The organism is Synergistota bacterium (assembly GCA_021159885.1).
Classification (GTDB): Bacteria; Synergistota; GBS-1; order GBS-1; family GBS-1; genus AUK310.
Map to the genome: position 1 here is coordinate 1 of JAGHDO010000091.1, position 57671 is coordinate 57671.

Genomic DNA, 57671 nt, shown 5'->3' on the forward strand with positions numbered 1-57671 from the left:
GTTTTGATGAAAGTCCCACTTCCTCCACCTGCTTCTATTTGTTTGATTGTTTCTTTGCCTTCTCTCTCAAGGAGATCCAAGATTACGACCGAAGCCCCTAATCGAGAAAAAAGAAGGGCGGTAACGCGCCCTATGCCTCTACCGCCCCCCGTTATTAATGCAACCTTATCTGAAAAGCTTATCATCTTATCTCAGCTCCTCTTTCTACTAAACCTAAATAGGGGAAATTCCGTTTCCTCGTCGAGTTCTCTCCTTCTCTCTATATCTGGAAGTTCCCTTATAACTAACTCTATGGTGGCTAAGACAGGATTTCCTCCTTTTACTATGTGCCCTGCATGAATCTTCCTTCTCTCATCTGAAACTATCCCATGGAGATGGACAACCACTTCTCCTCTACCATCCTTCCCTATAATTCCGTTTCCGCAAAGGAATTCTAAGGGCCCCTCAACCGATACCGGTTCACAATATCTGGTTTTGAGCTTTTTAGTTTCGTCCTTCACAGCGTACACGAAAGTAAACTTTCTCAAGCTTCCAAGCATTACATCTATACTACCACTTTCCAAGCCATGTTTTTTGCATATCTTAAGGACTCCTTCTATGAGATCAGTTCCGGGAAGGATTCTCCCCACAATAAGTCTTCCGCCCTTGCATTCAACGGAAGAGGTTCTAACCTCCTCCTTCATGAGCTTTCTCCTCCCTTTTAATCTCACTCCTTACTTAAAGGTTACGTTCGGGAACCAAGTTACTATCTGTGGGAAAATTATACAGAGTGCTAATCCTATCGCTTGCAGGCTTACGAAAGATAGAACCCCCTTATAGATATCTTTTGTAGTTACTTCTGGAGGTGCTACCCCCTTCAGGAAAAATATGGCATAAGCAAACGGTGGGGTTAAGAATGACATCTGAAGATTAACCGCTATGAGCACTGCAAAGTAGAGAGGATCGAAACCTAATTTTGTAGCTATGGGCATAAATACTGGTATGACTATGTAAAGAATGCCAATCCAGTCTATAAACATTCCGAGAATGAATATGACGAACATCATTAGAGCCAATATTCCCCACTTTCCAAAGCCAGTTGCCATAAGAAGTGATTCAACCAGTGCTCCACCTCTCATAAACAAAAACACCGATGTAAACATCCCTGCTCCGACTATAACGAAGAAAACCATGGAGGTTATTTTAAGGGTTTCATATACCGCATCCCTTAAGGTTTTCCAATTTAGCTTTTTATAAGAAAGAGCTATAATCGCTGCGCCAAGGGCTCCCACCGCGGAAGCCTCCGTAGGAGAAGCAATTCCAAGCAGTATCGATCCGAGAACCGCTATGAGTAGCCCTAAAACCGGTATCATATAAATCATGGTTTGTATTATCAGCGTTTTTTTATCCTTTGCTCTTTCCTCTTCACTTATAGCTGGAGCTACTTCCGGCTTGAGCCAAGATACGATAAGTATATAGGCTATATACAATCCGGATAATAGCAGGCCGGGAAATATGGCACCTGCGAATAGCTTAGCCACGGAGAGACTACACATAGGTCCCATCATTACCAGCATGACGCTTGGTGGTATAAGGATACCGAGCGTTCCACCAGCGCAGACAACGCCCGAAGCGAGACTCTTGCTGTAGTTTCTCTTCAACATTGCGGGAAAAGCTATGAGTGCCATTGTCGTTACAGATGCGGCTATTATGCCCGTGCACGCAGCAAACAGAGTGCTTATTATCACGGCGGTGAGGGCAAGCCCTCCACGCAGGGGACCAAAAAGCTGGAACATCGTGTTGAAAAGCTTTTCCGCCGCCTCGCTCTTCTCAAGAATGATTCCCATAAATATAAATAGCGGTACTGCTATCAAGACCTCATTCTGCATTACCCCGTAAGTTCTGTGTATGAAGAGATTAAACATGGCGGGTCCTCTGTAAAGGTATCCAAATAGGATTGCAAGGAACATTAAAGCGAAAGCGAGCCTTACCCCGCTTATAACCAGCGCTATAAGGAGAACCATTGCTATTAAGGCTATTGCCTCAGTTCCCATTGCTTAAGACCTCCCTTGAGCGAGCTTTTTAATAGTTTTTACGAGTTCTACTATCCCCTGAAGGAAGAGGAGCAGAAATCCCGCAGGGATCATGGTTTTTACCGGACCTGAGGGAAATCCCCAGGTTGTGGTGGAGAGCTTTTCCCCTATACTCCAAGCATACATTGCGTATTCTAATCCCTTCCAGAAGAGGATCGCCATAATGGGTAAGAACATAACGGCGAAAAAAATGAGTTCCCATACCAGTCTTACTTTCTCGGGGAGGGCGTTAAATACGAGATCTATTCTAACATGCTTTTTTTCCTGAAGGGTATAACCTCCCCCAAGTAAGAACATGGCGCTGAAAAGCATCCAGGCGGTATCATAGACCCAATCTGTTGGGCTATTTAACACGTATCTTATGAAAACTTCATACACCACAACCGCGTTTAATGGAATTACGAGCCAGGCTCCTCCCTTTCCACAAATCCTTACTATTTTCTCTATGAGCGCGAGGAATTTCATTCGGTGATGCCTCCTTGATCTTTAATTTTTATGCGGGAGGAGAGAAGCTCTCCTCCCGCAGAGCAAAGAGTTTTTAGATGTCAAACTTGCTAAATTCATAGTAAGGCCTGAATTTCTTGAGGAAGTTCTTCTGGGATTCCCAAACCTTCTTGAAGTATGGATCTTTCTTTGCCTTTTCCTCAAGAATTTGGAAGGCTATTTCTCTCGCCTTCTTTTGATCGGCAGGAGAAAGTTTGGTCATCTTGACGCCCATCTCCTTGAACTTGGCAAAAGCTTCCATGGTCTTTATCCACTCTTTTGCATACCCTTCGATCGTGGCTGCTACGGCAGCATTCTTCATGATCTCCCTAAGGTCAGGCGAGAGCGAATTCCAAACTTTGGAATTGATAACGAGCTGGAACATATTGGATCCCATGTGGATTGGAGGATTAAAGAGGTATTTGGCAACTTCAGGTAAACCGAGGGCTAAATCCATGTAGGGATCGCAGAATTCGGCTGCATCTATGAGACCTCTCCTCAGAGAAGGTATGACTTCTCCTCCAGGCAGGAGGACTACAGAGGCACCCAGCTTTTTCCAAAGCTCCATGCTTAAGCCAGCACATCTTATCTTGAGCCCTTTGATATCCTTCAGACTCCTTATGGGTTTCTTGGACCATATCTCCTCGGGGGGAGTAAGCCCTAATGGAAAAGCAATCACGCTTCCCTTGTACATTTCCTGCTCCAGTTTTATGCCCTCACCGCTATACATCCATACGAGTAAATCGTGGAACTGGAAGACACCGCCAGGAAGGGTGTAGAAGAGGTCTCCAGCTGGGTACTCGCCTTTCTGCCATGCAGGCGTGTTATAACCGAGGTCGAGTACTCCTTCTCTGACGGCTTCAAGAACCTTTTGGGGAGGAACTATCTCTCCAGAGCTGTGGAGCTCGATTTTGAGGCGACCTCCGCTCATCTTTTCCACCTTTTGAGCCCAGAGCACGATACCGTTCTGGCTTAAGGGGAGCTTGAGCGGGAAACAGCTCTGTGCCACGAGAGTTCGGGTTTTGGCAAGTGCCAGTCCACCCGCGATCAATCCGAGGGCTATCATTCCCGCGATGATCGCTAAAAGAGCCCTTCTTTTCATTCTTCTGCCACCTCCTATTAAGATTTTTTGAAGGTTAAAACATTAAAATTAAAGTAGTGATATTACATGATGATTATATGTTAATAACATAGGCTTGTCAATATATTCCAAGTTTTGGCTATTTAGTAGCATCCTATAATATTTTTAAACCATCCTTGTATCCTTTTGCTTTACTTTCGTTTCCTAAAGCTGTATAATGAATTTGAGATGGGAGCCAAGGTTATTTTAGAGGTAAAAAACCTGACTAAGAGGTTCGGTGGGCTCGAAGCAGTAAAGAATGTCTCTTTCTTTATAAGAGAAAGAGAGATACTTGGGTTGGTAGGTCCTAACGGTGCGGGTAAAACTACGTGTTTTAATCTCATCAGTGGGGTAATAAAGCCTACCGAAGGGAAGATATATTTTCTTGGGAAAGACATAACGGAATTGCCCGCACATGATATAGCCAAGATGGGTATAGCCAGAACCTTCCAAATCGTTCGCCCGTTTAGAGAGCTTAAGGTTTGGCAGAATGTTCTTTCCGCTTACGGAAAGGATCTATATGATTCGCTTATTGATTCCTTTAAACCCTATAACTTGCCTCCTTTAAGGGAGAGATCTCGTCAACTTATAAAGGAGGTCGATCTTCTCAATTTCGAGGAGGCCCCAGCAGGGGTTCTCCCTCTCGGTTGCTTAAGAAGATTGGAGATTGCAAGAGCTCTTGCCCTTTCTCCTAAACTTTTACTTCTCGATGAGTCGTTTTCTGGTTTAAGCTACGAGGAGATAGAATCTCTTATGGATCTTGTAAAAGTGATAAGAGCAAATGGCGTTTCTGTACTACTTATAGAGCATAACATGAGGGTTGCTATGAGCTTGTGTGATAGGATAGTTGTCCTTGATTATGGGCAGAAAATAGCTGAGGGCTCTCCTGATGATGTAAGAAATGATCCGAGGGTCATAGAGGCTTATCTTGGAAAAGGCGGTGGAGAACTTGGAGCTTCTCAAAGTCTCTGATCTTCATTTGAGCTATGGGGAGATAAAGGCTTTAAGAGGCATTTCTATAAGGGTTGAGGATGGAGAGCTCGTTGCGATCATCGGCGCTAATGGGGCTGGAAAGACGAGCATGTTGAGAGCAATAATGGGATTGGAAAAGATAGATAAAGGGGAGATATTCTTTAGCGGAGAGGATATTACCGATATGGAACCTTTTGAGAGAGCGAGAAAGGGTGTGAGGATGGTTCCTGAGGGAGCTCGGGTTTTCTCAGATCTCACAGTTGAAGAGAATTTGAGGGTAGGTGCTTTTCCGCTCAAGGATCGATTTGAGATAGATAGGAGAATGCGAGAGGTTTTTGAGCTTTTCCCAGTTCTTGCGGAGAGAAGAGAGCAACTTGCGGGAACCATGAGTGGTGGGGAAAGGCAGATGCTATCTTTGGGAAGGGCTCTTATGGCAAGACCTAGATTATTAATGATAGATGAAGCTTCTCTGGGATTGATGCCTATACTCGTTGAAAAAATATATGAGGTTATAAGGGAGCTAAGAAGGAATGGAATGACCATACTTCTCGTTGAGCAAAATGCTCGTCAGGCTCTTAAGGTAGCGGATAGGGGTTATGTTCTTGAGACGGGAAGAATAGTTTTTGAGGGATGCTCGGAAGAGTTAAGGGCTAACCCTGTGGTTAAGAAAGCATATTTAGGGGGATAGATGCCCCCTCGATTTGGGGGCTTAACATAACGGGGGTGATCTTTAATGAGAAAGCTGGCGATAGCGGTGTTGCTGGTTTTCACGATGGCGGGAGTGGCTTTTGCCGGAGGCACGATAAAGATAGGGTTTTTCGCTCCTTTAACCGGTTTTGCTGCTGCTGATGGAGCAAGCGCTCTTCATGCCGCTAAGCTTGCCGTTGATTATGTTAATGGGAAAGGCGGGGTTCTGGGGAAAAAGCTTGAGCTTGTGGTATACGACGATGGGTGCAAATCCAAAGAGGCGGTTGCAATAGCCCATAAACTTACTGAAAAAGATAATGTGGTTGCTGTGGTAAGCGGTTCTTACAGCGGACCAACGAGGGCAGCTGCCCCGGTGTATCAGGAGGCGAGGGTTCCCATGATTTCCGCTTATGCGGTTCATCCTGACATAACTAAGGCAGGAAACTATATATTTAGAAATGGTTTTCTTGGAACCGTTGAGGGAGCTGCTGTGGCTGAAGTTGTAGGCAAGCAGCTTAAGGCTAAAAGCGTTTGTATACTCACGCTTGATAATGACTACGGAAGGGCAATAGCCAACGGGTTTAAGAAAATGGCTAAGAAGCTTGGAATAAAGATACTTGCTGAGGAGCATTTCCCCATGGGGGAAAAGGATTTTACTCCTTATCTTACCAGGTTTAAGGGGTTAAAGCCAGAGGCTCTCTTTATAGGAGGATATTATTTCCATGCTCCTGCAGTCGTTCAGGCGCGTAATCTTGGATTCACCTGCCCGATAGTCGGTGAAGAAGGTTTTGACTCCCCTAAGTTCATAGAGATAGGTGGTAAAGCTGCTGAGGGAGTCATAATTACCACTAATTTCGATAGAGATGATCCCAGACCTCTCGTTAAGTGGTTTATAAAACAATATAAGGAGAGATACAAGATGGATCCGGATATGGTGGGAGCATCCTCCTTTGATAGCGTTCTCATCATAGCTGAGGCGATAAAGAAAGCGGATTCAAGCGATCCCAAGAAGATAAGGGATGCTATAGCCTCTTTGAAGAACTTTGATGGTTTAACTGGCAAAATAAGAGGTTTTACCAAGATAGGCGAGGTTATAAAGCCAGTTCAGGTTCAGATAGTCAGAGGAGGAGAGTTCCACCACTTTGGAATTGTTGATGATCCAGAAGTCATAATTCCTAAGGATTGAGATTTTGAGGGGGTGTTTGTATGGGAAGAATCGTGAGAGCTCCCCGGGGAAGGGAGCTTACGTGTAAGGGGTGGGTTCAAGAAGCAGCTATGAGAATGCTTATGAATAACTTGGATCCTGAGGTTGCTGAAAAGCCTGATGAGCTTATAGTCTATGGAGGAACCGGTAAAGCTGCGAGAAACTGGGAGTGCTTCGATGCAATCGTTGAAAGCCTAAGGAGTCTTGAGAACGATGAGACCTTGCTTGTTCAGTCCGGTAAGCCGGTTGGAATTTTTAAGACTCACCCTTGGGCGCCAAGGGTTCTTATCGCTAATGCTAATCTTGTACCAAATTGGGCTAACTGGGACTATTTCAGAGACCTTGAAGCGAGAGGGTTAATAATGTATGGTCAGATGACCGCTGGGAGCTGGATATATATAGGAACTCAAGGAATACTTCAGGGAACTTATGAAACGCTAGCAGCTGTTGCTAACAGGCACTTTAATGGAACGCTTAAGGGCAGGCTTGTTTTAACGGCGGGACTTGGTGGTATGGGAGGAGCTCAGCCTCTCGCCATAACGATGAATGAAGGTGTTGGCATAATAGTTGAAGTCGATAGAGAAAGGATAAAAAGAAGACTCGATACTGGTTATCTTGATGTGATGGTTGAAAGTTTAGATGAAGCATTGAACCTTGCTTTAAAGGCCAGGGATGAGGGGAAACCTCTTTCCGTGGGACTTTTAGGAAACGCTGCAGATATATTCCCTGAGTTTGTAAGGAGGGGCATTATACCGGATGTTGTTACGGATCAGACTTCTGCGCATGATGAGCTTAATGGATATGTTCCTGCTGGTATTCCTTATGAAGAAGCCCTGGAATTGAGGAAAACTAACCCCGAAAAGTATAAGGAGATGGCTCTTGATTCCATAGCTAAGCATGTGAGGGCAATGCTTGACCTTCAAAAAATGGGTTCAATAGTCTTCGACTACGGAAACAATATAAGAACGCAAGCCTACAAACGAGGGGTTAAAAACGCATATGATTTCCCTGGATTTGTCGTTGAGTATATAAGGCCTCTGTTTTGTGAGGGACAGGGACCTTTCAGATGGGTTGCCCTATCCGGAGATCCAGAAGACATTTACAGGACGGATGAGGCGGTTATAGAGACCTTTCCGAAGAAGAAGCACCTTGTTCGCTGGATTCGTATGGCTCAAAAGAAAGTCAAATTTCAGGGACTACCTGCAAGAATATGTTGGTTGGGGTATGGAGAGAGAGACAAGATGGGGTTAATATTCAATGAACTCGTTAAGAAGGGTGAGATAAAGGCCCCGATAGTTATAGGAAGGGATCATCTGGATACGGGCTCGGTTGCCTCTCCTTACAGAGAGACTGAGGGCATGAAAGATGGAAGCGACGCGATAGCAGATTGGCCCGTTCTTAACGCCCTTCTTAACACCGCAAGCGGAGCAAGCTGGGTTTCCTTCCATCATGGTGGTGGCGTTGGTATAGGTTATTCGCTTCATGCGGGGCAAGTTACCGTAGTTGATGGAACTGATGAGACTGCGGAGAAGATAAAGAGAGTGTTGAGGAATGATCCTGGAATAGGCGTTGCACGTCATGCTGATGCGGGATATGAAAGAGCAATAGAATGGGCTAAAAAACATGGTGTGAAGATACCGATGCTGAAATAAGCGCTGTTTCCCGTTGTAGGGTCTATTTTGAAATTCAAGGGGGTGGGACTCTATTAGGAAAGGGTCCCACCCCTTTTTAAGGAGGGATGTGTGTTGATACCCAAGAGATTGGTTGAGTGCGTTCCAAACTATAGCGAGGGAAGAAGAGAGGATGTTATTCAAAAGATATCTAATTGTTTCAGAGGTAAGAAGGGGGTCTGGCTTCTTGACGTTTCTGCAGATAAAGATCACAACAGGATGGTGATAACCGCAGTTGGAGATCCGGATGAGATGGCAAAAGCGGTTTTCGACTCAGTTAAGGTGGCTACTGAGCTTATAAACATGGAGGAGCATGAGGGTGAGCATCCTCGCATAGGTGCTACGGATGTGATTCCCTTTATTCCTCTTAAAGGCATTAGCATGGAGGAATGTGTGGCTCTTGCCAGAAACCTGGGGAAGAGAATAGCGGATGAGCTTGGTATACCGGTTTATCTCTATGAAGAGGCAGCTTTAAGACCTGAGAGAAAAAAACTTGAAGTCATAAGAAAAGGGCAGTATGAGGGATTAAAGAAGGAAATTGAAAAGCCCGAAAGGCATCCGGATTACGGTCCTCCGAGGCTTCATCCAACGGCGGGTGCTACAGTGGTGGGGGCGAGAAACTCCCTTATCGCCTTTAATGTTAACCTTGGGACAAGTGATATAAGCGTGGCTAAAAAGATAGCTCGTTTCGTTCGAGCTTCAAGCGGTGGATTAGGTTTCGTTAAAGCCATAGGGGTTGAGCTTAAGGAGAAAGGATTGGTTCAGGTTTCAATGAATCTCACGGATTACACCAAGAACGCGATTTACAGAGTATATGAGCTTATAAAGATCGAAGCGGAGAGGTGGGGCGTTCCTATCGTTGAAAGCGAGATAGTGGGTTTGCTTCCCGCGGAAGCTCTTTTTGATTCATTAGCGTACTATCTTAAGTTACATACATTTGATCCTTTGAAACAAGTTATAGAGATGAGATTGTTGGAGATGGAGGAGTGAGATCATGGTTGATCTGCTGATTTACAATATTTCTCAGCTTTTAACCGTTAAGGATTTTAAAAAAGGGCCTCGCCTTCAAAGCGAGATGCTTGAGTTAGGCATAATAGAAGATGGAGCCCTTGCAATCGATGGTGAAATTATAGTGGATGTGGGAGAAAGCAAGGAGCTTCTTAAAAGATACGGAAATGCTGTTCAAAAGATAGATGCTTCAGGTTGTATTGCTTTGCCGGGGTTTGTTGATGCGCATACTCATCTTCCATTTGTGGGGACAAGAGAGGAAGAGTTTCTGCTTCGCTTGAGGGGAGCAGAGTATATAGAGATACTCAAGGCAGGAGGAGGTATATTAAACACCGTTAAAAAGGTTAGAGAAGCAACCAAGGAGAAACTCCTTGAGGCAACGAGATTAAACGCGAGGAAACTGCTTGAGTCTGGCATAACGACCGCTGAGGCTAAGAGTGGTTATGGTTTAACGCTTGAGGACGAGATAAAGCAGCTCGAAGTCTTAAAAGAAGTTAATGATGAGGTTCCTTTAGAGATAGTTCCAACTTTTCTCGGTGCACATGCGATTCCTGAGGAGTATAGATCTGATCGGAGGTCCTATATAGAGTATGTTAAGGATGTTATGTTGCCTGAAGTCGTTGAGAGAAAACTTGCTTTATATTGTGATGTTTTCTGTGATGAAGGTGTTTTCTCAGTGGAGGAAAGTAAGGAGATACTCTCACGTGCAAAGGATTTAGGGTTGGGGTTAAGACTCCATGTTGATGAGATAGCTCCCTTAGGTGGAGCGGAGCTCGCTGCAGAGCTGCATGCAAAAAGTGCCGATCATCTTCTAAAGGTGAGCGATAGAGGAATTAGAATGATGGCTGATGAGGGGGTTTTTGCGGTTCTTCTTCCAGGAACCTCATTCTCTTTGAGAAAGCCTTTTGCTCCAGCTAGAAAAATGATAGATGCTGGGGTTCCAGTTGCTTTAGGGACGGATTTCAATCCTGGAAGTTGTTATTGTAGTTCGATGGAGATGACGATTCAGCTTGCCGTTCTTGGAATGGGAATGCTTCCTGAGGAAGCAATAGTAGCTTCCACCTTAAACTCTGCTTACTCCATTGATCGAGGAAATAAGGTAGGCAGTCTTGATCTTGGGAAACAAGCAGATATCGTTATAATGGATGTTCCCAAATATGCTTTTCTATTTTATGAGTTTGGCAGAAGCCATGTAAAAAGCGTTATAAAGAAAGGGAGGGTGGTATATGCTTCTTAAGGATCTTAAGGTTTCCGGGTTTTTGAGTGAGCTTTCTTCATCTTCGCCGGCTCCCGGGGGAGGAAGTGCAGCAGCATTAATGGGCGCTATAGGTGCATCTCTCGTTTCTATGGTTTGTAATCTTACGTTAGGAAAAAGGGGCTATGAAGGTGTCCAGGATGAAGTAAAGACGATATTGGATGAGGCTAATAGGCTAAGAGAAGAGCTTCTGAAAAAGGTGGATGAAGATACAGATGCCTTTAACACCTTTATGTTAGCTTTAAAGCTTCCTAAGGGGAGCAAAGAGCGAAAGAACGCTATGCAAGAAGCTCTTAGAAACGCCACGCTTTTGCCTCTCTCAGTCATGGAGCTTTCCATGAGAGTTCTTGAACTTGCTTGCAACCTAATCGATAAGGGAAATAAAAATGCTATAAGTGATGTGGGAGTTTCAGCCATATCAGCCTACGGTTCAATGGAGTCTGCCTATCTTAATGTTCTTATAAACTGTGCTTCCATAAGCGACTCCGATTTTGTTAGCTCAACTAAGGAAAAGGCAGTAACTTTGCTTAAAAAGGGAAAAGAGCTTTATCATGATGTGAGGGAAAAGGTGGAGAGAGGGCTCAATTAAACGAGCTCTCTCTCCACTATGACTTTTTCCTTTATCTTAATTCCTCTTTTTCGCAACTCCCACATAATTTTTGAGTAAAGCCCTTCATCCATACCAAGCTTTTCGGGAGGGATAACTCCCTCATTAGTTATTTCCCCTTCCGCTATAAGTCTTGCTACTATGGCGCAGGGAAAAGCGGTTGTCCTTGCCATAGAATGAATTTTACTTTTTTCGTCAAATCTATCGAAAAGCTCCCACTCGAGGGTTATTCTTTCTTCCTCTTTTCCCGTTCCCTCAACCTTTACCCACATTATGGTTATATCTCTATCTCCTTCTTCAGGTTTCATCTCCCATAAGGGAAAGAGCAATTTAGCCGTTAGATCTCTGTATTCGTCGCTTAACAGTTTCATTTCTCTTAGGGCTTTTATTATCATGGCGTGTCCGGGATATCTCAATGTTTTTTCTTCCATATTTTCTGCTCTGATCGTTTTAAGCAAGGACCTTAAACCATCCGTGTAGAATGCTTCAAGAAGTCCAACGTTCGGGAATTCAAAAATATTCTAATCCGCTTAAGGCTTCTTCTTCTATGAGCTTTCCATCTCGGATATACCGTGCGGGCCTTGTATATTCCTCTAAGACGTCATAAGGAGAGAAAACAGCTTTGTAGTTAAATGGGGGAACGGGGTTTTCTGGCAAGCCACCTACATATATCTTAACCTCACTTATTTTTTCCAAAAGATGTGCTCCTCTTCCAACCAAGAGATTTGATATCCCTGGTGCGACTCCCATATCGAATACTGCAGTGGTTTTCTTTTCCTTAGCGATCTCATCGAGCTTTAAGAAGTCCTCAGGCATAAAAGAAATATCACAGTATTTTTTCCCCAAGGATAGTACATTTTTAGCTACTTCATATCCTATGCTTCCTGGAAGAGCTCCACAGATGATATCAGCGTCCTTTACGAGTTCGCTTAAGAGCGAGATATCGAGAGCAGATCCCCTTATTCTTTCTATCCCTTGGTTAAGCTTAGAGAGATTTTCTTCATTTGTGTCCAGAACCTTTACCTTATATTCCTTAGATAGGTCTTCTGCGATGGTTTTTCCCACGAGACCGCATCCAAGGACCAACGCCTTTTTCAAGATGGTTCCCTCCTTTGCCCTATTGGATACTAAGATACTACCTCAACTTCTTTCTTACTGCAATATGTTATAATTGGTTGAGGAATTAAACTGAGGAGGTGTTAGGTATGCGCGATAGGATAAGAGGGCTGGCGGAAAAGTATAAGAGTGAGCTTATAGAACTGAGGCATCACTTTCATGCCCATCCTGAACCCTCTTTTGAGGAATATGAAACCACTAAGTATATAGCAGCGAAGCTTAAGGAATACGGAGTTGACGAGATTAAAGTGGGATGTGGAGGAAAGGATGTAGGTGTTATAGCTACCATAAAAGGGAAGGCAGGAAAGCCTATGATAGCTCTCAGAGCTGATATAGATGCTTTGAGAATGAAGGAGGAAAATGAGGATCTACCATATCGTTCTCGCAATGAGGGGGTTATGCATGCCTGTGGACATGATGCTCATACTGCCATTCTTCTTATAACGGCAAAGCTTTTGAATGAGCTTAAAGGAGAGTTACCGGGTAGTGTTAGGTTGATTTTTCAGCCCGCGGAGGAAATTGGTAGCGGTGCGGAGGCGATAATAAAAGCTGGTGGTCTTGAGGGAGTTGAAGCAGTAGCAGGCTTGCATGTTTGGTCTTATTTTCCATCTGGAACGCTTGGTTTTAGAAAAGGGCCATTCTTCGCGGCAGTTGATGAAATAGAGATAAAGGTCAAAGGTAAGGGAGGACATGGTGCAGCTCCTCAGTTTGCTGTTGATCCGGTGGTTATGGCTTCGAATATCGTGCTTGCCCTTCAGACGATAGTCTCAAGGGAAGTGGATCCTCTGGATTCGGCAGTGATAACCGTAGGGAAGATAGAGGGAGGAACTGCTTTTAACATAATACCAGAAGAAGCCCTTTTGGTCGGCACGGTTAGGACTTTTATTCCGGAAACGAGAGAAAAGGTTATCTCAAGGATAGAAGAGCTTTCGAAAGGTATAGCGAAAGCAATGAGAGGAGACGCTGAATTTGTGGACAATTATAGCACTCCAGCTTTGATAAATGACCCGAAGTTCACAGAGTTTGCCATAAATCTGGCAAAGGATCTTTTTGGAGAGAGTTGTATTATCTCTGAGGCGGAGAGAAATATGGGAGGGGAAGATTTTGCCCTTTATCTCGAGAAGGTTCCAGGAACCTTCTTCCTTCTGGGAACCGGTAATAAGGATAAGGGTACAGATCGTCCGCATCATAATCCCTTCTTTAACGTCGATGATGAGGTTCTTCCAATCGGGGTTGAGCTTCTTGCAAATATCGCTTATGAGTTTTTAAGGGGAGGATATGAATGAAGTTTCTGTTTGCCCCCTGGAGGATAGAATATATCCTTGCTCCAAAAGCTGAAGGTTGCTTTCTATGTGAGCTTCCAAAGCAGGATAGGGATGAGGAAAACTTGATACTTTATAGGGGGAAAACCTGTTTTGTCATAATGAACAATTATCCTTACAACCCGGGGCACCTGATGGTGGCACCATACAGGCACTTAGGAGATTTTGAAAAGCTTTCAAAGGAGGAGAGCTTGGAGCTCATGCTTATAGCTCAAAAGATGCTTTCTCTTCTTAAAGAGACCATGAGCCCAGATGGCTTTAATCTTGGCTTTAATCTTGGAAAGATAGCGGGAGCGGGAGTTGAAGATCATCTGCACCTTCACATAGTTCCACGCTGGAATGGGGATACGAACTTCATGCCGGTTCTTTCAGACACGAAAGTAATACCTCAGGCGTTGAAGGACACATATCAAGCGCTAAGAGAAAAACTTTTATCTTGTCCCTAATAGGAAGCTATGTTAGAATAGAGGGCGTGAATTTTTGAAAAAAGGAGGTTTTTAAATATGCAGCAGCAGCCGAGTTTGTTAAGCGGTTTGGTTCCATTAATACTTATTTTCGTGATATTCTACTTTCTCTTTCTATGGCCTCAGAAAAGGCAGAGGGAAAGACATAGAAGGATGATAGAGAGCTTAAGAAGAGGTGATAGGATAGTTACAGTTGGAGGCATATTTGGCGTAATAAGGGATATAAAGGACGATAGCTTTATAATCGAGGTTGATAGGCTTGATAACGATAAGCCAGTTAAGGTACGCATAACTAAAAATGCCGTTGCTGCTAAGAGAGAGGGGGCGGAAGTAACAAACGAGACTAAGGAGTAAAGAGGATTTACGCAGGATAATAGGAAGAATAGATGGAAGAGGCTATAAGGCTTATACAGAGATAAAAGGGGTATATGATTTTGGGAAGTTTACTCTTTTTATAGATCATGTGCAGGGGGATCCCTTTGCTTCACCTTCGCGGTTAAGAGTCAGAGTTTCGCAGAAGATATCGTCTTTTCCAAAGGAGCTTTTTCCCACGCGGGTTCGAAAGCTTGCTCTTGAGGACTTTTTAACGCGCATGTTTGCGAAGGCATCGAGGCGAGTAAGTGAGCGTCGGGGTTCAGGTAAAAGCGGGATGATAGCAATAGATACACCTGGGCAAGAAGTGCTTGAGAGGACATCAATGGTAGTTACGGAAAAATTTGTAGAAGCAAGATTTGTAGTCGGGCTTCCAGCGGCAGGGAGAAGAATTCTTGGAAGGGAAGCCATTGAGATGTTTTTCGATGAAATTCCATATATTGTTGAGGCTTCCCTTCTTTATTCATCATGTGATCCTCGGGAAATCAAGCTTCACGTTGATGTTGTTGAAGATCAGGAGTTTCTGAGGGAAGAGCTTTTAAATAGGAATCTCATAGCTTTTGTCGCAAATGGATCTATCCTCCCCCGTGAAAGTGGAATCAGCGATAAGCCAATGTCTAAGGAAAAAGCCGTTCCTTTTACTTCTCCTCCTTCGCTTGAGATCGAGCTTGAGCTTCCCAACAGAGGCAGGATTAGGGGGATGGGGCTAAGGTCAGGCATCACTCTTATAGTGGGTGGAGGATATCATGGTAAAACCACGTTCTTAAAGGCGCTTGAACGATGTGTTTATCCTCATATTCCTGGAGATGGAAGAGAGTATGTGGTGTCGCTGAGGGAAACCGTTAAGATCAGGGCTGAGGATGGAAGGAGAGTCGAGGAGGTGGATATTTCCCCCTTTATTTCTTACTTACCCATGGGTAAGGATACGAGGAGCTTTTCGACTGATGACGCGAGTGGGAGTACATCGCAGGCTGCTAATATAATGGAAGCCCTTGAAGTTGGAGCGAAGGTACTGCTGATCGATGAGGATACTTCAGCCACTAACTTTATGATAAGGGATGCGAGAATGCAGGAGCTTGTAGCCAAGGAGAAGGAGCCTATAACTCCGTTTATAGATAAGGTAAGAAGCCTTTATAAGGATTATGGAGTTTCAAGCGTTATAGTTTTGGGAGGAAGCGGGGATTATTTCGATGTTGCAGATTGCGTGATAATGATGGATGAGTATAGGCCGATTGACGTTACACACAAAGCTAAGGAGATAGCACGGAGATTTAGGACTAATAGAAAAAGCGAAGGGGGGGAAAGCTTCGGTAATATCATTGAGAGGATACCAATTCCCTCCAGTATAAATCCTAAGAAAGGGAGTAAGGTAAAAGTTAGGGCGAAGGGGTTAAGGTATATCCAGTTTGGAAGAGAATCTATAGATCTCTCTTTCCTTGACCAGCTTGTCGATGAGAGTCAGACAAGGGCTATAGGAGATTTTCTTTATTACGGACTTGCTAAGGGATATATAAACGGGGAGAAAACCATAAAGGAGATTATAAACTTGATAGTGAAAGACATAAAGAAGAATGGACTTGATGTTCTTTCCCCCTTTAGAGGAGAGCATCCCGGTGAATATGCTATGCCGAGGGAATTCGAGATAGCAGGGGCACTAAATAGGTTAAGGACCTTAAGAGTTAGGCAAAGAAGGTGATATCTTGTCGGAGGTTATAGATCTCGAGCAGGTTCAAAAAAATCCAAAGGTGAGAGCTTACATTCAAGCGGCGGATGATTTCCTCGCGGCACTTGGGTATACAGAGCATAGCTTTAGGCACGCAGGTTTTGTTGCCAAAGTTACGAGGAATATACTCCTTAAGCTTGGCTATCCTAAGAGAATGGCGGAACTCGCCGCTATAGCTGGTTATCTTCACGATATAGGTAATATATGCGGGAGGGATAGGCATGGTCCAGCGGGGGCTTTGATAGCGTTTAAGCTTCTTGAGGATATGGGAATGGCCCCGAGCGAAATAGGAAAGATAATGATAGCTATAAGCAATCATGAGGAAGAAAAGGGGATACCGATGGATCCTATAACTGCAGCGCTCATACTTGCTGATAAATCTGATGTTCATTGTAGCAGGGTTAGGAATCCGGATATAATAAGCTTTGATATTCACGATAGGGTGAACTATGCTGTTCGGAGATCCTTTCTGAATATTGACAAGGAGAACAAGATTATCACGCTTGAGATCGAAATAGATACGAGAATATCGCAGGTTATGGAGTATTTTGAGATCTTTCTCTCTCGAATGCTGATTTCGCGTAAGTCGGCTCATATCTTAGGCTGTGATTTTGGGCTTAAGATAAATGGTGTTAAGTTTCTCTAAAAGGGGGTGTCAGCTTTGAAGCGAAGGGACCTTATTCGGTTGGCTATCATAGCCGGCATTATCGTCGCCGCTATAGCTTATCTTTTCCCAATAGAGGGGAAGATAAGACTGGGGCTCGATCTTAAGGGTGGGTCCCATATAATTCTTCAATGCGTTCCGACCCCGAACGCGCCTGTGACGGAGGACTCCGTTAACAGGGTCCTGGAGATACTTAGAAACAGAATAGACCAGTTTGGTGTTACTGAGCCCGTGATTCAAAGGGCAGGAACCAATAGAATTCTGGTTCAGCTTCCGGGGGTTAAGGATCCCCAAGCAGCTATGGAACTTCTGGGGAAAACTGCGCTTCTTGAGTTTAGGGAGGTTGTTAATGTAGGTCCAGAAAAGCCTTTGAAACCCCAGAGAAAGAACTACTCCTCAGAGAATGAGTATGAAGAAGCGCTTAAGAATTATAAAGAGGCGATGAAGGAGTATGAAGATACTATCAAAAAGTTTAAGGAGAGAACTAAAAAGGAAAGGGAGCTATCTGTTAACTTCAATAGAGAAACCGGCAGAGTATATCTACTTGGTAAAACATGGTTAACTGGTAAATATCTTAAGAATGCTCGTACGACTTTTGATAGGTTTGGCACACCTGCCGTTAGTCTTGAGTTTAATAGCGAGGGAGCTAAGCTTTTTGAGGAGGCTACGAGAAAGAATGTTGGGCGTCAGCTCGCAATCGTTCTCGATGGTAATGTAATTTCTGCACCTGTGGTTCAAGAGGTAATTTCAGGTGGTAAAGCTCAGATAACGGGTGATTTTACGCTCAGGGAGGCGCAAAAGCTCGCTATACTTTTGAGAGCAGGTGCGCTACCTGTTAAAGTTGAAGTTATAGAGAACAGAACTATAGGACCAACATTAGGACAGGACTCTATCAGGAAAGGAATAAAAGCAGGTTTATTCGGTGGGGCGTTGGTGTTCATCTTCATGCTCATCTATTATGGTTTGATGGGACTCGTTGCAGATCTCGCTCTTGCAGTGAACATTCTTCTTATCTTTGCTGCTTTAGCTGGGCTTGAAGCGACGCTCACTCTCCCGGGCATAGCGGGGATAGTTCTTAACATAGGGATGGCTGTTGATGGCAACATACTTATCTTTGAAAGGATAAAGGAAGAGTTAAGAGAAGGAAAGACAATGCGAGCTTCCATAGATGCTGGTTTTAGGAAAGCCTTTAGAACTATATTCGATGCGAATGTTACAACCCTGATAGCGGCTGCAGTGCTTTTCTACTTTGGCAGTGGGCCGATAAAGGGATTTGCGGTTACCCTAAGCCTTGGTGTAATAATAAGTATGTTCACTGCTATAGTCGTTACGAGGAGCATCTTAGATGTTCTCGTTTCGATGAAGGTTAAGGCGCTTAGAGTGCTTATGGTTCCAAAGGTAAAGGAGGGATAGAGCTATGATGTTTTTAAGGAATGTGCCTAAAATAAACTTTATGGATAGAAGGAAAATAGCCTTTATGATTTCCGGTGCATTGGTTTTGCTGAGTTTAGTATTGCTTTCGGTAAGGGGATTGAACTTAGGTATAGATTTTAAGGGAGGAACGGTTTTTCAGTTCACTCTTGCCCAAAATGCCCATGTTTCAGATGTGAGAGCGGTTTTGTCTCAGTTCGGTCTTGGAAACAGCGTGATTCAGAAGGCAAGCGATGGTAGTTTCGTTGTTAAGGCGAAGTCTCTTGGAAGAGAAACCCAGCTTAAGATCTTCAATGCTTTGAAAAAGAGATTTGGGGAAATAAATATTCTGAGAATAGAGAGCGTTGGTCCGGTAATAGGTAAGGAGCTTCGTAGGCAGGCTTTTATTGCTCTCGTGCTTGCTCTTGGAGGAATTCTTCTATATATCACGATGAGATTCAAGTTTGACTTTGCGGTTGTTTCTGTGCTGGCTCTTATTCACGATAGCACCATTGTTCTTGGCGCTTATTCGCTTCTTTGGAAGGAAATAAATCTCCCATTTATAGCTGCGATTTTGACGATAGTAGGTTATTCTCTTAACGATACGATAGTGGTTTTAGACAGAGTCAGAGAGAACTTGAGAGCTGCTTCAAGAAGGTTCGATTATAAAACATTGATTAACATGAGTATAAATCAGACTCTCTCGAGGACTATAAATACATCTTTGACTACTCTTTTGCCAGTGCTAACGCTTTACCTTTTTGGAGGAGAGGTTCTTTCAAACTTTGCTTTAGCTCTCTTATTAGGTATAATAGTAGGGACATATTCTTCCATATATGTTGCGGGGGCTCTTCTCGTGGAGTGGAATCTTAGAAGGAAGACAAAGGGGAGATCGCCCGCTTTGAGAACCACGCGGGCTTGAAAATAAGGAGGTGAAGCAAGGTGTTTGAGGTGGTAAGGAAGCTTCTTTTAAGCGGTTTGGGTATACTGGCTTTCACGAGGGAGCAGTTGGAGTCCCTGATAAGGGATTTGGTATCGAAAGGGGAGCTAAGAGAGGAGGAAGGTAAAAAGCTGATCGAAGAGTTTGTGAGAAGAATGGAGCTGAGGAAAGAGGAAATGTATGAGAAAATAAGGCAGGAAATAATAAAGTTCCTGGATATCATAGATATAGCTCGAAGAAGCGAGCTTGAGGAGACGAGAAAAAAAGTCAAGGCTCTTGAGACTCGTCTTGAGCTTCTTGAGGAAATGGTAAGGGATCTCAAAAGGGGTGAGTCGTAATGGGAATCGGGATGTTAACCAAGGTCAAAGGATACGTTTCTGGTAAAATACTTGAGGGAATAGCTAACCTTGTGGCATCGGATACATCTGATGCCAAGATTAAGAAAGTTTTTCAGCTCCTGTCCTCCCTTTCTCTCACAAAGTTTCATCGTGAGTCCTTCAAGGAGATAGCCAGAATGGCGGATGAAGGGCATCCTTTCTTCGTTTTATGGAAGCGCGTTTTTAAGGAGCTGTCTCCAAAAGCGAGGGAGAAGCTAATATGGAACTTGCTTGTTAACGCGATGATCTTCGGTAGAGTTATAAGAGATAAGAAGGAAGAAGAGCTTGGTATACATCTTCCCTTCTTTATGGTCATAAGCCCCACAATGAAGTGTAATCTGAGATGCAAAGGATGCTATGCTGCAGATTACGATACTTCAAATGATCTCACATTTGAGGAGATAGATAGGATTATAACTGAGGCAAAAGAGCTTGGTATGTATTTCTTTACATTCTCAGGCGGGGAAATTTTCTTGAGAAAAGACATGTTCGATCTTTGGGAAAAGCACAACGATGCTTACTTCAATCTATATACCAATGGAACGCTCATTACTAAGGAAGTGGCGGAGAGATTAGCTGAGCTTGGAAACGTTGCTCCTATGATAAGCGTTGAGGGATCTAAGGAGGTAACGGATAGAAGAAGGGGGCCTGGTATATATGATAAGGTTATGCAAGCGATGAATAATCTAAGGGAGGCGGGAGTTCTCTTTGGCTTTTCTGCAACACTAACCCGTGATAGTGCCGATTCTCTCACACGCGATGAATTTATAGATACGATGATAGAGAAGGGCTGTAAGGTAGGATGGTTCTTCCAATACATACCTACAGGGGAAAACCCTGATCTTTCCTACATGGCTACTCCGGAGCAGAGGGCTCGTCTACATGAAAAGGTGGAATACTGGCGTTCTACCCGCCCCATATTCTTGGGCGACTTCTGGAACGATGGGAGGTATGTAGATGGTTGTATGGCTGCTGGTGAGAGATACCTTCATATAATTTCAAACGGTGATGTTGAACCTTGTGTTTTCGCACACTTCGCTGTAGATAATATAAGAGAAAAAAGTTTAGTTGAAGTTTTAAAATCCCCCTTCTTCCAAGCTATAAGGGAAGCCCAGCCATATTGTGATGATAATCTCCTTGCTCCGTGTATGATAATCGATAAACCTCATGTTTTAAGAGAACTCGTTAGGAAGTATGGTGCTCATCCTACTCATCCTGGTGCGGATAAGCTCCTTGATGAGCTCGCTCCCGGCGTTGATGAATACGCTAAGAGAATAAACGAGATATATAAGAGGCGGTGGGAGGAGTATGAAAGGTGGCTTTATGTGAGGAGCATTCTCTTCAAAGAGGACAAGGAATATTATAGAAAGAGAATGGAGAAACGTTGGAGGGAGATGGGGCTCGATCCTGAGGAAATATATAAGAAAGCGAAGGAGTGGAAGGGCAAGGTTGAAGATTGGAGGGGAAAGACTGCGACGGGAGCAGGGAGTGATTGAAAGTGGCTAAGGTGCTGGTTGCTTATTATTCTCGTAGCGGTAATACCAAGGCGATGGCTGAAGCGGTCGCTGAGGGAGTTAGGGAAGAAGGGTTAAAGTGTACCTTAAAGAAGGTTGAAGATACTACTCCTGATGATATGAAAGAACATGAGGGAATTATATTTGGCACACCTACATACTTTGGAGATGCTTCTGCTCAGGTTAGGAAGTTAATTGATGAAAGTGTAAGGTATTATGGAAAGTTTGAGGGCAAGGTGGGGGCAGCTTTTGCATCGTGTGGCACACATGGAGGTGGAGCGGAAACGGCGATCATGAGCATACTTCAGGCTTTTCTGATTCATGGGATGGTCATTCAAGGGATATCCGTTGGGGGAGCGCATTATGGTCCAATCTCGGTTGGTAAGCCTAAGGAAGCCGATCTAAAGGAGTGCAGGAATCTTGGGAGGAGGGTTGCAAAGCTGGTTAAAAAGTTGTTTTAAATAAACAGGGTGGGGGGGATGAATGGAATGACGAAGGTTAAGTGGAACGTCAAACCGGAGGAGGTTCTTAGCGTTCTTGGTAATTATATGCTTGTCGATGGTTTCCCTATAGTGCTTGATCTCGAGAAAAGCCATGGAAGTTGGTTGGTTGATGCTCGAGATGGGAGAAAGTTCCTCGATTTCTACTCTTTCTTTGCTTCTTCTCCATTAGGATGCAATCATCCTAAGCTCGCTAATGATGAATTCAAAGAGAAGATTTTTAGGGCTGCTATTAATAAGGTAGCAAACTCTGATATTTATACGCTTGAAATGGCTGAATTTGTTAAGACCTTTATGAGAGTTGCTGCTCCTCCTACACATAAACATCTCTTTCTTATAGACGGAGGGGCTCTGGCGGTTGAGAATGCCCTTAAAGTTGCGTTCGATTGGAAGGTCAGGAAGAACTTTAAGAAAGGATATAAGGAAGAGAAAGGGCACAAGGTAATTCATTTTAGGGAGGCCTTTCACGGCAGAAGCGGATATACCCTGAGCATGACTAATACCGCTGATCCGAGGAAATATATGTATTTCCCGAAATTTGATTGGCCGAGGGTTCTTAATCCTAAGATAGTATGGCCTCTTGAGGACCATCTTGAAGAAGTTGAAAAGGCTGAGGAAGAAAGTATCAGGCAAATAAAGCAGGCGATACACGATAATCCGGACGATATTGCTGCTATTATAATAGAAACTATTCAGGGAGAGGGAGGAGATAACCATTTCCGTGGTGAGTTCTTTAGAAAGCTAAGAGAAATAGCTGATGAGGAGGATATCATGCTTATATTTGACGAAGTTCAATGTGGCATGGGTATAACTGGAAAGATGTGGGCGTTTCAGCATTTTGATGTTTCTCCGGACATCATCGTCTTTGGTAAGAAAGCTCAAGTGTGTGGGATACTCGTCAATGACAGAGTGGATGAGGTTGAGAATAACTGTTTTGTTGAATCGAGCAGGATAAATTCTACTTGGGGTGGTAATATATGCGATATGGTGAGATCGACAAGAATACTTGAAATCTATGAGGAAGATAAGGTTCTTGATCATGTTAATAAAGTTGCTCCCGTTCTTCAAGATGGATTGCTTGAGCTTAAAGAAGAATTCTCTGATCTGATTTCGAATGTAAGATATAGGGGACTAATGGCTGCCTTTGATTTTCCAAATTCTGAAGTAAGAGATGAATTTAGAAAAAGGGCTTTTGAGAGGAGCCTTCTTATCTTAGCGTGTGGCGTAAAGGGCATTAGGTTTAGGCCTATTTTGACGGTTACGGAAGAGGAGATGAAGGAAGGATTAGGGATAGTAAAAGAGGTTTTAAAAGAACTGAGGACTTAAAGAATGAGGGGGAGCCCTTTCGAAAGGGCTCCCCCTCATTCTTTTCTCACCATTCGAAGCTCTGGATTACTATGAACCCTGCTTCTTGAGCTTTTTCCTTAAGCTTCGTTTTTGCAAAGTGAGTGACTATAATACCAATTACTTCTTTGCCATAAACACGTTTTATTTTTTCAGCTTTTCTTTCTAAGGATTTTATTTCTCTAGCGTGTGTAAACTTGGCAACTGATTCTCCGACGAGCAATATCTCTTGCCCATTTCTCTTTGCTTTTGCGAAAAGATTAATTTCTTCGCCATCTAGGTCAAATCGTATTATTCTGTCGAGGACTTCTATTCCATACCTCTCCTTCAGAAATGCGGGCAATCTTCTGTAAGCCTCATTCTCAAGAGCGTAGGAAAAAGATCTTGCAAGACCGCTAACTTCTTCTCTCAGGTTTCTTAAGCCCCGCGTTAGCTTTTCTATTTCTTTTTCGGTTCTTTCCTGTGCTTCTGCGAGTTCATTTAGTCTTTTTTCGGTTTGTTTTTGTGCTTCTGCGAGTTCGCTTAATCTTTTTTCGGTTTGTTTTTGTGCTTCTGCGAGTTCGCTTAATCTTTTTTCGGTTTGCTTTTGCGCATTTATTAATTCCTCAATGGCTTTCTCAACCCTTGATAATCTTTCCTCTACTTTAGCTAATCTTTTCTCAGATTCTCTATGAGCTTTAATCAGCTCTTCCAATACTTTTTCGATTTTCGATAATCTTTCCTCTGTTTTAATTTGCGCTTTTATTAGCTCTTCTACGGCTTTTTCAAGTCTGGATAATCTTTCTTCAGATTTAGATTGAGCCTCTGTTAGTTTCCTCACAATCTCCTTAATTTCGCCAAAGTCCTCGAGATTTTCCACGAGGGTAAGTATTACTTCTCTTATATCTTCAGGGAGTCTATTAATTTTCCTTATTAAATCAGCCCGTAAGGGTAACATTTAAGACACCTCACTTTCTAAGGAGGGGCTAAATGGAAGTATATCATGTATATTCTTTGCTCCTACCTTGAGCATCAATAATCTTTCGAGGCCTAAGGCTATTCCAGCACAAGGGGGAAGGCCCTTCCTTTTGAGAAGACTTATATATTCCCAATCGATTTCGCTTTCGCATCCTCGTTGGAGCCATCTTTTAAGCTGTTCTTCTGGATCATCGAGCTCCATATATCCATTTGCAAGTTCTATACCTTCTACATATGCTTCATATCTTGTGCTCCAGAAACCATTACATTTCGATGCTGCGGATAAGGGATAAGGATAATCGGTTAACCAGAAGGCTTCGTTTTTGGGAAGGTAAGGCTCTATCTCCGTAATAAATGCGCACTCGAAAAGTTCTTCCCATGAATACTCATTTTTGACCCTTATGCCTGCTTTCTTAAGGCTTTTTAGAAATCGATTCTTGTCCTTGTTTTTCTCAAGATCTATTTCCAATCTTTGCAGGAAAAGATCCTTTAAGCTAAGTTTTTTCCATGAAGGCTTGAATTTCCCTAAAGTTTCATATACGAGATCCTCAACATCTTTCATTATAAGGTCGATTCCCTCTCCTACTCTATACCATTCGAGTATCAGAAATTCCTTATTATGCAACCTATCTATTGGATCATCTCTAAAGGCATGAGCTATCTGGAATATCTTTTTTGCTCCAAACATTATTAGCTTTTTCATGAAAAACTCCGGTGAAGTTTGAAGGAAATATCCATCTTGTGTTTTTATAGGGCATATGTTGAGATCTAAGCTCCACCAGCGCGCGATGCACGGCGTGTTAACTTCTATAAAACCCCGTTTAAGGAAGAAGGTTCTAATACTGGAAAGGAACTCACTCCATATCTTGGCTTTATCCCAAGGTGTCATTTATTTATCCTCTCTATATACTCTCCGCTTTCCGTATCTATTCTAACCAAATCTCCCTCCTGTATGAAAAGAGGGACCATTATCTTTAGCCCAGTTTCAAGTTCTGCTTCTTTCATGGCACCGGATACGGTATCTCCCTTAACCCCAGGTTCGGTTCTCGCTATTACAAGATCAACATGCTTGGGAGGATTAACTCCTATTGGTTTTCCTTGATAGAAGATAATATAAACGCTCATGCCTTCCTTTATGAAATTCTTCGCCCTACCCACGATGTTTTCGGGGATCTCTATTTGGTCATATGTTTCGGGATCCATGAATACGAAAGAATCCTTTTGTGCGTATAGGAATTCCATTTCCTTTTCAAGGCAATCAGCCAGGGTTAAGGAATCGCTGGACTTAAAGCTCATTCTTTCCACATTTCCGGTAAAGAGATTAAGCATTTTCACTCTTACGAATGCTTGTCCTTTTCCTGGCTTAACATGCTCATATTCGATAACTTCATATGGAGTGCCATCTATTTCTATCTTAGCTCCTCTGTAAATTTGGTTTATGCCTATCCTTTGCGCCACGGTGATCCCTCCCTGATCTTGAATGTCTATCCGTTATTATAACACATATGTTATAATTTATTGTGTATTTTTAATTTAAAAAGCGGAGGTGCCTTTAAGGTTGAGATTCTGGGATAGGAAGGATGAGATCAAGTATCTTAAGGCTTATCTCAGGGGATTTCCAAATTCCATTCTCTTTATCTATGGGCCAAAGTCATCGGGAAAAAGCACGCTTATGAAAAGGGTTATAAAGAAGCTTAGTCCTAATCAGGAAAAACTCCTTCAGAAGTACAATATTCTTTACTATGATTTTAGAAGCAAGCTTATAAGGGGAGCTCGGACTATTATAGATCTCTTCTTCAAAGTGGTGGAGGAAAAGGAAGCTTCTGCTATAAAGGCGGGTATCGAGATCGATGAAAATACTAAGGTAGCTATCAAGGAGGGGAAAATAGAGCCGTTTGAGCTTATAGAGAATCGGTTAAGAGAAAGTGGTAGGAAAAACGTTATAGTACTCGATGAGCTTCAGAAGCTTAAGGGGATATACCTTGAGGATTCTTCGGAGAATGGGCGCCTCTTAGATGAGCTTTTTAACTTCTTTGTTAGGATAACTAAGGTGGAGCATCTTGCTCACGTGATAGTCATGACATCTGATACCTTTTTCGTTGAGAAGCTTTATTCCAACTCTTCTTTGGCTAATTGTGCTGAGTACTACCTCGTTGATTTCTTCTCAGATGATATAGCCAAAGGCGTTTTGGTATCTGAAAGGCTAAATGAGGTTGAGGCTTCCTATGTAGTCTCTTGGTGTGGAGGGGTTCCTTGGTTCTTAGAAAGAGTCTTATCGAAGAAAAAGGTTTTGGGCATAAGAGAGGCGGTCAAAAGCCTTTATAGGATGGTAAAGGGAGAGGTTTTAGAAAAGCTTGGTAGGCTCTGGAGGGGTAGAGAGACATTAGCCAAAAGAGATGGAGAGGTTCTCGTAAAGGTAGTTATGGGTAGCGGAGTTGATATGCTACTTAAGGACAGGGAAAGTGTTGAGAGACTCGCCTCTGCTGAAATACTGTTTTACGATCCTCTTAGCGGGACCGCTCGTCCCCAGACCCGTCTCCATGAAAGGGCGATAAAAGAAATTTTAGGGTTGTAGCAAGGCTTTAGCTTACACTGCTTAAGAATCTGAGCTTGATATCCGATTACCAAATTGGAAGGGTGAGGGGAAAAGATGTTGATTTATGATGCACTTTATGTGAAAGAAAAGGACTTGATTTTAGTCTCTTCATATCTTGAAGGAAAGGTTTATGAGCTTAATAATAGTGGGGCTGTGGCTTTCAAGTATAACAGCTTTAAAAATCCTCTTTCCCTATGTGCTTATAAGGGGGTTCCTCATCTTCTTGATGTAGGAACCCTTAATCTTTATAAATATTCTTTTGATGAAAATAAGTGGCTTAAAGAGAGCTTTCCGTTTGAGGTTTCGCACCCTTACTGGATAGCCTCCTACGGAGGGAAGCTTATAGCTGTAGATAAGGAAAAGAAAAGAATCTTGAATTTCGAGAAAGAGAGGCATCCTGTTGGCCGTCTTGAATCTCTCCCTCATCTTTATGATGTTCCATGTTCTGTGAAAACTTCTAAAGATAGGGTTTTTCTTCTTGCTGATGGAGAGAGGCTTCTTGTAGAGCTTATGCCTGATGGAGAGCCCATTTTACTATGGCTCCTTCCTTCTTCCCCTGTATCCTGGGCGATTCATGATGGGAAACCTTATCTTCTTTTTGAAGGCGCTCTTATTACTCCATCGGGGAAAAAGCTTAAAAGGCTTTCTTTGTCCCCTCGATATAGAGCAGTTTTATCGGGAGAATCCCTTCTTCTCTGGGATGGAAAATCATTAACCGAGCCTCAAGGAGAGTGGGAAGAGCTGCCGGAAAATCCTATTCCTTCATATAAGCTTATTATCCTTAGGAAAAATCTCGATGATAGAGTGGATGATTTTAAGAATCTCGTTAATGAGCTTGAAAATGAGGAGCATGAAACTGGTGCTTCCTTGCAAAGGGTTGTTGAGGATTTTTATAAGAAACCGACTTTCCAGAACGCTTTAAAGCTTCACTCTCAAAGGCTTCCCTTAGATCTAAAGCTTAGGAGGATTTATCCTAATGTGGTTTCCTTCATGGATTCTCTCAAGATCAGCTGGAACGATGCCCTGCTCCCTTATCTTTTAAAACTGTTTAAAATCTTCTTGGCTGTAGATAGGGGATGGTATTTTCCATGGGAAATCTACTGGAGAATTCCTTTAAGCGAACGGGCAGAGTTTAAAGAAAGGCTTTATGAAGCTTTGCCAGTTCCCTCTCTTGATATAAAAGATATTTTTAAGGTAATCGACATTTCTTTAGCTGAGCTGAGGAAATATATGGATATGGCTCTGAATAAGGAGCAACGACAGGATGCCATAAGGAATTTTGATTTCTGGCACTGGATCAATAGGCTTTATCAGCTTTCCTTAGTAATAAATGGAAAAGGTGAGGATATCGCTGAATGGTGGAAGAAGTTTGTCAGCTGGAGAGAGAAGATTGATTATACGAGATATCTTGATCTTCCATTAAGGGGGCTTTTAGGCAACGCTTTCTGGAATCTATGGGCGTGGGAACAGTTTTACTATTGTCTTGTAGAAAGAAAGAAGAAAGGCATGTGGAATTATCTTTCCGATCGCGGAGAGAAAATCAAAAGCATAGGAGATTTCTTCTTTATCTCATATGCGAGGTATCATGATGGTTATATCTACCTTTCTGACTGGGGAGAGGGGGTTTCCTATAAGCTTTCAGCTGATGACTATAGTCCCATCTGGCAGAGGGAAGTGTACTCCCCGTTTTATATAGCTTTTAGCGGGGATAAACTTTATCTGGCGCAAGCTGGGGATAATAAAATCACGGTTCTTAATTCTGAAACTGGTGATTTGATGGATGAGATAGTTCTTAAAGATGGGGGGAAATTTGGACAGGTTTGGGAAAACGGAAAGGGAGAAATAGTGGGCTTTTATAGATCCAAGGATGGCATGGTATTTAAAAACTTCTCAGCGGGGCAAAAGATTTTTTCTACAGATGTAGGCATAAGATACCTTAGGGAAAGCGATGCTTATCTGCTTTATCTACCTGCTTCTGTAAGATCTTATGTTTCTTATCCCCTTAGGGTTTTCTTCCATCCTCAGCTTATAACTCCGCGCGATTATATTTATGCTGATGGGAAGTATATAGTAAGTTTAATTTGGAAAGGAGAAGTGAAAAACTTTTCCTTGGCAGAGAAGGAAAGTATCAAAGAGATTCATCTTTTAAGAGGAGGATATATATATCCTCCTTATCCTCTCAGTGTAAGACATCATCGCTTTTTGTGTCTTCACCCGTGGCATGCGTGGGAAGGATCGCTTATAATTCCAGCTCAATAGGAGAGGAGGTATTTTAAAATATGTCTTTTTACTCTCTTGAAGGCGAAAAGATAGTCTTTCTGCATCTTCCTAAGGTTGGAGGCACTACTTTAAAGGCATTTTTTTCAAAGTTTTATTCATTGGAAGATATAATCCATTTTAATTGTTTTATACCTAAGATTTATGACTTCACGAAGACTTTGCTAAAAGATTTTAAGTACAAGAAGCTCATTATGGGACATTTTCCTCTTTTAGTTGATCCAAGTAGCTTGAAAGACGCAAAGTTTATTACTTTTTTGAGAGAGCCTGTAAAGAGAAGCCTATCTTGGTATTGTTTTTCTCTTGTTTCTCAAGGAGTAGATGTGGCTCCTCCCAAAGATGTTAGGGAAAATCCAGAACTATGGCCGGACAATATTCAAACAAGGCTGCTTTGTGGTAAGTTGGAGGGGACACTATCTGAAGCTGATTTAGAAAGGGCAAAACGTAATTTAAGTCAATTCTTTTTCGTTGGTTTAACGGAGAGATTTGACGAGTCCCTCCTCATTTTACAAAAGCTTTTGAATCTCAGGGAAGTTTATTATGGCGTCAAGCGTAATGTTACGAAGGTTACAATCCCGGTGGGTGATTTGCCTAAAGAAGTTTTAAAGCAAATAGAGGAAATCAATGGCTATGATACAGAAATTTACAACTTGGCACGCAAGCTGTTTAACGAAAGATTTAAAGAATATAAGGATGAAATATTGGCAGAACTGAGTGAATTCAGAGAAAATAATCAGGGTATGCTTGGGTGGCTGGCATCAAGTTATTTGGATCTTTTAAATCGTGTGAGATGCGCAAGAGTTTCTTTCTTGTTTAGTCTTGCAAAGCGTTTTGCTGAAGATGGGAAAGGAGAAGAAGCACTTGCTTTCTTGAGAAAAGGGATTTATCTTAGTTGGGGTATACATGTGAATGGCCCTCTTTTCCTTTATAATGAAGCTTCTGTTTGGGAATCACTGGGGGAGTTGGAGAAGGCGAAGGGTATTTTTAGAATCGTTGCCGACCATCCTTGGAGAATAGATGCTTTGAAGGGGGGAGCTTGTTATCATCTTGGATGTATAGCTCTGCGGGAGGGAGACAAAGCTTTAGCGAAGGAATACCTGCAGAGATGTTTGTCTTTCGAACCTAATCATGAGGGAGCTAAAAGGCTTCTTATCGAGCTTGGGGGTTGAGGGAATGAGCGAGCTTGGCTTGTTGGTAGATTCTCTTGAACTTCTTGAGAAGTTTATAACTGATGTTATGGAGGCAGAGAAGATCGTTATATTCGGTGCTTCAGGTGGCGGAAAAAGGGCATGGAGATTCTCAAGGAATTAAACAAAGAGCCAATATATTTCGTCGACAACGATTCTTCCAAGTGGGGAAAGACAGTAGAAGGCATAAAGGTTTTACCGCCTTCTGAGCTAAAGCGAATCGATTTCGACATCATCGTTGTAGCTTCGTCTGTGGGTGAGGCTGATATAGTTTCTCAGCTTGAGAAAATGGGGTACGAGGAAAAAACCTACACGCTTGCTTTTGCAAGATTGCTTCTTTGGGCTAAGAGATTTTTTGGAAAACTGAGAAAGTATTTCCTCGAACGATAAGGAGGTATTAGAATGGAGTTGAAGAAGGGCATTTCTGCGATAGTTCATACCTTTAACGAGGAGCATAATATTCGAAATTGCTTGGAGAGCGTTAAGTGGGCTGATGAAATAGTAATAATAGACATGTATAGTGAAGATAAAACCGTTGAGATAGCAAGGGAATATACTGACAAAATATATTTCTTTGAGAGAAAGGGGTATGCGGATCCCGCGCGTCAATTTGGGATTGACCAGGCTTCTTGTAAGTGGATACTGATAGTTGATGCGGATGAAATGATACCTAAAAGGCTTAGCCAGAGACTCAAAGAAATAGCTGAAAAAGATGAGGCTGACGTAGTTTATATTCCTCGAAGAAATTTTCTCTTTGGTAAACCCCTGAAGGGGGGGGTGGTGGGGGACTCTTCAAGTAATGATACCGAGGTTTTTTAAAAAGGGTTTTTTGAAGTTTGGTGAAAAGGTTCATGATCCCATAGATGAGATATCTTCGGAGGCTAAGATACTGTATTTATGGGATGAGAGTCTGGCTGTTATTCATTTTACTTACATTGATATAAATCATTTCTTGAGAAAAGGGATTAACGGTTATACAACGATAGAGGCTTTAAATATGTTTGAGGGAAAGAAGGAGAAATTGGAACCAGGTTCCTTGTTGCTAAAAGCAATTGAAGAAATATTAATTAGACTATTCCTTCAAAAAGGATATAAAGATGGTTTTATTGGATGGGGATTCATGTGAGGGAGAAAGACGTTTATAAAATTAGAGATGTATTGCTTGAGGCATCATTTAATCTTTAAAATCAGGCAAAGCTCAAGGTATTAAGCAGAGGTGCCCTATAGGAATGAAGGTACTTTTCTGTATTAGAAAAGACTGGCGTACTGCTCCTGGTGGGGATGTAATTCAGATGTTGGGCACTAAAGAAGCTATGGAAAAACAGTTTGATATAAAAATCTATGTGGAAGGTAATCCCTTTATGGTGGCTAATTATAATAATGTAAGTATAGTACATGTTTTCAATATTCAGAATATAGACGTAACTCTTAGCTTTATAGAATCGGCAAAAGCTATTGGGAAAAAAGTAATACTTTCTCCTATTTTTTGGAATTTGTCTCACGCATGTTTTGTAAATACCTTAGCTTTGATAGGAATCTTTGATCTTTCTCCTAAGTTCTACTTTTGTGAAAGGTTACATAGGAATTTTGCACAAGTGTTTAGTGAAATCGGAACGAGGTTTTATTATTTTTCAGCTGCTTATAAATATAAAGTAAGAAAAGCTCTTAACTTAGTGGATATGCTTTTGCCAAATTCTATTGAGGAAAAGAGAATTATAGAGCACACATTTGATATGAAGGTTAAAAAATGCAGGATTGTTTTAAACGCGGTAGATAAAAGAGTTTTCAACCATAAATCTCATAGGCAAAGCTGTGAGAATTCTAAGAAAGAAGTTATATGCGTTGCAAGGATAGAACCGGTGAAGAATCAAATATCAATAATTAGAGCCCTTGAAGATCTTAAAGATATAAAGGTGATCTTGGTAGGAAGACCGAAAGAGGAAGACAGATATTATTATGAATCACTTCTTTGGATTGCACGGGAACGAGGGAATGTTGAAATTATAGAGAACCACCTCGATCATCAAGCTCTTTCAGAGCTATATAGAAAAGCAAATGTTCATGTTTTACCTTCTTTTCGAGAAAGTCCTGGATTAAGCACGTTAGAGGCTCTTTGTTGCGGACTCAATGTGGTTATTTCTGATAGAGAATTTTTACCGGTGGATACATATTTTAAGGACCTTTTAGATAAGCACGTTTTTATGTGTAATCCATATGATCCATCGTCTATTAGAAAGGCTGTCTTAATGGCATTGGAGTCCCCTCCCCCCAAGGATTTGATTTCAGATTATATAGCTGATTGGGAAATGACAGCTCGGGAAACTTATAAAGCATATTTGGAGGTTTTAGAGGAGGCATTTGAGGGATGCTAAGTTCTTTAGATATATTGGAGTATAAGTTAAGAACCTTTTTAAGTGCAAGCAAGGTTGCTATATTTGGTGCTTCTGGTGGAGGGAGACGTGCTTTACTTTTGATGAGAAAAGTAGGAAAGACTCCCATTGCTTTTCTTGATAATGATAATACCAAGTGGGGAAACCTGATTGAAGGAGTGAAAGTTTTCCCACCAACGGATTTAGGTGTAATCTCTCCCGAGGTTGTGGTAATAGCTTCAGTTAGGAGAGACGAGATTCTGAAACAGATTTATGCGATGGAATATAGCGGTGTCGTAATAGATCTTGGGGAGATGGAGCTGTTAGTTATCTGTGGAACTTTATTTAAGATCTTCTGCGATTTTTTCTGCAAACAGCATTTAGGTAAGGAGTAGAAGGTGTGTATGGTCTCTTCCCCAAAGGTCTGCGTTTTAGTCCTAAATTGGAATGGATGGCAAGATACTATAGAGTGCCTTAGAAGTTTGCTTGAAAGCGATTATCCTAATATGGAGATAGTTGTGCTGGATAACGGTTCTACTGATGACTCCATAGAAAGGATAAAGAACTGGTTTGAGGAGACCTTTTCTATAGCCTGCGTGATTTGTGATCGGAAAGCATTGAAAGGTATAGACTTTAGGAATCACGATTTGATGATAGTGGACATTGGCGAAAATTTGGGGTATGCAGGGGGGAACAACGTAGGGATAGAGTATGCTCTATCAAGGGATGATGTGAAATATATATGGATACTCAATAATGATACAGTGGTTGCAGGAGATGCGTTGTCTCTTATGATTAAGTTGGCTGAGTCTGGCGATAAAATCGGATTAGTGGGAGCAAAAGTGCTTTTTTATGATAGCCCTGATGTTATTCAGTGTTTGGGAGGAACTGACTATATAAGGTGGAACGGTTTTGGTAAGCCTATAGCCAGAGGAGAAAAAGAGGAGAAATTTACGGACAGCTTTGAAATAAAAGGCTATGTATATGGGGCGTGTCTTTTGCTTAAAAAAGAGGTACTTGAGAACATAGGGATGTTTGACGAGGCTTATTTCCTTCAAACCGAGGAAACGGATTTATGTTTTAGAGCTAAACAGTGTGGGTGGAAGCAAGTTTGCTGTAGCCGTGCTAAGATATGGCATAAGGAGGGAAAAGCTACTGGGAAAGAAGATGAAGGGTCACTAAGGTACTATGTTATTGGTAGATATTATAACAGAAGGAATTACATCTATTTTTTAAAAAAGCATCTTCGGAACTATTTAAAACATGGCATTATCAATCTGCTTCTGTCTTCGCTAAAAGTATTCAAACATGCCATGATCTGCCCTTCTCATTTTCAAGATACTTTAATTGAGTTTTTTTTCTCAATTTGGGGTTTATTTGATGGTCTGCGAGGTAATATGGGGAAAACTCTGGATCCTGCTGAATTTGATAATAAAAATGGAGGTGAAGGAAAAACAAAGAAAATGGAGGATTTGTGGGAAGCTATAGAAGAATTTAGAGAACAGTTCAACCGCCTTGTAAGCGCGCAAAAGGTAGCTATATTCGGAGCGTCCAGTGGGGGAAAAAAAGCCTTGGCTTTTTTAAAGAAACTGAGGAAAAAGGTTGTTTGTTTCTTTGATAACGATCCTTCGAAGTGGGGAAAGAGGGTAGGGGGGATTGAGGTCTTGTCTCCTTCAAGTATTGAAGGAATTGCCCCTGATTTGATAGTTGTAGCTTCATCAACGGGAGAAGGGGAAATCGTTACGCAGTTAACTGAAGGCGGTTATGAGGATAAAGTAATGATTATCGGATTTCTCGAGCTAATTTTATGGAGCAAAGAGCTCTTTGAGCTCTTCAGAGAAATCTATGACTATGTGCGTGAGCTGAATGCGCAGGCTTAAGATCTTATGGTTTTGGATTATTCCCTGGGGTTTTATAAAACAGCGTTGCCATTATCTTGCTGAGGGGCTTTCCCGTTATCATGATTTAACTATTGTGTACCAGAAGGTTTCTTATGAAGCTTTAGAAAAGGTTCCTTCTTCCTTGAAGTTTAAAAAGGTGAGAGCTTTACCTTTTGAGCAAGGGAGCACTTTAATTTCTGCGCATGTAGCATCGTTAATGTGGTATTTTCAGGTAGCGCGTGATCTGAAAGTGAACGACATGATATGGTTTTCTCATCCTTACCTGTTTGAGGTTGTGAAATATGTTCCTTTGAAAAGAAAGTTAGTAGTTTATGACTGTGCGGATGACGTGTTGGAATTTTCTTCTGTTGCTGCGGATCCGAATGCCCGCAAGGTGATTTTATCTATTGAGAAAAAGCTTATTCAAAGAAGCAGTGTAACATTTGTTTCATCCTTTCACCTCAAAAGCTTACTCTTGGAAAGACATTCAGTAGATGAAGATAAGATTTTTGTTGTTAACAATGCGGTAGATTCTGCTTTTCTCGTGAATAGTGATTCAGCCGAAAAGCTTCCTGAGTCAATGGAGAAATTTTTTAACTTTAAAGTGATAAAGTTGGTCTATATAGGAGCTATTGCTGAATGGTTAGATATAGAACTTATATTAAAAAGTCTTAATGCTTTTAAGGAAATCCATTACTTTTTTGTAGGGCATCTTTATAAACCTCTCCCATTTCATGAAAGAATACATTATTTAGGGAAAGTGAAGCATTCTTTGCTCCCAGAAATAATGAGAAGGAGCGATGCTCTCATAATGCCGTTTAAATTGAATAGACTGATTCTTGCTGTGGATCCTATCAAGATGTATGAGTATATCTCTGCTAACAAGCCTATCATTGCTATTGCCTATCCAGAGGTAGAAAGGTTTAAAGAATTTGTTTACTTTTATAGAAATATAGAGGAGTATTTTACTTTACTTAAAAATTGTATTATGAAGAATTTACCCCCGAAGGGTGGAGGTAAGCAGAGAGCTAACTTTATAGAAAGGAATACATGGGAGAAGAGGGTTGAGCAAGTACTAAGGATTCTCTCGGCAGTATTAGAAAGGAATAGATATCATGCGTAAAGTACTGATAATTTTTGATAGAAGTATCGGTAAGTTTTTCTGGGGAGGGGAAATAAGGGCTCTTAAAATAGCTGAGTTTTTGAGGAAGAAGGGGATTTTGGTTGTCCTTTTAGCTAATAAGTGTGCTTTTAGAGGTGATAAGAATTTTCTTTTTGTTGATTCACGGTCAGAGCGTGAGAAAGTAGTTAAAGACTTTAAGCCAGATATTTTTATTATAGAAAGCTGGGAAGTAGGTTTATCTAAGAAAATATTACAGGATTTAACTGGAAAGGAAGTCTATATAGTTCAGGATATATCATGTCCTCGTCATTTAGAGGTAATTTATGAAAAGAATCCCTTAGGGGAGAGAATCGAAAACTATTTTCAGATAGTTAATATGTTTATCCCACGAATTTTAAGGCAGGCTGATTTTCTTATATGTGGTTCCCCTCGCCAGAAAGATATGTGGATAGGCTTTATGAGCGCTTTGGGATTATTGGGGAATAATATTATTTTGGAAGAGGATTTAGACTTTATAGAGGTAATTCCATATGGGGTTGATGAGGAAAAGTGCCCCGCCTCTCCACCTTTAGAAGATGAGACTTTAAAAATCGGTTGGTTCGGATCAATGTGGGATTGGTATGATCCCTTTCCGATGCTTAAAGCGATAAGGAGATTAATTGATGAGGGATACGGATTAAGATATTTTTCCACTCCTCTCACTGCTCCTTCCGGGGAAGAGCCCAGGATTGCCCTAAGGTTTAAGGAAATGGTGAAGGATCTTGATCTTGAAAGCGTGGTTTCTTTTTCGAAAGAGAGATATCCGTATGATAAAAGATGGGAATTTTTTAACGAGGTAAACGTTGGAGTTATAAGCGCTTCTGAGACTTTGGAGGATATTTATTCCATAAGGGTTAGGTTTTTTGATTATGTATGGGCTGGGGTTCCCATAATCGTTTCGGGGAAAGGCTATGTTTCGGATATAGTTAAGGATTACGGAATAGGTCTTGTAATAAGGAATGTAGAGGATGAGTGGTATAAAGCCCTGAGGAAGCTGGTGGATGTCTCTTTCCGATTAGAGTGCGCGAAAAGGATCGAGGAGGTGAGGAGGGACTTTTCGTGGGACAAGGTGATTGAGCCTCTGGTGAGATACTGTAATAATCCTAAAAGAATGATAGATCATGGGTGGATAAAAGCTTATTGGGATGCCCTGAAGAATGGCTTGAATAGGGCCATAGAATTAAAAGGCAGTTTAAAAGCTATGGTATGGGGAGCTGGAAAGGCAGGAAAGATATTTTATGAAACGCTTGGCAATAAGATTGATATAGTCGGTTATGTAGATTCCGATAAGAAGAAGTGGGGAAAGAGGTTAGGAAATGTGCCGATATATTCTCCAGAATTGGCTAAGGAGATGATTTTTGAGGATGAGAGCATATTTGTTGTAATAGCTACTGAGCCGGGAAAGAAAGAAGTCGAATCTCTCTTAAGGAAATGGGGCTTGTCAGAAAGAAGGTTTTCTTACTATTTGAGCCCGATGTTTTTTTATCTTGATATGCTTCTTTAGGAGGTAAGGAGGTGGTGTTCTGTGAAAGAGGTAAAACAGGTAGGCAGGTGGAATGAGGCGAGCATAAAGGATGTAAAGCTTTTACCTCTTAAGGTGAACGTGGATGAGCGTGGTTATTTAATAGAGATATTGAGGATGGACTGGGGCGTTATGGAGAAATTTGCGCAGGTTTACATAGTGGGGAACTTTGCTCGTGGCGTTATAAGAGCGTTTCACAAGCATGAGAAACTCTGGGATTACTTTTTTATATCCCATGGTTCCGCGAAGTTCATGCTCATTGATGACAGGGAGGATAGTCCGACCTATCTTCACTTAAACAGGTTTGTTCTTTCCGAGAGGAATCCGCATCTACTTGTGGTTCCTCCTGGCGTTTATCATGGTTGGATGAGCTTGGAGGACGACACTCAGATGATAAGCATAGCGAGTGAGCTTTACAATTATGAGAAGCCTGACGAGGTCAGAATAGATCCTTATACCTTTGGGGATCTGTGGACGGTGAAAGGGAGATAGATCATGGGCAGTAAGGTACTCGTTGTTGGAGGAGCTGGTTATGTAGGGAGCGTGCTTGTGAGAGAGCTTTTAGAGAGAGGATATGCCGTCAGGGTGTTAGATAGGCTTTACTTTGGGGATCATGGAATAAAAGAGGTGATGGATCGAATTGAGCTGGTAATAGGCGATATGAGGACGGTTGACGAGAGGATCTTTGAGGATGTCATGGCTGTGATAAACCTCGGGGGGTTATCTAACGATCCGACGGCGGAGTATAATCCGAAGGCTAACTATGAGATGAACACGGAGGCTACCTATAAGCTTGCGGTATTAGCTAAGAAAAACGGCGTGAGAAGATATATCCTTGCTTCAAGCTGTTCCATATACGACAGAGGAGTATTTGATGAGAAGGCTGATGTCGTGCTTGATGAGGAATCACCCGTTTATCCCAAGGCTGCTTATTCCACTTCAAAGCTCAAGGCGGAGGAGAAGATAAGAGAGCTTATAGATGATAGCTTTTCACCTGTTTTCTTGAGGAAAGGCACCATATACGGCTTTTCTCCTCGTATGAGATACGATCTTGTTGTTAACGCCTTTGTAAAGGATGCTTTAAGCAAGGGGTATCTCACCGTATTTTACGGAGGCGAGATGTGGAGGCCTCTCGTTGATGTGAGGGATGCATGTAGAGCTTACATAGCCTGCCTTCAGGTTCCTGAGGAGAGCATAAAAGGTCAGATAATAAACATAGCGTATCGTAATTTCAGGATATCTGAGCTTGGTTTAAGGGTGAGAGAGACCTTAAGGGAATTGGGCTACGATGTTGACATAAAGCCTGATTATACTTACAGGGGAGTAAGAAGCTACAGGGTTTCAGCTGAAAAAGCCTATAAACTTTTAAATTGGAAGCCGGAGGTAACTGTTGAAGATTCCGTCAAAGATATGGTTGAGAAGATACAGAGATATGGATACACTGATTTCAGCAATCCTCGCTATTACAACATAGGTTGGATGAAGCTACTTGAAGAAGCCCAGCGGATAATATCCATAACCGGCTCTGTTTTCGAAGCTGGGAGTGAGAGTCAAGATGGCTAAGATAGCTATTATAGGCTCAACAGGTCAGCTTGGAAGCGAGCTTTTAAGCGAGCTTGGTGAGCGAGCGATACCTTTAAGCCACGAGGATATAGAGATAACCGATCATGAGGGTACTCAGGAAGTTCTTTTATCGCTTTCTCCCTCCGTGATTATAAACACCGCGGCCTATCACAAGGTTGATCTCTGCGAGGAAAACCCATTAAAAACCTTTGAGGTTAACACGATAGCTTTAAAGAACCTGGTAGAGATCTCTAATGAGCTTAACTCTCTTTTGGTTTATATTTCTACCGACTATGTATTCGATGGAGCTAAGAGCTCGCCTTATTCTGAAGAAGATATTCCCAATCCTTTGAACGTTTATGGGTTATCCAAGTATGCTGGTGAAATTCTTTTAAGAAACCACGCCCATAGCTATCTTATAGTGAGGGTGGCAAGCTTATTCGGAAAAGGAGGTTCCAAGTTAAAGGGCGGTAACTTCGTTCGCACTATACTTAGGAAGGCCTCTTCTGGTGAGGATCTGAGAGTAGTAAACGATATAGTTATGAGTCCAACTTATGCTAAGGATGCTTCTAAGGCTATAGTGAAACTTATTGGAAAGGGAAGAGTGGGAATTTATCATGTTGTTAATAGCGGGTATTGCACTTGGTATGAGTTTGCTAAGGAGATAGTGAGACTTGGTGGATACAATGTGGTAATTGAGGCGATAAGCTCCAGTGAGCTTCCGATGAAAGCTAAGCGCCCTTCTTTTTCGGCTTTGTCAAATGAGAAATTAAAGAGAGATATCGGTTTTGAGATGCCGCATTGGAAGGATGCGTTAAGCAGGTATTTAGAAGAAGTTGTGTTATAATCCATTGATGAGATGAAGGCGCTTATACTCTGTGGAGGGAAAGGAGTACGGCTTTTTCCGCTCTCGAAGGAGAATTTCCCAAAACAGTTTTTAAAAATAGGCAGTGATCTTTCCCTTTTTCAGCGGACGCTGAGAAGGACTTTAAGACATTTGAAGTTAGATGACGTATTTATCATCACGGGCAAAAGGTATGAAGATAGGATTAAGAGCGATATAAAAGGAATTTTGGGAGAAGAGGGGCTTAAAACTTTAAGCGGGAATTTAGTGCTTGAACCAGCGGGGAGGAATACTTTCCCCGCTATTTTATTGGAAACTTGCCCGCTACCTCTATAGACTATGCGATAATGGAGAGAACAGATAAAGCAGTTGTAATTCCTCTCGAAGTTAAGTGGTCTGATATAGGGAACTGGGAGGGCATTTATGAGATGTTAGAGAAGGACGGGGATGAAAACATAATAGTGGGGGATGCTTTATGTAAGGATGTTTTTAGGTCTCTTATCTGGGGAGGAAAAAGAAGTATAATCGTTATTGGAGTGGAGGATTTGATAGTCGTTGATGGAGAAGATGCGCTTCTTATTGCTAAGAAAGGAAAAAGTGGAGAAATAAAGACACTTATTTCTTAGTTAGGGGGATGAGGCATTGGTTCTTATATTTTTGCATATTCCCAAAACAGGTGGCTCATCGCTTTTATGGATCCTTCAGAGGCACTATAGATTAGAAGAGGTATTTCACGATACCGTTTTTCAGAAGGCTGGTGATTGCTTTTTAAACGATAAGAAATTTCTACATGGGCACTTTAAATATGGCATTCACGAGCTCCTAAAGCTTAGGAATTATAAGTATATTTCTTTGCTCAGAAATCCGGTATATAGGGTTTTTTCTCATTATTTTTATGCCAGGGAGCAGATGTTTATGAATGACAGAGAATTCCGAGATCAGGACTTGGTAAGTTGGCTTGAGAAGAACAAATCTTGGGTGTCTAATCTTCAAACCGCTTATATAAGTGGAGAAGATCACGTGGATTTAAAGGCGCTGAGGAAAGCTAAGGACAATCTGAAAAAGGATTTTTTATTTATAGGTATAACTGAGCTTTTCGATGAAAGCTTGTTAATCTTGAGGAAACTCCTTGGTTTAAAGGATATTTATTACGGTTTGCCAAGGAACGCGACTCAGTTTAAACACCTTATGGAGCGAGCTAATGAGGATCTTTTTCTGGAAGTGGAAAGAGTGAACCGGTATGATATGGAGCTTTACGAGTATGCTAAGGATCTTTTGATGGAACATATAAAAAATTACGGGAGCGATTTTTCGCGCGATTTAGAAGAATTTAGGAAAAGAAATAGAGGAAAGGAGGGTATATTGGCTCACGCTTTAGATGTAGGCCTGAGGGAGGTAAGACGTGGAAGAGTAATTGCGTTGTTCAGAATAGCGCAGGTGTTTGCGATGAGAGGTGAAAGGGAAAAAGCATTAGCTATCTGTGATAGAGCGAGAAGGTTGGGTTGGGGACTAATCACGATGGAGCCTGATTTTATCTATTTAGAAGCCGGCGTTTATAGACTTCTTAGGATATTTAAAAAGGCGGAGGAGCTTTATATTGGTCTTGCGAAGGACGAAGGTATCGATACTCCTATCAGGGGTAAATCCTATTATTACCTTGGGGAAATTTATCTTGAAGAGGGTAAACGTGAAGAGGCGTTAGAAGCATTTAAGAGTTGCCTTGAGCTCTATCCAGGACATGCTAAAGCTTATATAAGGCTTAAGGAGTTAGACCTATGAAGAGATCATTTACCCTTATGGAAGTCCTAATTGCAACCTTAATACTTGCTCTTGTTGGAGTCGGAGCACTGAGTTTGATAACGCAAAGCGTTTCTTTAATCAAAGAGTCTCAGGATGTACTTAATGCGACTCTGCTGGGAGAGAATATAGCCACAAGGGATCTTCTGGGTCTTCTTCCGCGGTGGAAGATTGAGGGGGAGCAGGGTATCTTTAAGTGGAAAAGGGAAATTTTCCCCACACAGTTACCTCGTATAAAGCTGTGCAAATATACTATAAGTTGGGAGGGAAGAAAGATTGAATTCGTCCTCGTTAAGGAGCAGTAATTTTTTAATTTTTGCCTTCTTAGGGATCCTTTTAACTCATGGTGTAGCTTTTGGGGCGGTCTTTGAGGTTCCAAGCATGGAGTTTCCGACGGTTAGTGATGCTATTTCGGTTGCGCTTTCTAATGGAGAAGAGGATACCATCTTTCTCGTAGATGACGTTACGGAAAGCGTGGTAATTACGATCAATGGGGTAGATGATCGCATAGTTATTGAGGGTAAGGAAGGGAAGTTTAGTATAAGCGGAAATGGAGAGAAGCAGTGCTTTAGAGTGGAGGTAAAAAGCGGGAATCTTAGTTTAACGTTGAAAGATATTATTATGTGTGATGGTTTTTCCTCTGATTATAAGGGTGGGGGAATTCTTTTAAAAGTTTCGGAAGGAGCAAGGTTAGATTTTCAAATGGATGGTGTTGAGGTTAAAAATTGTGTGAGCGGGAGTCTTGGTGGAGGACTTGCCTGTGTCAATTATGGGACGGCTACCCTTACTTTAAAGTCAAGCGTTTTTAGATGGAATCGAAGTCAAAAGTATGGTGGCGCGGTTTCCATAGATGGAGCTAACGCTCGTTTTGAAAATTGCTTAATAGCTGAGAATATAGCTTTCTACAGGGGTGGGGGAATATACGCTGTTGATGCTCCTAATCTTGTTTTAGAAAGCAGCACCGTTAGTAAGAATCAAGCTCGGCAGGGTTTTACTAAAAACGATGGAGGTGGTATTTATCTCGCAGGAAGTACTATCGCAAGTTTAAATAATGTTATAGTTTGGGGAAATGTGGGAAGCCTTTTCAGCAAGGAGATCTATGTTTCGATTGGATCTTCTCTTGAGGCATCCTATAGTTGTTTACCGTTAGAGGGAGAAGGTTGTGTTAATGAAGACCCAGCGCTTAATGATGACTATACTCTTTCAGAGGGTAGTCCTTGCGTGGATGCGGGAAATCCACACGTTTTTTTAATAGTCGATTTAGACGGTAAACCCCGCCCTGTAGATGGCGATAATGATGGAAAAGTTTTCACTGACATCGGAGCTTTTGAAGCACAAACTGATGTAACTCCACCCCTTGAAATTGAAATTTTAGAGGCTTCTCCTGCAACTCACAGTGTTTCCTTGAGCTGGAGTAATCCTGAGGATTCGGATTTTTACTGTGTTAGGGTTTATTTGAGGAATAATGGTGTTTGGAATAAGCTTTGTGAACTTTTTGATGATAGTTATCTTGTTGAGGGGCTTTCTTCTGGGACGGAGTATGCCTTTAAGCTTACGACGGTTGATACGTCTGGCAATGAGAGTGATGGTGTAGTTATATCGGTTAAGACTCTTCAAGAGGAGGCTCCTGAACCTGATCCGGAACCGGAGCCTGATGTTGAGCCCCCTGATGAAGTGTTAGATCTTGCTGCGGAACCTTCAACTGATTCTATCACTTTGCGTTGGAGGACTCCATTGGATGGAGATTTAAAGGGATGTAGAGTCTATGTGGACGGTGAGCTTTTTAAAACGATAATATTCCCTCCTTTATCGTCTTGCTCGATTAAAGTGGATGGCTTATTAGAAAATACGCTTTACATCATTAAGATAACAACATTTGATCTAAATGGAAATGAAAGCAACGGGAAGTCGATATCTGTCAGAACGCTAAGATCTAATCTTCCTCCGGTTATAGAGCTTATAGAATGTGAACCATTAAGCGGAAGTAAGGGAACTCTTTTTAAGATAACCGCTTTGGTTAGCGATCCTGAAGGGGAAGGTATTTCATACGATTGGAATCTTGAGGATCCCACAGCAGGTATTTTAGTACCCTTAGAGAACGAGGCTTATTTCATAGCTTTCGCTTTGCCTCAGGATAGGATGGTTTCGGTGAAACTTTGTGCTTCAGATCTCAATGGAAATAAAACGGAGGCTGAAACAGAGTTGGAGATACTCGGTGTTTCGGGCAAGGATGACGATGGTGATGGCGTCAATAACGATGCGGAAAGAGACACCGCTTTTGATCCATCTAGGGTACTTTTTTCTGAAAAAGGAATCTTAATCGAGATCGATTCAGGACGCTTTAGGAATGTTTCTCTTAAGGGAAACGATCCTTATGAGCTTTTCTTAACGATAAGCGGCATCGATACCGGTGGAGGATTAGACCTTAAAGTGGCATTCCCTCTACCTCTGAGAGATTTTTCGGTAGAGGCGTGGGAAAAAGGAAAATTTGTTAGTCGAAAGAAGGAGCTGCCTATTTACATCCTTGATGGTAGTTCTATCGATCTTGATGGCGAGAAAAATGGAGAAATTCACGTTCTGCTTAAGCTGGATGTTGAGTATGGAGAAACAGGTGGAGGGTGCGCCATTGATCGAGGGTTTCATCCGGTAGCTTCTTTAATATTGTTCTGCCTTCCTATTTTTCTTATCTCTTTTATAAGGAAGGTGATTTCTCTCTGAATCTTCTTTGGATAGCTCCCTATCTCTTCTATCCCCCCAGAGCGGGAGGACAATTTTCAATCTATCCATGGGCAAAGGAGCTTTCGAGAAGGGGATGGAAGCTCCTTTTAGTTCAATATCACTCTCCATGGGGGTTTTTATCTCGCTCTCTGAAGGGATTGGATTGGGCTGAAAATGTCATAACCATTGAGCCTCGAAGATTTCAAAGCAATATGGAGTATCTGAGGACGCTAATTCTTTCATCGGACAGCTTTCTGAAAATCAGAAATGATGTCCCGGATATCTACCACAGGCTTAAAGAAGTGACTGAGATTTTTTCTCCTAACTTTATAGTTTTAAGCCATTCTTATATGGGCTTTCTAATCCCTTCCTTACGCAAGCTTTTTCCGGGGAGCAAGATCTTGATTGATCTTCATAACTTAGAATGGCGTGCTTATCAGAATGAGCTTTCTGAAGATGATTTCATAAAAAGGGCTATAGCGCTTATAAACTACGTTAGATTGAAGGAGGAAGAGAAAAAGGCTTTATCATCCTGTGATGGAATTATTTTCCCTTCGCCGATAGAAGGGAAATTCGGTGCTTTCTTTGAAAAGCCAATGCTGTGGAGACCTGCCCGCTTCTCGGAAGAAGGAATTTTATCTGAAGACGAGCTTTTAAGGAATCGTGATATCCTTCTTACCTCGAGCTTAAACGTGGATTTCATATGTGAGGAAATACTCGAGTTTTTAGAAAAGGTTTGGCTTAGGTATAAGAGAGTTTTTAGAAACGCTAACTTCTGGTTGGTGGGAAGAGAGCCTTTAAGCTGGTTTAGGGAGAAAGCCTCTGAGTTCGAAGGTGTTCACCTTACGGGATGGATTGATGATGTTTCTCCTTATGTTAGGAAATCGAGAATTTTTGTAGCTCCTTTTAGGAGAACTATGGGAAGTCTCACGAAAATTGTAAGTGCATGGTCGTGGGGATTACCGGTGATTACCACAACCATTGTTGCAAGGGGGTTGAAGTGTGAGCCTGGCAAGCATTTGCTGGTTGGAAGGGATTTGGATGAGCTCTTGGTTTGCTGCTTGAGAGTTGCGAGAGATGACAGGCTTGCTTTAAGTCTGACTAAGGAAGCGCGTGAGCTCGTGGATAGGGAATATTCTCTTGACGTTTTTATCAACCGTTTTGAAAGGTGGGTGAAGAAACTATCATGATTGTCAAAACTGACTGTAGGTTTTATAGGGGAGATGTTCCATGTAAGTTTCACAAGGAAGAGGGGGTCCATTGTGAGAATTGTAGATACTATGTCCCGGTTGGGAGAAAATATCTGATAGTAAAGCTTGGCGCTGCTGGAGATGTTCTAAGAACTACGCCTATATTAAGAGCTATAAGGAAGGATGATTCAGAGGCGGAGATAACCTGGGTTACTTACTATCCGGAGCTCGTTCCCTCGGGATGGGTTGATAGAATATATAGCTTCGATATGAGGGGTATTGCCTCAGTATTAGCTTCCTCATACGATTATTGTTTTTCCCTGGATAAAGACAAGGAGGCGCTATGGCTTGCACGTGAAGCAAAAGCGGAGGTTAAAAGGGGATTCATACCGGATGAGAGAGGGAACGTTTATCCTTTGGATTTTCCCTCAAGGCTTAAGTGGTTAACTGGTCTTTTCGATGATATCTCTCGTAAAAATGAAAGGAGCTATCTTGAGGAGATTTTTGAGATATGTGGTTACGAGTTTAAGGGAGAGCGTTACATAATAGAGAGGAAGGAGCTTAAAGAAAAACCTTGGGAGATTTCGAAAGATAAGAAGGTGATAGGTCTAAATACAGGTTGTGGTCCAAGATGGAAAGCCCGGGAGTATCCCGAGGAAAATTGGATCGAGCTTGCTAAGCTTCTTATAGCTCATGGATATGAGGTTATACTTCTTGGAGGCCCAGATGAAAATGATAAAAATAAAAGGATAGCTGAGGAGAGCGGAGCCAGGTACTTTGGGTATTTCCCTATCAAGGTTTTCTTCGAGCTTGTTTCTGAGTGTGATCTTGTTATTACAGGTGTCACTCTTGCTCTTCATGTGGCTATAGCTCTTGAGAGGAAAATAATATTGCTTAACAACATTTTTAACAAGAATGAATTTGAGCTTTATGGCCTCGGAATAGTAATGGAACCCCCCAAGAAGTGCGTTGGCTGTTATAGAAGCTTCTGTGATGAAAAATGCATGGAGCTAATCAAGCCGGAAAGTATATTAAGTGAAGTTTTTAGATTAACGTCAGATATTGTGGTATAATTAGCCGTGATGCTATCCTTTTATGTGCCCTGCTCCTTCTTCTTAGAGGAGGGAGCCATTTAAGAATGTCCAGAGGGAGGTGCGTTAAAGTTGAGGAAATATGAAATGATGGTTATCTTTACGCCCGAGCTTGAGGATGAAGCTTTGAAGGAGGAGGTTTCAAAGGTTGAGGATTTGATTAAGCGAGAGGAAGGCGAAGTTGAGAAGGTGGATCTTTGGGGAAAGAGAAGGTTGGCTTATCCCATTAAGAAGAAACGGGAGGGGATCTATGCGGTATTTTACTTTCAGGTAGAGCCCGACAAGCTGAAGGAGATAGACAGGGTGATGAAGATAAACCAGAAGGTGATGAGGTTTATGATAGTTAAGAGGGAGGATTGATTTAATGGCAAGAGGGTATAATAAGGTAATTCTCTTGGGGAACCTCGCTCGGGATCCAGAGCTTCGCTATACGCCTTCGGGGCAGGCAGTAGCGAGGTTCACGGTAGCAGTTAATAGAAGCTATACTAATAGGGATGGAGCTCAAGTGGATGAAGTTGATTTTATCCCAGTTGTGGTTTGGGGAAAGCAGGCGGAAAACTGCTCTCAATATCTTACAAAAGGTAGAGCTGTACTGGTTGAAGGGCGATTGAGGGTTAGAAGTTATGAGACCCAGGATGGACAGAGAAGGAGAGCGTTCGAAGTAGTAGCTCTAAGAGTTCAGTTTATCGGTGGAGCACCGAGAACCGAGGAGGAAGAGGAATTTTCATCCTTGAGAGATGAGGCTGATTTTCCTCCTCTTGATAGCAATGGTGAAGATGATATACCATTTTAGCTTTGAGGAAAGGGGGTAGTCTCTCAATGGCGAGACAGCGTCGTCAGAGACGTAAGATATGCGCATTTTGCGTTGATGGTATAAAAGAGATAGATTATAAGGATGTTGAACGCTTGAGGAGATATCTTTCTGAAAGGGGGAAGATTTTGCCAAGGAGGCTTACGGGAAATTGCGCTAAGCATCAAAGACAGCTTACTCGAGCTATAAAGAGAGCTCGAATAATGGCGTTGTTACCATTTGTAGTTGAATAGCGAAATCATCGTTTAATGCGGGCGAAACCTCTTATTGAGACTTCTCTCTTAATTGCTTTAACTGTTGTTCTTTTCCTGGGAAGCTTCTATATTCCTCTTCTGGGAATAGCAATAAGTTTCTTTTCGCCTGTGCCGCTTGTAGTTCTGAGCATGAGATATGGCCTGAGACGGGGGATAGGAGGGAGCCTTATAGCTTCCTTCTTTATTCTTCTTATCGCAGGGCCGTTTCAGGCCTTCTTATTTTTGTTTAATTCCGCTGCTGTTGCTATAGCGGTGGGGTATTTAGTGGGGAAGGGGTTTAAAGCAAGCGAGGTAATATTTTACGGAACGTTGGTTTCATTGGGGGCTAAGATAACCTTCTTTGGGTTATCGGCTTTGCTTATGGGGATAAATCCCTTTGAGATGAACCTTAAGTTCATGCAAGATGCTGTAAAAAGCTCTATTGGTATATACGAGAAGCTTGGTGTTAGTGGGGAGGAGCTTTCAACCCTTAAGAAAAATCTCGGTGAAATGATAGGATACCTGAGGATAGTCTTTCCTGCGGTCATAATAGTTGCTTCTGCGTTTGACACTTTTCTGACTTTTATTGTATCTGGGTGGGTTTTGAGAAAAAGCGGGGAAAATTTCCCAAGTTTACCACCGCTCTCAGAGTGGAGATTTCCTCGATCCGTATTCTGGGGCCTTGTTGCGGGGATAGGTTTTTCTCTCGTAGGAGGATATTTATCTAATCCTTATTTAGCACATGCAGGAGCGAATCTCCAGCTTGTTTTTGGTTTTCTATTCATAATTCAGGGGCTTTCAGTGATTGACTTCCTTATGAAGAGGTTTAACTTTCCAAGAGCTATAAGAGCGCTTTTGATCGTTATTTTCTTCATACAGCCTATTTTGTCAAGGATAGCTATGTTTATAGGTATGTTTGATATTCTGGTGGATCTTAGGAGGAGAAGGAGGGGATAGATGTGAGAGTTATTCTTCTTGAGGATATCCCGAAGCTGGGTAAGCGAGGGGATGTTGTAAACGTTAAGGATGGGTATGCTCGAAATTACTTAATACCCAAGGGACTGGCGGTTAAAGCAACCGAGGGAGAGATAAGCAAGCTGAGAGAGGAGGTTTTAAGAAGAAAGGAGAAGGAAGAAAGGAAGAAGAAGGCACTATTAGAGATTAAGGAGGCAATTGATGGTAAAGAAGTTCTTTTAAGAGCAAAAGCTGGTTCTAAGGGAAAACTCTTTGGATCTATAACCTCGGGTGCTCTCGCTGATGCTATAGCGAATTCACTGAATGTTGAGATAGATAAAAAGAGCATCGATCTTGAATCTCCTATAAAGGAGGTAGGAGAATACCCCGTAAAGGTGAAGCTTGGTATGGGTATAGAGGCGGAGGTGAAAGTTAAGATAGAGCCAGAGGAATGATAGAAGAGAGAGTTCCCCCGCAGAATATAGAAGCTGAGCAGTCAGTATTGGGCTCCATACTTATAGATAGTGATGCTTTAGCTCGTGTGATAGAGATATTAAAGCCAGAGGATTTTTATGAGCCTGCGCATAAGCTTATATACGATGTTATACTGGAACTCTTTGATAGAGGTAGGGCGATAGATCTGATTACTGTATCCGAAGCCCTTAAAAAGAAGGGAAAGTTTGAAGAGATAGGAGGAATCGATTATTTAACGGAACTTATTCATACCGTTCCCACCGCTGTTAACGCTGACTACTATGCTCAGATTGTCAAGGAGAAAGCAATTTTGAGAGCTTTAATAAGAGCTGGAACGGAGATAGCGCGTCTTGGGTATGAGGAGGGAAGGCCTCCTGAGCAGCTGGTTGATGATGCTGAACGAATTCTCTTTGAAATCATAAGGAGAGGCGAGGAGGGAGGATTTAAGCATATAAGCGGGGTTGTTTCTCCTCTTATAGATGAAATAGAAAGAAGGTATGGAGAAGGTAGAGAGGTTACCGGTGTCCCTTCCGGTTTCTTAGAGCTTGATAGATTGACCTCGGGTTTTCAGCCCTCCTCTTTAAATATAATAGCTGCTCGCCCCTCTATGGGAAAAACTGCTTTTGCCACAAATATAGCGGTTTTTGCAGCATGTAGAGAAAGAATCCCGGTAGCGATTTTTAGCTTAGAGATGTCTAAGGAACAGCTTGCTCAAAGGATGCTTAGTGCAGAAGCTCGCATAGATGCGCATAGAATAAGAACGGGTTTCTTAAGCGATCAGGAATGGAGAAAGCTTGCTGAGGTGGCTGCTCGATTGAGCGAAGCCCCAATTTATATAGATGATACTCCTAACATAAGTATAGCTGAGATAAGAGCTCGTTCGAGAAGGCTAAAGGCAGAGGTAAATCTTGGCTTAATCGTGGTAGATTATCTTCAGCTTGTTCAGCTTAGAAGAAGAGTCGAGAATAAGCAACAGGAGGTTTCAGAGGTATCCCGTTCACTTAAAGCTTTAGCGAGGGAGCTTGATGTTCCTGTTGTTGCTCTTTCTCAGCTTTCCCGGGCAGTTGAGCAGAGGCAAGATAGAAGACCTCAGCTTTCTGATCTTAGGGATTCTGGAGCTATAGAGCAGGATGCAGATTTGGTTGCCTTTATATATCGTGAGGAGGTTTATAGAAGCGACGCTGATGCAGGAGTAGCTGAAATAATAATTGGTAAGCATAGAAATGGTCCCGTTGGCACCGTTAAGCTAAGGTTTTTTAAGGAATATACTCGCTTTGAAAATCTTATATCTGAAGATGTTATAGATGTTTAACGTCTTGACATAAGGTTAAACAAGGTTTATAATGAAGGTCAGAAAAGGTCAAAGGGGTGGTGTGAATGGCGAGCCTTGCGAGCCATATAGAAGCTTATATTAAGAGGCTTCTTGAGGAAGCATCTAACGAAGTTATAAGGCTTCAGCGAAGGGAGCTGGCTCGAAGGTTCGGGTGCGTACCATCTCAAATAAATTATGTTATAAGAACACGTTTTACACCAGAAAGGGGATACATTGTTGAAAGTCAGCGAGGGGGCGGGGGATATATAAGGATAATAAGGGTTAATCTCCCCTCAGGGGGGAGATTGATGGAAAGCGTCAACTATGAGATAGGAGAAGCTATTGATAGAGGAAGAGCTCGGCGTCTTATAAATAGACTGACGGAAGATAAGCATATATCTTTGAGGGAGCGTCTCCTTATAGAATCAGCCTTGATGGCGCTTGAGGATATAATGGATGAGCTTGGAGATTTCCCCGATTACAGGCATAATATATCAAGAGCCCATATGTTAAAGAGGCTTCTTTCATCTATTTTAGGAGGAGAAGGTGAGAAAGATGTTGTGTCAGAGATGTAAGCGTAAAGAAGCCACGGTTCACATAACCAGATTTATAGGAGGGAAGAAAGAGGAGCTCCATCTCTGTAGAGATTGTGCAGAAGAGCTGTTAGGCACGGGGGATTTTTTATCTTTTGACTTTTCTCTTCCTGACCTATTGGGAAGTCTGGTTAAACCAGCTGCATCGCTTTTAGGGGAAGCTAAGGAACCCATCTTAAAGTGTGCTAAGTGCGGGCTTACTTATGAGGGATTTCAAGAAATAGGGAGACTTGGATGTGCTAATTGCTATAAAACATTCAGAGGAAAGTTAATTCCACTTTTAAGAAGGATCCACGGTAATACCAAGCATGGAGGAAAGGCGCCTTCCAAGATAGGAAGGAAACTTGACAAAGAAAGGGAGCTTGAGAAGCTGAGACTTGAACTTGAGAATGCTGTTAGAAAGGAGGAATATGAAAGAGCTGCGGAGATTAGAGACAGAATTAAGGAATTGGAGGGTAAGATAGCGAAGTGAGAGTGAAAGATGTAAGCTTAGAGTGGCTCAAGGGGATAGGTCCAAACTCTAATATTGCTCTTTCAAGCAGAATAAGATTGGCTCGTAACTTGAGAGATTATCCCTTTCCGTCCGTTGCGAAAAAGAGGGATCTTGAAAGCGTTGTTGACAGAATTAAAGGAATCCTTAGCTTAGATCCTTACTTTAAGGGCTTTTCTCTGCTAATGCTTGAGAATTTAAGCAGGGTGGAGAGAGAAGCCTTGGTGGAGAAGCATCTCATAAGCCCTGAGCATGCTAAAGGGGGGATAAGGAAGTCGGGAGCAGTTCTGATAGAGCATGAAGGCGTATTAAGTGTCATGGTAAATGAGGAGGATCACCTAAGGATACAGTGTTTCTTGGGTGGATTGCAGCTTGGAGAGGTGTGGAGGATAATAGATAGATTTGATTCTATTCTTGAGAAGTATGTGGATTATGCCTTTGATGAGGAATTTGGTTATCTGACTGCTTGCCCGACCAATGTTGGTACGGGGCTTAGAGCCTCGGTCATGCTTCATCTACCGGGGCTCGTTATGACGAAGAAGATGGGTAGGGTTGTAGAAGAGCTATCAAAGATAGGCTTGACGGTGAGAGGTATCTATGGTGAGGGAACTGAGGCATTGGGTAATCTCTTTCAGCTTTCTAATCAGGTTACACTCGGTCCATCTGAGGAGGAGATAATAGACAAGCTTGAGAAGATAGCGCTAAGGGTGATAGAGGAGGAGGAGCTTTCTCGCAAGCAACTTCTTAAGGTTAAGGGTATAAAGCTTGAGGACTCGATATGGAGAGCTTACGGAGTTTTAAAAAACGCGAGGATAATGACTACTAAGGAAGCCATGGAGCTCCTGTCTCAGGTTAGGATGGGGGTCGATATGGGTATTCTGCCCCCTGTGGATAAGCGTAAGTTTAACGAGCTTTTAATCTCCATAAGACCTGCGCATTTGCAGCTTTCCACGGGGAGAGAGCTTGTCCCTGAGGAGAGAGACAGGATGAGGGCGGATCTACTGAGAGGGAGCTTTTCATAAGGAGGTGAATGATGGATGTTTTTCAGCTATTTTACAGAGAGAGCACGCAGGGTAATTAATAACGCGGCTCAAGAAGCGAGGAGTTTAAATCATGATTACGTTGGTACTGAGCACCTTCTCCTCGGGTTGACGAGGGAGAAGGATAGCGTTGCTGCGAGAGTTCTGGATAGTCTGGGAATAAGCCTTGATAAGGTTCGTCAGGAGATAGAGAGGATCATAGGAAGGGGGGAGGAAGAAGTTAGAGCGGAGCAGCTTCCATTAACTCCGAGGGCGAAGAGAGCCCTTGAGCTTGCGACTGCCGAGGCGCGAGCGTTAGGACACAACTACGTTGGGACAGAACACATTCTTCTCGGTTTAATAAGAGAAGGAGAAGGGCTTGCTGCCCAGATATTGATAAACTTAGGAGCTGATCTGGAAACGGTAAGGGAAAAGCTCCTTGATCTTCTTGAAAGCGAGGGGATTCCACACGCGGGCGGACCCCATCTGGGGAGAAAGCCCTCCTCGCGTAGAAAAACGAAATCATCAACGCCTACTCTCGATGAGTTTGGGGTAGACTTAACCAAACTCGCTAAGGAAGGGAAGCTTGATCCGGTTATAGGCAGGGAGAAGGAGATAGAAAGAGTGATCGAAATATTGAGCAGGAGGACCAAGAATAATCCTGTTTTGATAGGAGATCCGGGCGTTGGAAAGACTGCTATAGTGGAGGGCTTGGCTCAAAAGATAGTTGCAGGAGATGTCCCTGAGGTGCTGAAAAATAAGAGAATAATACAGCTTAATATGGCAAACCTCGTTGCTGGAACCAAATACAGAGGAGAATTTGAGGAAAGGATGAGAAGAATCCTTAAAGAGCTTGAGACATCGAGGGATGTCATACTCTTTATAGATGAGCTTCATACCGTTGTAGGTGCGGGTGCTGCCGAGGGAGCGGTGGATGCTGCAAACATTCTCAAGCCCGCTCTGGCAAGGGGAGATATACAGGTAATCGGCGCTACCACATTGGACGAATACAGAAAGTACATAGAAAAGGATGCTGCTTTAGAGAGGAGATTCCAACCTGTAATGGTTTCGGAGCCTACGGAGGAAGAAACGCGTGAGATATTAAAGGGGTTAAGGGACAAGTATGAGGCCCACCATAGGGTGAAGATCAGCAATGAGGCTATAGATGCTGCTGCAAAGCTATCATCACGCTATATTAAGGATAGATTCCTCCCCGATAAGGCGATAGATCTCATAGACGAAGCTGCTGCTAAGGTTAGGTTGAAATCTGCTTTTGAACCGGAGGGAGTTAAAAAGTTGGAAAAAGAGCTTGAGGAAATAGCTAAGGAAAAGGAGGAAGCCGTTAAAAAGCAGGAATTTGAAAAGGCAGCGCAGTTAAGGGATAGAGAAAGAGAGCTGAGGAAGAAGCTTGAGGAGGAAAAGAAAAAATGGTCTGAGGAGAAGGGCAAGGAAGAGCCTGTTGTTACAGCGGAGGACATAGCTAATGTGGTTTCAGGCTGGACAGGCATTCCTGTGACTAAGCTTAGGGAAGAGGAAGCTGACAAGCTTACCAAGATGGAGGAAATAATTCATAGAAGACTTATAAATCAGGACGAAGCCGTTAGAGCGGTATGCAGGGCTATAAGAAGAGCACGTGCTGGGTTGAAGGATCCCAAGAGACCTATAGGCTCTTTCCTTTTCCTTGGTCCGACCGGCGTTGGGAAGACCGAGCTTGCAAGAGCTTTGGCTGAGTTTCTCTTCGGTAGCGAGGAAGCGATGATCAGATTGGACATGTCTGAGTATATGGAGAAGCACTCGGTTGCGAAGCTTATAGGTGCTCCTCCTGGATATGTTGGGTACGAGGAAGGCGGACAGCTAACCGAAGCGGTGAGAAGGAGACCCTATTCAGTTGTGCTTCTCGATGAGATAGAAAAGGCACATCCAGATGTCTTTAACATTCTTCTTCAGGTTCTTGAGGACGGTAGGCTAACCGATAGCAAGGGTAGAACAGTTGATTTTAAAAACACGGTGCTTATAATGACATCTAACGTTGGTGCTGAGTATATAAGGAGCCAGAGCTCTCTTGGTTTTACAAAAAGCGAAGAGGAAGATTTTGAAAGAGTCAGAGAGAGGATAATGGATGCGGTTAAGAGAACGTTTAGGCCGGAGTTTTTGAACAGACTCGATGAGATAATCATCTTCAGAATGCTTAAGCAAGACGAAATTAAAAAGATCGTTGATCTTATGGTAGCTAAGGTGAACGAAAGGTTGAAAGAGCAAGGGATGGAAATAGAGCTTACGGAAAGCGCTAAGGAGTACTTAGCTAAGGTGGGTTATGATCCGATTTACGGTGCAAGGCCTCTAAGGAGAGCTATTCAAAGACATATAGAGGATCCGCTCTCTGAGGCTATATTGAAAGGAGAGTTTAAAGAAGGGGATAAGATACTTGTCGATAAAGCGGAAAAGTCTGATGAGCTCAGATTTATAAAAAGGGAGAAGGAGAGAAAGGAGGGAGCTTAGCTTGCCAGGTACGTATTATGGATGGTATTTCTTAAACAATCTGTTCTGGTTCATACTTCTTTTCCTGATACTTACTCCTATGATCAATCAGTGGAACCTTGAGAGAACGAGGCTTAGGTTGCTGCAATCGATTGAGAGAAGAAGGGGTAGCAGGGTTATAACATTGATCCATCGCCAGGAAAGTTTCTCCTTCTTAGGACTTGCTTTCTCAAGATTTATAAACATTGAGGACTCAGAGCAGATCTTAAGGGCTATAAGGATGACACCGCAGGATATGCCGATAGATCTTATCGTGCATACGCCTGGAGGATTGGTACTGGCTGCTGAGCAGATCGCTTCTGCGCTTAAAAAGCATAAGGCAAAGGTGACGGTTTTTGTTCCTCACTATGCTATGTCTGGTGGAACGCTGATAGCTCTGGCTGCGGATGAGATAGTAATGGATGAGAACGCTGTTATGGGGCCAGTAGATCCTCAGCTTGGACAATATCCAGCCGCATCTATACTTAGGGTTCTTGAAAAGAAGGACATAAACGAGGTTGATGATCAAACGCTTATATTGGCTGACATAGCTAAAAAAGCAATAGACCAGGTTTATAAGTTCGTTTATTCTTTGCTTGAGGACAAGATGGGAAGCGAGAAAGCAGACAAGATAGCTCGTGCCTTAACGGAGGGAAGATGGACGCACGACTATCCGCTTACATACGATGAGCTTAAAGAGATGGGGTTACCTGTCTCTAAAGAGATGCCAGAGGAGGTCTTTGCTCTTATGGAGCTTTATCCTCAGACTTCTCAAAGGAGACCATCGGTTCAGTATATACCTTTGCCTTATCATAAGGAGGCTAATGGGAGAAGAGGAGATAATGCCTAAGGCTAAGGTAAGATATGTCTGTCAGAATTGTGGCTATGAGAGTATAAAGTGGCTTGGAAACTGCCCAGAGTGTGGAGCATGGGGGAGCTTCGTTGAGAAGACTCCCCCATTAACTTTATCGTCGTCTTCTTCAGCTGTGGCATCTCTTGGCGAGGTTTTAGCCAAAGAGGAAGAAAGGCTTTGCACAGGTATCGAGGAGTTTGATAGGGTCTTAGGTGGAGGAATCGTTAAAGGGTCTGTATCTCTTCTCGGGGGAGAACCTGGAGTTGGAAAATCTACGCTTTTGCTTCAGGTGGCAAATGCCCTTTCCCTGCAGGGGTTAAAGGTATTGTATATTTCCGCTGAGGAGTCACCGCGACAGGTAGCTTTGAGAGCGAAGAGGTTAGGCATTCGAGCGAAAAGCATATCTTTGCTTTCCGAGAGCGAGGTTGATACCGCGTTGGAGCTTGCGAATTCCTTGGAGGTAGATCTTATCGTAGTGGATTCTATTCAGACAGTTAGGGCTTCGAATGTTAGCTCAGTACCCGGTTCTCCTTCTCAAGTTAGAGAGTGCGCTCAAAAGATATTTTCCTTCGCTAAAGAAAGGGGTGTATCGACGTTTATTGTTGGCCATGTTACCAAAGAAGGCGCTATAGCTGGTCCTAAGCTTCTGGAACATCTGGTAGATGTTGTGTTATACTTTGAAGGAGACAAGAGAATGCAATACAGAACATTGAGAGCAGTTAAGAATAGATATGGTTCCACTCTTGAAGTTGGAATATTCGAGATGACCTCATCGGGCTTAAGGGAGGTTAAAGACCCCTCAGCGATATTCTTAAGCGGTTTAGGTGGCGTGTCTGGTGCAGCCATCGGCGTTGTCATGGAGGGAGAGAGGCCTATTTTGGTAGAAATCCAAGCTCTGGTTGCTCCTACGTTTTTTCCCTATCCTAAGAGAATTTCACAGGGATTCGATTTCAACAGGCTTCAACTTCTGATAGCGGTTCTTGAGAAAAGGGTTGGGATTCCCCTTGGTAAATATGATGTTTACCTAAATATAGTTGGAGGATTGAGATCTAACGATCCCGCTCTTGACGTTCCTGTATGTTGCGCCATATTTTCATCGTATAGAAATACCCCTATTCCTCCTGGAAGAATATTTATTGGGGAAGTGGGGCTACTTGGCGAGGTAAGACCCGTTCCTTTCGTCTTTGCGCGTTTGAGGGAAGCGAGTCGTCGAGGCTTCAGAATAGCTTATATTCCGAAGGCGAGCGAGAATTTTCGCTTCGAAAGAGACATGGAAGTAGTGAGGGTTTCTCTTATCAAGGATATTATAAAGGGGATAAGAGAAGGCGGTGATTAGGTGAGAAAAGCCATATTGTGGATAGTTTTTTTAATGAGTGGTTTGCTTTTTGCTAACTTTTCTTGGGCTATGACCATATATAGAGTAGATATAAAAGGATTGATAAATCCTGTTACTCTTAAATATATTTCGAACTCCTTTAGGAGGGCCGAGGAAAGCAAGAATTCCGCTTTGCTTGCGATCATAGATACTCCTGGTGGGCTGGTCAGCTCCATGAGGCCTATAGTACAGGCCTTTTTAAATTCCGATATTCCCGTAATTGCGTATGTTTATCCCAGAGGAGCGCGAGCAGCCTCTGCAGGGACATTTATTCTCCTTTCTGCCCACATTGCAGCTATGGCGCCTGGCACAACGCTTGGTGCAGCTCATCCAGTGACTGTTGGCTTTGGGGGAGAAAAGAAAGAGAACAAGATTATGGAAGGAAAGATAGTCAATGATCTGGTTGCGCTCATAAAGGCGATAGCTAAGGAAAGGGGAAGAAACGAGAAGTGGGCAGAGATGGCTATAAGAACGAGTGCTACTTTGACAGCTGATGAAGCATTAAAGGAGAAAGTTATAGATATGGTTTCACCAAATATAGGTTCTCTTCTAAAGTCCCTTAATGGTAAAACGGTGAAGCTTTCCTCTGGCAAGGAAGTTAAGTTAGACTTCGAGAGTTATAAGTTGATTCATTTAAAAATGCCGTGGCACGATAAGATTCTTCATCTAATAGGGGATCCGAATATAGCCTATGTGCTACTCTTTATAGGATTTTACGCATTAATCTTTGAAGTAACGCATCCAGGTGCAATTTTGCCTGGGGTCATAGGGGCGCTTTCTTTGATATTGTTTTTCTTCTCTTTTCAAATTTTGCCTTTTAGCGTTGCGGGACTCATATTGATATTTTTAGGGATAGGACTGCTTATACTTGAGCTTTTTGTGGTTTCACATGGGGTTTTAACCATAGGAGGGACCGTGTCTCTTCTTTTAGGTTCTTTTATGCTCATGGGTGGAGGAAAAGAAGCGCCATACCTTAAAATATCCACTGGACTTATAATAGGGATGGTGGCGGCAACTGTGGTATTTTTCGCTTTCGCACTGAGCTTAGCGTTGTACGCTCAAA

63 protein-coding genes (1 of these 63 running past the window's edge) are annotated in these 57671 nt (G+C 42.4%); 53 read left to right on the top strand and 10 right to left on the bottom strand.

The genetic code is table 11. The features are described 5' to 3' along the window. The 5 genes from J7M13_09115 to dctP all read right to left on the bottom strand — a co-directional run. Nucleotides 1-185, bottom strand: a 185-nt coding sequence (locus J7M13_09115; GenBank protein ID MCD6364136.1) for an SDR family NAD(P)-dependent oxidoreductase, incomplete at its 3' end; no start/stop codon positions are given. Nucleotides 186-191: 6 nt separating this feature from the next. Continuing rightward, entirely contained in the window at nucleotides 192-683 is a 492-nt protein-coding gene (locus J7M13_09120) for a DNA-binding protein (protein ID MCD6364137.1), read from the bottom strand. Nucleotides 684-713: 30 nt separating this feature from the next. Beyond that, nucleotides 714-2033, bottom strand: a complete 1320-nt coding sequence (locus J7M13_09125) for a TRAP transporter large permease subunit (GenBank protein ID MCD6364138.1) — start codon at nucleotides 2031-2033, stop codon at nucleotides 714-716. Nucleotides 2034-2036: 3 nt separating this feature from the next. Further along, complete coding sequence (locus J7M13_09130) at nucleotides 2037-2537, bottom strand: TRAP transporter small permease subunit (GenBank protein MCD6364139.1); 501 nt, start codon at nucleotides 2535-2537, stop codon at nucleotides 2037-2039. A 73-nt stretch (nucleotides 2538-2610) separates the two neighbouring features. Continuing rightward, the gene (gene dctP / locus J7M13_09135; protein MCD6364140.1) at nucleotides 2611-3657 is read right to left on the bottom strand and encodes a TRAP transporter substrate-binding protein DctP; all 1047 of its coding nucleotides are present in this window, start codon (nucleotides 3655-3657) and stop codon (nucleotides 2611-2613) included. 207 nt (nucleotides 3658-3864) lie between these two features. On the opposite strand from dctP, the gene J7M13_09140 reads away from it, so the two are divergent. The 7 genes from J7M13_09140 (at nucleotide 3865) to J7M13_09170 (ending at nucleotide 11060) form a co-directional block, all read left to right on the top strand. Next, a complete protein-coding gene (locus tag J7M13_09140; GenBank protein MCD6364141.1) occupies nucleotides 3865-4647 on the top strand; it encodes an ABC transporter ATP-binding protein in 783 nt (260 codons plus the stop codon). Continuing rightward, the gene (locus J7M13_09145) at nucleotides 4616-5335 is read left to right on the top strand and encodes an ABC transporter ATP-binding protein (GenBank protein ID MCD6364142.1); all 720 of its coding nucleotides are present in this window, start codon (nucleotides 4616-4618) and stop codon (nucleotides 5333-5335) included. Before J7M13_09140 ends, J7M13_09145 begins: the two co-directional genes overlap by 32 nt. A gap of 45 nt (nucleotides 5336-5380) precedes the next feature. Continuing rightward, nucleotides 5381-6520 carry an ABC transporter substrate-binding protein gene (locus J7M13_09150; protein MCD6364143.1) on the top strand — a complete coding sequence of 380 codons (1140 nt, stop codon included), beginning with the start codon at nucleotides 5381-5383 and terminating at the stop codon, nucleotides 6518-6520. A gap of 20 nt (nucleotides 6521-6540) precedes the next feature. Next, nucleotides 6541-8190, top strand: a complete 1650-nt coding sequence (hutU, locus tag J7M13_09155) for a urocanate hydratase (protein MCD6364144.1) — start codon at nucleotides 6541-6543, stop codon at nucleotides 8188-8190. Between the two features lie 96 nt (nucleotides 8191-8286). Then, nucleotides 8287-9198, top strand: a complete 912-nt coding sequence (gene ftcD, locus J7M13_09160) for a glutamate formimidoyltransferase (GenBank protein MCD6364145.1) — start codon at nucleotides 8287-8289, stop codon at nucleotides 9196-9198. A 4-nt stretch (nucleotides 9199-9202) separates the two neighbouring features. After that, nucleotides 9203-10453 carry an imidazolonepropionase gene (locus J7M13_09165; GenBank protein ID MCD6364146.1) on the top strand — a complete coding sequence of 417 codons (1251 nt, stop codon included), beginning with the start codon at nucleotides 9203-9205 and terminating at the stop codon, nucleotides 10451-10453. Further along, a complete protein-coding gene (locus J7M13_09170; protein MCD6364147.1) occupies nucleotides 10443-11060 on the top strand; it encodes a cyclodeaminase/cyclohydrolase family protein in 618 nt (205 codons plus the stop codon). The genes J7M13_09165 and J7M13_09170 overlap by 11 nt, the downstream gene beginning before the upstream one ends. On the opposite strand, the gene J7M13_09175 is transcribed toward J7M13_09170, so the two are convergent. Together J7M13_09175 and J7M13_09180 are read right to left on the bottom strand one after the other, a co-directional pair. Then, nucleotides 11057-11536 (bottom strand): hypothetical protein, encoded by a 480-nt coding sequence (locus tag J7M13_09175; GenBank protein MCD6364148.1) that lies wholly within the window; start codon nucleotides 11534-11536, stop codon nucleotides 11057-11059. The genes J7M13_09170 and J7M13_09175 overlap by 4 nt on opposite strands. Nucleotides 11537-11588: 52 nt before the next feature. Next, a complete protein-coding gene (locus J7M13_09180; GenBank protein MCD6364149.1) occupies nucleotides 11589-12176 on the bottom strand; it encodes a saccharopine dehydrogenase NADP-binding domain-containing protein in 588 nt (195 codons plus the stop codon). Between the two features lie 107 nt (nucleotides 12177-12283). Here J7M13_09180 and J7M13_09185 point away from each other — a divergent pair, with 107 nt between their 5' ends. Genes J7M13_09185 through lat form a run of 11 tightly spaced genes read left to right on the top strand, consistent with a single transcriptional unit; the run spans nucleotide 12284 to nucleotide 22806 of the window. Then, nucleotides 12284-13480 (top strand): amidohydrolase, encoded by a 1197-nt coding sequence (locus tag J7M13_09185; GenBank protein MCD6364150.1) that lies wholly within the window; start codon nucleotides 12284-12286, stop codon nucleotides 13478-13480. Beyond that, complete coding sequence (locus J7M13_09190; protein ID MCD6364151.1) at nucleotides 13477-13962, top strand: HIT domain-containing protein; 486 nt, start codon at nucleotides 13477-13479, stop codon at nucleotides 13960-13962. Before J7M13_09185 ends, J7M13_09190 begins: the two co-directional genes overlap by 4 nt. A 57-nt stretch (nucleotides 13963-14019) precedes the next feature. Continuing rightward, nucleotides 14020-14334 (top strand): preprotein translocase subunit YajC, encoded by a 315-nt coding sequence (gene yajC / locus J7M13_09195; protein MCD6364152.1) that lies wholly within the window; start codon nucleotides 14020-14022, stop codon nucleotides 14332-14334. A gap of 16 nt (nucleotides 14335-14350) precedes the next feature. Continuing rightward, a complete protein-coding gene (locus J7M13_09200) occupies nucleotides 14351-16048 on the top strand; it encodes an ABC-ATPase domain-containing protein (GenBank protein MCD6364153.1) in 1698 nt (565 codons plus the stop codon). A gap of 4 nt (nucleotides 16049-16052) precedes the next feature. Then, nucleotides 16053-16721, top strand: coding sequence for an HD domain-containing protein (locus J7M13_09205; GenBank protein MCD6364154.1), 669 nt, complete (start codon nucleotides 16053-16055; stop codon nucleotides 16719-16721). Between the two features lie 15 nt (nucleotides 16722-16736). Next, nucleotides 16737-18152, top strand: a complete 1416-nt coding sequence (gene secD / locus J7M13_09210; GenBank protein MCD6364155.1) for a protein translocase subunit SecD — start codon at nucleotides 16737-16739, stop codon at nucleotides 18150-18152. A gap of 7 nt (nucleotides 18153-18159) precedes the next feature. After that, entirely contained in the window at nucleotides 18160-19071 is a 912-nt protein-coding gene (gene secF / locus J7M13_09215; GenBank protein ID MCD6364156.1) for a protein translocase subunit SecF, read from the top strand. Nucleotides 19072-19091: 20 nt separating this feature from the next. After that, on the top strand, nucleotides 19092-19427 hold the full coding sequence (locus tag J7M13_09220; GenBank protein ID MCD6364157.1) for a hypothetical protein: 336 nt from the start codon (nucleotides 19092-19094) through the stop codon (nucleotides 19425-19427). Beyond that, nucleotides 19427-20962, top strand: a complete 1536-nt coding sequence (locus J7M13_09225; GenBank protein ID MCD6364158.1) for a radical SAM protein — start codon at nucleotides 19427-19429, stop codon at nucleotides 20960-20962. Before J7M13_09220 ends, J7M13_09225 begins: the two co-directional genes overlap by 1 nt. Before the next feature lie 2 nt (nucleotides 20963-20964). Next, nucleotides 20965-21441 carry an NAD(P)H-dependent oxidoreductase gene (locus tag J7M13_09230; GenBank protein MCD6364159.1) on the top strand — a complete coding sequence of 159 codons (477 nt, stop codon included), beginning with the start codon at nucleotides 20965-20967 and terminating at the stop codon, nucleotides 21439-21441. A gap of 27 nt (nucleotides 21442-21468) precedes the next feature. Further along, a complete protein-coding gene (lat, locus tag J7M13_09235) occupies nucleotides 21469-22806 on the top strand; it encodes an L-lysine 6-transaminase (GenBank protein ID MCD6364160.1) in 1338 nt (445 codons plus the stop codon). A gap of 46 nt (nucleotides 22807-22852) precedes the next feature. Here the strand turns inward: lat and J7M13_09240 are convergent, their stop codons facing one another. From J7M13_09240 to efp, 3 genes are read right to left on the bottom strand one after another with little or no spacing between them, the layout of a single operon-like run. After that, a complete protein-coding gene (locus J7M13_09240) occupies nucleotides 22853-23761 on the bottom strand; it encodes a hypothetical protein (GenBank protein MCD6364161.1) in 909 nt (302 codons plus the stop codon). Next, complete coding sequence (locus tag J7M13_09245) at nucleotides 23762-24670, bottom strand: hypothetical protein (protein ID MCD6364162.1); 909 nt, start codon at nucleotides 24668-24670, stop codon at nucleotides 23762-23764. Continuing rightward, nucleotides 24667-25239, bottom strand: a complete 573-nt coding sequence (gene efp, locus J7M13_09250) for an elongation factor P (protein MCD6364163.1) — start codon at nucleotides 25237-25239, stop codon at nucleotides 24667-24669. Before efp ends, J7M13_09245 begins: the two co-directional genes overlap by 4 nt. Before the next feature lie 100 nt (nucleotides 25240-25339). Between efp and J7M13_09255 the strand changes: the two genes are divergently transcribed. The 35 genes from J7M13_09255 to J7M13_09425 form a co-directional block, all read left to right on the top strand. Then, nucleotides 25340-26356, top strand: a complete 1017-nt coding sequence (locus tag J7M13_09255) for an AAA family ATPase (protein ID MCD6364164.1) — start codon at nucleotides 25340-25342, stop codon at nucleotides 26354-26356. 75 nt (nucleotides 26357-26431) lie between these two features. Then, a complete protein-coding gene (locus J7M13_09260; GenBank protein MCD6364165.1) occupies nucleotides 26432-28636 on the top strand; it encodes a PQQ-like beta-propeller repeat protein in 2205 nt (734 codons plus the stop codon). A gap of 20 nt (nucleotides 28637-28656) precedes the next feature. Then, entirely contained in the window at nucleotides 28657-29823 is a 1167-nt protein-coding gene (locus tag J7M13_09265) for a sulfotransferase family 2 domain-containing protein (protein ID MCD6364166.1), read from the top strand. A 4-nt stretch (nucleotides 29824-29827) separates the two neighbouring features. After that, nucleotides 29828-29965: a hypothetical protein gene (locus J7M13_09270; GenBank protein ID MCD6364167.1), complete on the top strand. Its 138-nt coding sequence runs from the start codon at nucleotides 29828-29830 to the stop codon at nucleotides 29963-29965. Continuing rightward, nucleotides 29944-30231 (top strand): hypothetical protein, encoded by a 288-nt coding sequence (locus tag J7M13_09275; protein MCD6364168.1) that lies wholly within the window; start codon nucleotides 29944-29946, stop codon nucleotides 30229-30231. The genes J7M13_09270 and J7M13_09275 overlap by 22 nt, the downstream gene beginning before the upstream one ends. Nucleotides 30232-30243: 12 nt before the next feature. Beyond that, nucleotides 30244-30660: a glycosyltransferase family 2 protein gene (locus J7M13_09280; GenBank protein MCD6364169.1), complete on the top strand. Its 417-nt coding sequence runs from the start codon at nucleotides 30244-30246 to the stop codon at nucleotides 30658-30660. Beyond that, nucleotides 30641-30967: a hypothetical protein gene (locus J7M13_09285; GenBank protein MCD6364170.1), complete on the top strand. Its 327-nt coding sequence runs from the start codon at nucleotides 30641-30643 to the stop codon at nucleotides 30965-30967. The genes J7M13_09280 and J7M13_09285 overlap by 20 nt, the downstream gene beginning before the upstream one ends. A gap of 103 nt (nucleotides 30968-31070) precedes the next feature. After that, nucleotides 31071-32213, top strand: a complete 1143-nt coding sequence (locus J7M13_09290) for a glycosyltransferase family 4 protein (GenBank protein MCD6364171.1) — start codon at nucleotides 31071-31073, stop codon at nucleotides 32211-32213. After that, complete coding sequence (locus J7M13_09295) at nucleotides 32207-32605, top strand: hypothetical protein (GenBank protein ID MCD6364172.1); 399 nt, start codon at nucleotides 32207-32209, stop codon at nucleotides 32603-32605. Before J7M13_09290 ends, J7M13_09295 begins: the two co-directional genes overlap by 7 nt. A gap of 9 nt (nucleotides 32606-32614) precedes the next feature. After that, nucleotides 32615-34090, top strand: coding sequence for a glycosyltransferase (locus J7M13_09300; protein MCD6364173.1), 1476 nt, complete (start codon nucleotides 32615-32617; stop codon nucleotides 34088-34090). Next, the gene (locus J7M13_09305; GenBank protein ID MCD6364174.1) at nucleotides 34077-35213 is read left to right on the top strand and encodes a hypothetical protein; all 1137 of its coding nucleotides are present in this window, start codon (nucleotides 34077-34079) and stop codon (nucleotides 35211-35213) included. Before J7M13_09300 ends, J7M13_09305 begins: the two co-directional genes overlap by 14 nt. Further along, nucleotides 35206-36756: a hypothetical protein gene (locus J7M13_09310; protein MCD6364175.1), complete on the top strand. Its 1551-nt coding sequence runs from the start codon at nucleotides 35206-35208 to the stop codon at nucleotides 36754-36756. The genes J7M13_09305 and J7M13_09310 overlap by 8 nt, the downstream gene beginning before the upstream one ends. 21 nt (nucleotides 36757-36777) lie before the next feature. Further along, nucleotides 36778-37266 (top strand): dTDP-4-dehydrorhamnose 3,5-epimerase family protein, encoded by a 489-nt coding sequence (locus tag J7M13_09315; protein MCD6364176.1) that lies wholly within the window; start codon nucleotides 36778-36780, stop codon nucleotides 37264-37266. Between the two features lie 3 nt (nucleotides 37267-37269). Beyond that, a complete protein-coding gene (locus tag J7M13_09320; GenBank protein ID MCD6364177.1) occupies nucleotides 37270-38337 on the top strand; it encodes an SDR family oxidoreductase in 1068 nt (355 codons plus the stop codon). Further along, the gene (gene rfbD, locus J7M13_09325; protein MCD6364178.1) at nucleotides 38330-39184 is read left to right on the top strand and encodes a dTDP-4-dehydrorhamnose reductase; all 855 of its coding nucleotides are present in this window, start codon (nucleotides 38330-38332) and stop codon (nucleotides 39182-39184) included. The genes J7M13_09320 and rfbD overlap by 8 nt, the downstream gene beginning before the upstream one ends. A 12-nt stretch (nucleotides 39185-39196) precedes the next feature. Further along, nucleotides 39197-39517 carry a hypothetical protein gene (locus tag J7M13_09330; protein MCD6364179.1) on the top strand — a complete coding sequence of 107 codons (321 nt, stop codon included), beginning with the start codon at nucleotides 39197-39199 and terminating at the stop codon, nucleotides 39515-39517. Nucleotides 39518-39609: 92 nt separating this feature from the next. Next, complete coding sequence (locus tag J7M13_09335) at nucleotides 39610-39807, top strand: hypothetical protein (protein ID MCD6364180.1); 198 nt, start codon at nucleotides 39610-39612, stop codon at nucleotides 39805-39807. Between the two features lie 16 nt (nucleotides 39808-39823). Continuing rightward, complete coding sequence (locus J7M13_09340; GenBank protein MCD6364181.1) at nucleotides 39824-40960, top strand: sulfotransferase family 2 domain-containing protein; 1137 nt, start codon at nucleotides 39824-39826, stop codon at nucleotides 40958-40960. After that, nucleotides 40957-41283 carry a prepilin-type N-terminal cleavage/methylation domain-containing protein gene (locus J7M13_09345; protein MCD6364182.1) on the top strand — a complete coding sequence of 109 codons (327 nt, stop codon included), beginning with the start codon at nucleotides 40957-40959 and terminating at the stop codon, nucleotides 41281-41283. The genes J7M13_09340 and J7M13_09345 overlap by 4 nt, the downstream gene beginning before the upstream one ends. Next, nucleotides 41255-43696 carry a DUF4959 domain-containing protein gene (locus J7M13_09350; GenBank protein ID MCD6364183.1) on the top strand — a complete coding sequence of 814 codons (2442 nt, stop codon included), beginning with the start codon at nucleotides 41255-41257 and terminating at the stop codon, nucleotides 43694-43696. Before J7M13_09345 ends, J7M13_09350 begins: the two co-directional genes overlap by 29 nt. A 158-nt stretch (nucleotides 43697-43854) precedes the next feature. Then, on the top strand, nucleotides 43855-44886 hold the full coding sequence (locus J7M13_09355; protein MCD6364184.1) for a glycosyltransferase: 1032 nt from the start codon (nucleotides 43855-43857) through the stop codon (nucleotides 44884-44886). Next, the gene (locus tag J7M13_09360; protein MCD6364185.1) at nucleotides 44883-45959 is read left to right on the top strand and encodes a glycosyltransferase family 9 protein; all 1077 of its coding nucleotides are present in this window, start codon (nucleotides 44883-44885) and stop codon (nucleotides 45957-45959) included. Before J7M13_09355 ends, J7M13_09360 begins: the two co-directional genes overlap by 4 nt. 90 nt (nucleotides 45960-46049) lie before the next feature. Then, nucleotides 46050-46337 carry a 30S ribosomal protein S6 gene (locus J7M13_09365; GenBank protein MCD6364186.1) on the top strand — a complete coding sequence of 96 codons (288 nt, stop codon included), beginning with the start codon at nucleotides 46050-46052 and terminating at the stop codon, nucleotides 46335-46337. Nucleotides 46338-46341: 4 nt separating this feature from the next. Next, entirely contained in the window at nucleotides 46342-46770 is a 429-nt protein-coding gene (locus J7M13_09370; GenBank protein ID MCD6364187.1) for a single-stranded DNA-binding protein, read from the top strand. A gap of 26 nt (nucleotides 46771-46796) precedes the next feature. Continuing rightward, nucleotides 46797-47021, top strand: a complete 225-nt coding sequence (locus J7M13_09375; GenBank protein ID MCD6364188.1) for a 30S ribosomal protein S18 — start codon at nucleotides 46797-46799, stop codon at nucleotides 47019-47021. Nucleotides 47022-47036: 15 nt separating this feature from the next. After that, nucleotides 47037-47978, top strand: a complete 942-nt coding sequence (locus J7M13_09380; protein ID MCD6364189.1) for a YybS family protein — start codon at nucleotides 47037-47039, stop codon at nucleotides 47976-47978. A gap of 2 nt (nucleotides 47979-47980) precedes the next feature. After that, nucleotides 47981-48430 carry a 50S ribosomal protein L9 gene (gene rplI / locus J7M13_09385; protein MCD6364190.1) on the top strand — a complete coding sequence of 150 codons (450 nt, stop codon included), beginning with the start codon at nucleotides 47981-47983 and terminating at the stop codon, nucleotides 48428-48430. Next, on the top strand, nucleotides 48430-49761 hold the full coding sequence (gene dnaB / locus J7M13_09390; protein ID MCD6364191.1) for a replicative DNA helicase: 1332 nt from the start codon (nucleotides 48430-48432) through the stop codon (nucleotides 49759-49761). Before rplI ends, dnaB begins: the two co-directional genes overlap by 1 nt. A gap of 65 nt (nucleotides 49762-49826) precedes the next feature. Beyond that, entirely contained in the window at nucleotides 49827-50336 is a 510-nt protein-coding gene (locus tag J7M13_09395) for a CtsR family transcriptional regulator (GenBank protein ID MCD6364192.1), read from the top strand. Further along, a complete protein-coding gene (locus tag J7M13_09400; GenBank protein MCD6364193.1) occupies nucleotides 50317-50826 on the top strand; it encodes a UvrB/UvrC motif-containing protein in 510 nt (169 codons plus the stop codon). The genes J7M13_09395 and J7M13_09400 overlap by 20 nt, the downstream gene beginning before the upstream one ends. Nucleotides 50827-50828: 2 nt before the next feature. Then, the gene (locus J7M13_09405; protein ID MCD6364194.1) at nucleotides 50829-51866 is read left to right on the top strand and encodes a protein arginine kinase; all 1038 of its coding nucleotides are present in this window, start codon (nucleotides 50829-50831) and stop codon (nucleotides 51864-51866) included. 15 nt (nucleotides 51867-51881) lie between these two features. Next, nucleotides 51882-54362, top strand: a complete 2481-nt coding sequence (locus J7M13_09410; GenBank protein ID MCD6364195.1) for an ATP-dependent Clp protease ATP-binding subunit — start codon at nucleotides 51882-51884, stop codon at nucleotides 54360-54362. Nucleotide 54363: 1 nt separating this feature from the next. Continuing rightward, nucleotides 54364-55230 carry an ATP-dependent Clp protease proteolytic subunit gene (locus tag J7M13_09415; protein ID MCD6364196.1) on the top strand — a complete coding sequence of 289 codons (867 nt, stop codon included), beginning with the start codon at nucleotides 54364-54366 and terminating at the stop codon, nucleotides 55228-55230. Further along, entirely contained in the window at nucleotides 55223-56569 is a 1347-nt protein-coding gene (gene radA, locus J7M13_09420) for a DNA repair protein RadA (protein ID MCD6364197.1), read from the top strand. The genes J7M13_09415 and radA overlap by 8 nt, the downstream gene beginning before the upstream one ends. Further along, a protein-coding gene (locus J7M13_09425) for a nodulation protein NfeD (protein ID MCD6364198.1) crosses the window boundary here: on the top strand, nucleotides 56570-57671 show its 5' portion. The gene runs 227 nt beyond the window's last position; only the first 1102 of its 1329 coding nucleotides appear in the window; it begins with the start codon at nucleotides 56570-56572; its stop codon lies beyond the right edge, outside the window. It abuts the gene before it with no gap.

Excerpts from the sequence above, each read along its gene's own strand:
- J7M13_09120 (MCD6364137.1), bottom strand. The coding sequence starts at position 683 with ATGAAGGAGGAGGTTAGAACCTCTTCCGTTGAATGCAAGGGCGGAAGA.
- J7M13_09125 (MCD6364138.1), bottom strand. The coding sequence starts at position 2,033 with ATGGGAACTGAGGCAATAGCCTTAATAGCAATGGTTCTCCTTATAGCG.
- J7M13_09130 (MCD6364139.1), bottom strand. The coding sequence starts at position 2,537 with ATGAAATTCCTCGCGCTCATAGAGAAAATAGTAAGGATTTGTGGAAAG.
- dctP (MCD6364140.1), bottom strand. The coding sequence starts at position 3,657 with ATGAAAAGAAGGGCTCTTTTAGCGATCATCGCGGGAATGATAGCCCTC.
- J7M13_09140 (MCD6364141.1), top strand. The coding sequence starts at position 3,865 with ATGGGAGCCAAGGTTATTTTAGAGGTAAAAAACCTGACTAAGAGGTTC.
- J7M13_09150 (MCD6364143.1), top strand. The coding sequence starts at position 5,381 with ATGAGAAAGCTGGCGATAGCGGTGTTGCTGGTTTTCACGATGGCGGGA.
- hutU (MCD6364144.1), top strand. The coding sequence starts at position 6,541 with ATGGGAAGAATCGTGAGAGCTCCCCGGGGAAGGGAGCTTACGTGTAAG.
- J7M13_09165 (MCD6364146.1), top strand. The coding sequence starts at position 9,203 with ATGGTTGATCTGCTGATTTACAATATTTCTCAGCTTTTAACCGTTAAG.
- J7M13_09170 (MCD6364147.1), top strand. The coding sequence starts at position 10,443 with ATGCTTCTTAAGGATCTTAAGGTTTCCGGGTTTTTGAGTGAGCTTTCT.
- J7M13_09185 (MCD6364150.1), top strand. The coding sequence starts at position 12,284 with ATGCGCGATAGGATAAGAGGGCTGGCGGAAAAGTATAAGAGTGAGCTT.
- J7M13_09190 (MCD6364151.1), top strand. The coding sequence starts at position 13,477 with ATGAAGTTTCTGTTTGCCCCCTGGAGGATAGAATATATCCTTGCTCCA.
- yajC (MCD6364152.1), top strand. The coding sequence starts at position 14,020 with ATGCAGCAGCAGCCGAGTTTGTTAAGCGGTTTGGTTCCATTAATACTT.
- secF (MCD6364156.1), top strand. The coding sequence starts at position 18,160 with ATGTTTTTAAGGAATGTGCCTAAAATAAACTTTATGGATAGAAGGAAA.
- J7M13_09225 (MCD6364158.1), top strand. The coding sequence starts at position 19,427 with ATGGGAATCGGGATGTTAACCAAGGTCAAAGGATACGTTTCTGGTAAA.
- lat (MCD6364160.1), top strand. The coding sequence starts at position 21,469 with ATGACGAAGGTTAAGTGGAACGTCAAACCGGAGGAGGTTCTTAGCGTT.
- J7M13_09240 (MCD6364161.1), bottom strand. The coding sequence starts at position 23,761 with ATGTTACCCTTACGGGCTGATTTAATAAGGAAAATTAATAGACTCCCT.
- J7M13_09245 (MCD6364162.1), bottom strand. The coding sequence starts at position 24,670 with ATGACACCTTGGGATAAAGCCAAGATATGGAGTGAGTTCCTTTCCAGT.
- J7M13_09260 (MCD6364165.1), top strand. The coding sequence starts at position 26,432 with ATGTTGATTTATGATGCACTTTATGTGAAAGAAAAGGACTTGATTTTA.
- J7M13_09265 (MCD6364166.1), top strand. The coding sequence starts at position 28,657 with ATGTCTTTTTACTCTCTTGAAGGCGAAAAGATAGTCTTTCTGCATCTT.
- J7M13_09270 (MCD6364167.1), top strand. The coding sequence starts at position 29,828 with ATGAGCGAGCTTGGCTTGTTGGTAGATTCTCTTGAACTTCTTGAGAAG.
- J7M13_09275 (MCD6364168.1), top strand. The coding sequence starts at position 29,944 with ATGGAGATTCTCAAGGAATTAAACAAAGAGCCAATATATTTCGTCGAC.
- J7M13_09280 (MCD6364169.1), top strand. The coding sequence starts at position 30,244 with ATGGAGTTGAAGAAGGGCATTTCTGCGATAGTTCATACCTTTAACGAG.
- J7M13_09285 (MCD6364170.1), top strand. The coding sequence starts at position 30,641 with ATGATACCGAGGTTTTTTAAAAAGGGTTTTTTGAAGTTTGGTGAAAAG.
- J7M13_09290 (MCD6364171.1), top strand. The coding sequence starts at position 31,071 with ATGAAGGTACTTTTCTGTATTAGAAAAGACTGGCGTACTGCTCCTGGT.
- J7M13_09295 (MCD6364172.1), top strand. The coding sequence starts at position 32,207 with ATGCTAAGTTCTTTAGATATATTGGAGTATAAGTTAAGAACCTTTTTA.
- J7M13_09300 (MCD6364173.1), top strand. The coding sequence starts at position 32,615 with ATGGTCTCTTCCCCAAAGGTCTGCGTTTTAGTCCTAAATTGGAATGGA.
- J7M13_09305 (MCD6364174.1), top strand. The coding sequence starts at position 34,077 with ATGCGCAGGCTTAAGATCTTATGGTTTTGGATTATTCCCTGGGGTTTT.
- J7M13_09310 (MCD6364175.1), top strand. The coding sequence starts at position 35,206 with ATGCGTAAAGTACTGATAATTTTTGATAGAAGTATCGGTAAGTTTTTC.
- J7M13_09320 (MCD6364177.1), top strand. The coding sequence starts at position 37,270 with ATGGGCAGTAAGGTACTCGTTGTTGGAGGAGCTGGTTATGTAGGGAGC.
- rfbD (MCD6364178.1), top strand. The coding sequence starts at position 38,330 with ATGGCTAAGATAGCTATTATAGGCTCAACAGGTCAGCTTGGAAGCGAG.
- J7M13_09330 (MCD6364179.1), top strand. The coding sequence starts at position 39,197 with ATGAAGGCGCTTATACTCTGTGGAGGGAAAGGAGTACGGCTTTTTCCG.
- J7M13_09335 (MCD6364180.1), top strand. The coding sequence starts at position 39,610 with ATGTTAGAGAAGGACGGGGATGAAAACATAATAGTGGGGGATGCTTTA.
- J7M13_09345 (MCD6364182.1), top strand. The coding sequence starts at position 40,957 with ATGAAGAGATCATTTACCCTTATGGAAGTCCTAATTGCAACCTTAATA.
- J7M13_09360 (MCD6364185.1), top strand. The coding sequence starts at position 44,883 with ATGATTGTCAAAACTGACTGTAGGTTTTATAGGGGAGATGTTCCATGT.
- J7M13_09370 (MCD6364187.1), top strand. The coding sequence starts at position 46,342 with ATGGCAAGAGGGTATAATAAGGTAATTCTCTTGGGGAACCTCGCTCGG.
- J7M13_09375 (MCD6364188.1), top strand. The coding sequence starts at position 46,797 with ATGGCGAGACAGCGTCGTCAGAGACGTAAGATATGCGCATTTTGCGTT.
- J7M13_09380 (MCD6364189.1), top strand. The coding sequence starts at position 47,037 with ATGCGGGCGAAACCTCTTATTGAGACTTCTCTCTTAATTGCTTTAACT.
- J7M13_09395 (MCD6364192.1), top strand. The coding sequence starts at position 49,827 with ATGGCGAGCCTTGCGAGCCATATAGAAGCTTATATTAAGAGGCTTCTT.
- J7M13_09400 (MCD6364193.1), top strand. The coding sequence starts at position 50,317 with ATGTTGTGTCAGAGATGTAAGCGTAAAGAAGCCACGGTTCACATAACC.
- J7M13_09410 (MCD6364195.1), top strand. The coding sequence starts at position 51,882 with ATGTTTTTCAGCTATTTTACAGAGAGAGCACGCAGGGTAATTAATAAC.
- radA (MCD6364197.1), top strand. The coding sequence starts at position 55,223 with ATGCCTAAGGCTAAGGTAAGATATGTCTGTCAGAATTGTGGCTATGAG.